This window comes from Deinococcus aerolatus (assembly GCF_014647055.1).
Classification (GTDB): Bacteria; Deinococcota; Deinococci; order Deinococcales; family Deinococcaceae; genus Deinococcus; species Deinococcus aerolatus.
Map to the genome: position 1 here is coordinate 52,501 of NZ_BMOL01000001.1, position 53,193 is coordinate 105,693.

The window sequence follows — 53,193 nt, forward strand, 5'->3', positions numbered from 1 at the left end:
GAACCTCCATCTGGCCCACGCGCGGCTGATTGTGCATCCGCACCACCGCCGTCAGGGGCTGGGCCGCGCGCTGGCACAGGCGCTGAACGCCGCAGCGCGCCGTCAGGGGCGACGCACCGTGACCTTCGTGACCTCTGACCGACATCCCGGCGGGGAGGCGTTTGCCCACCGGCTGGGGGCCGAGGCTGCCCTGCCGATGCGCCAGAGCCGCCTTGCGCTGGCTGGGGTGGACCGCGAACGGGTGGAGCGCTGGCAACGCAGGCCCGCAGACGACCCCCATCGGCTGCACACCTGGGACGCCGCCGTTCCAGAGGAGTATCTGGAGCGCGTGGCCGATCTGATGATGGTCATGAACACCGCGCCCAGGGGCGGGCTGGACATGGACGACTGGCGCATCACGCCCCAGATGGTCCGCGCCTGGGAGGCCAACGCGGCGGAAAGCGGCGAGCACCGCCCTCTGCTGGTGGTGGAAGACACCCGCAGCGGTGAGCTGATGGGCTACACCGATGTCTCCTGGCGGCCCGAGCGCGCGGCCATCGTGTACCAGAGCGCGACGGCCGTTCGCCCCGCCGTCCGTGGTCAGGGCCTGGGCAAATGGCTCAAGGCGGCCATGCTGGACCACATCGCGCAGCGCTGCCCCGGCGCACAGGTGATCCAGACCAACAACGCCGAGCAGAACGCCGCCATGCTGGGCATCAACGAGGCGCTGGGCTTCAGACCGTGGGTGGCCATCACCGAATGGCAGCTCAGGCTGAAGTAAACGCAAAGCGGGCGGCGCACTCGTGGTTAACTGCGCCGCCCGCTGTTCATTGCCGCTCAGGCGTTCGCGCTGCCTCCGCGAGCCTGGCCTAACCGGACCTTGAAGTCCCGCAGTTCGTAGCCCTTGACCGTGTCGTTGCTGCCCACCGTGGGGGGCGTGACGATTTCCAGGTCGTTCCAGATCAGCAGTCGGCGCAGGAAGGCGTCGCTCTCGCGGATCGCCAGGAACGCGCCGGGGCAGCGGTGGTGCCCGTCGCCAAAGGCCAGCACCGGGGCCTGCACGCCGCGCGGCAGCGGGCGCATGGGGCACAGGGCGTTGGCGGGAGAGCCCACCACTTCGGGATCGGCGTTGGCGTCGGTGATATGCAGGGCCATCACGCTGCCCGCCGGGACCGTCTGTCCGTCCAGCGTCAGGTCCTCGGCCGCGCGGCGGTACAGCGTGCGGACCACCGGCTCCAGCCGCAGAATCTCGTGCAGGATGGCGTGGCGCTCCTTTTCCGTGCCGTGGACATAGTCGGCACGCAGTTCGGGGTGCAGCAGCAGTTGCCACGCGGCGGCGCTGATGAACTCGCGGGTGGTAACCATGCCGGCCGTGGCGTAGGTCAGGCACTCAGTGACAATCTCGACGTCGCTGTAGTTGTGGTCGAGCAGGTGGCTGATCAGGTCGTCGCGGCGTTTACGGCGGCGCACGGCAATGGCAGGCTTGACGTCCAGCAGGAAGAACGCGGCCAGATGGCCCTGCATCAGCGACTGGCGGCCCCGGCCCATGCGCTGCGCCGCGCCCGGCTGGCTGTCCAGGCCACTGTCGACAAAGCTCATGATGCGTTTTTCCAGCCCCGGCACAAAGCTGCTGGTCAGGCCCACCACCTGCGCGGCCACCTCCACCGCCAGCACCAGGCTCAGGTCATCCAGATTGGCCTCGCCGTCCCGGACCAGCCGCGCCACCAGCCTGTCGGCCAGTTCGGCAATCATGGGCTGGTAGCCGGCCACCGACGCCGGGGTGAAATACCTGGCAGTCTGGCGTCGCATGTCGTGGTGGTGGTCTCCCTCGGCGAACAGCACCGGCAGATTGGTCAGCGACGGCCCGTTGCCGGAGGCAAATTCGGACATGAACCCGGCCTGCTTCACGTCGTCGTGCTTCAGTACCTCGCGCACGGCGGCGAAACGGTGCACGTGGTAGGTGCCGTCCTCGCCGCGCGTTACGGCCGGCAGGCTGGCCACGTCCCTGGCCTCGTGGGTCAGGGGCTGACTGTGGCCGAAAGGGCATCCGGCGGCGGCTGCAGGCTTTGGGGTCTTGCGTTCGGAAAATTCAGTCATGGGGGGCACTCCTGTTGGGGTTGGCAAGGGTTTCGGTCGACTGCCGGGCGGCCTGCGCGACGCCTTGCAGGGTCTGGATCAGGGCCAGTTGCGCTCCGGTGTCCAGGTGGGCCAGTGGGGGGCCGGTCAGGGTGCACACCGTTTGCAGGGCCGCCGTCCAGCGTTCGCGCCCTGCCGGGGTGATGCGGACGATCACGCCCCGGCCATCGCCCCCGCTCAGGGGGGCGCCGCGTTCGCGGGTCACGGCCCCCAGACCGTCCAGTGCCGACAGCACCCGGCTGACCTCGTAGCGCGGCACGCCCAGTTCACGGGCCAGATCGGCGGGCTGCTGCGCCCCGCCCTGCAGATACGACAGCGCGATGAATCCCCGCAGGTCCAGCCCGTGCCGGGCGCGCAGCCGGGCCTCGCCCACCGTGGTCAGCGCCTGCCAGGTGTTCCACAGCGCCGTCAGGAACCGCAGTTCCGGACTGCCCAGCTCAGCATCGACAGGGGGGGATGGAAGAGAGGAACTCACGCCGCCATGATGCTCGCTCATCCAATTGATTGCAATCTGCAATCAACACAATTGGAGATCCCGCTGTGATGGTCAAGGCAGCGTGAACCCACCCTGGGGCATTGACCGCTACGTCACCCGCTCCAGCCAGTGGGCCTGAACCCGCAGCTCCCCGGCGTGCAGCAGGTGAGGCGGGCCGTCCAGGGTCAGGCCCAGCCGGGCGGCCAGCGTGTTCTCGCGGATCACCGCCTCGGCGCGGCGCAGCGGCCACGCTTGGTGCTCGATGCGCCCCCGGTAGACCCCTCCCCGCGCATCGACGCTGTACAGGTTCAGGCGGTGGGTCAGCCAGTCTTCCAGGCTGCCGGACGGCGCGGCGATGGGTCCGCCGATGGGCCGGTACGCGGCAGCAAAGCGGGCGGGCGGCTCGCCGGGGTGCGTCCGCAGACTGGCGTAGCGGGTAACGCCCCCACGGCGCGAGACCCACATCCGTGCGTCGAAGTACGGCAGATGAAAGAACTGCCGCGCCAGCCGGACGGCCAGCGGCTGCGCCGCATCCAGGCTGTAGAACCACACCCCCGGCTCGCCACCCGCCGTCACGTAGGTTCGCAGGTTCAGTTCGGGAAAGGCGCTCAGGCCCGGCACCCCCGGCACCAGACGCGGAGCCACGTCCGACATCTGGAACGGCACCGCTCCCAGATACGCCTGCCCCCCGTAGGTGTCGAGCGTCACGCCCCGCGGCAGGGTCCGGGCGAGGGCGTCCGCGTCGACCGGCCAGTGCATGAAGCACAGGTCATGCCAGGTCATCCTCAGAATCCAGGGACGGGCAGCGAAGGGCGACATGCCCCAGAGGCTAACGCGGGACCCGGCAGATGACCCTTCTGAGCCGCGCAATCCGGAACGGCCAAGGTCTGACCAAGGTCAGATGGACCGTGTCTTAAGCCCGCACACAGTCGTTTCCCAGCCCAGCCACCTAGCCTGACAGTCAACGGTAGGGGTAGCCCGCTCAAGTAGCGCTTCCGGACTGCGCCGCGCCGAAGGAGAGACCACCATGATGAACAACGAACAGGCCATCGATAAACTGCAGTACCTGCTGGGCACCCTGCGCGACGGCGAGAAGGGCTTTGCCCAGGCTGCCGACCACGCTGACGCCGCCGACCTCAAGACCCTGTTCACCGAACGCAGCCAGCAGCGGGCCAGGCTCGCGGGCGAGGTCGCCACGAAGATTCAGGGCATGGGCGGCGACGCCGACAAGGGTGGCAGCGTGGGCGCGGCCCTGCACCGCACCTGGCTGAATGTGCGCGACGCCGTGACCGGCAAGGGCGACTACGCCGTGGTGGCCGAAGCCGAGCGCGGCGAGGACGTGGCAATTCAGAACTACCAGGACGTGCTGAACGACACCGAACTTCCTGCGGACCTGCGGGCCTTTGTGGACGGCCAGTACGCCCAGGTCAAGACCAGCCACGATCAGATTCGTGACCTCAAGCACAGCATGCAGCCCGACTGATCACAGACCGAACAATGGGGCGTGGAACCTGATGGTCCACGCCCCATTTCAGTGTGTGCCTTTCAGCCTTTGCGGCGGCGGCGCAGGCGTTCCATGGCAGCTTCCAGGCTCTGGCGCATGCGCTCCAGGGCCTGCGCCAGATCGCCGATCTCGTCGTTGCGGTCGGCCGTGACCGGGCGCGACAGGTTGCCCATGCTGATGGCGTCTGCCGCCTTGAGCAGCCGGTCAAGCGGGTCTGTGATCTGCCGCGCCGCGCGCCGGGCGAACGCCAGCGCCAGCCCCAGCCCCAGCAGCGCCGCAAACAGGACCAGCAACAGGGCATTGGTCAGCAGGGCGCTGGACTGAACGTCCGGTACCCCCACCACCACCCGGCGGAACACCGGCGCCTCCGCCACCGCGCCCGCCGGCAGCACCTCCACCCCACCAGAGGCGGTCCGGCGGAAGGCGGCCTGCGCCACCACGTACCGGGTTTCTCCGAGCTGGATACTGCCTCCGTTCGGGTGCTGGCCCAGCCAGGCGGTCAGTTCCCCGCCCCGGCGGCCCACGCCGGCGTCCTGGGCGCGCAGGATGGTGGGGCGCCCGGGCGTCTCGGCCCGTACGAAGCCCACCCCCGGCGTGGCCACCACGGCGCCCAGCTGGGCGTTCAGCGCCGCGCCGCTGCCCAGCGTGGTGCCCACGGCGGCGGCCAGGGTCTGGGCCTGCTGCTGCTGGGCCTGCCGCGCCATGCCGGGCAGCGTTCCTCCCAGCAGCAGCAGCGCCGCGGCACTCGACAGGGCCAGCGGGGCCAGCGTGCCCAGTGTGAGCTGCTGGGTCAGGCTGCGGCGCGGCATTCTGGGAGCGGCGTCGGCGGCAACGGTCGGCAGCACCACCGGCAGCACCGGGGGACCCGCAGGACTGACTGTGTCGGCCCCGATGGACGCGGTGGGCGGCGTGCCGCTCACGGCCAGCGCCCCGGTGAAGTCGGACCAGACGTCGTCCACTGGCGCCTCGGGAACAGGGGCGCCGGAAGCGGGCAAGGTGTCGGACAGGCCTGCGGACCACTTGAGGTCCGGGGCCGTGGAAGCCGCAGGCCACACCGCCGCGTCCATAACGGAAGGGGCCACCGCCGTTGCCGTGCCGCCAAGGTGGGCGAATCCGGCCTGCGGCGCCGGGGTGGCGAAGGGCGAGTCGAGAGGCTCCAGCGGGCTGGGCCAGGCCGGGGCAGACAGCAGGGGGGCCAGCAGGGCCTCGTCCTGCGCGTCGGCACGGCCGAACGGCGCGGCAGGGGGGGCGGCAGCCACGCCCTGGAAGGGCTCTCCCATCATCATGGTGTCCTCGGGGACCTCTTCCAGGGCCACTGCCGCCCCGGCCAGCTGAAACACGTCCAGCAGCAGCTCGGCACGGGCCCGGCTGGTGGGCTTCATCAGCCGGCCCGCACGCCGGTCAGAAAGCCGCGCGGCCTGTTCTGGGCTGAGGTTGAAGCGCTCGGTCAATTGCTGTTCCAGCCCCGGTCGCCGTTCGGCCTGCACCGGCTGCTGGATGGTCACGGTGTACTTCATGATTGTCCCCCTTCCCTCTTGTACGTGCCCTGCCCCGCAGGTTGTGCAGCTGCGTGACCCAGCGCAGCAGGTTGCCGCATCCCAACATCAGCGTTCCAGCTCATGCCAGGCCCCGCGCACGCAGCTGCTGGGCGAAGCGGCCCATCTGTTCGGGGGTCAGCTCGGCGGCCAGCCCCGCCACGAGTGAGCCCATGACGGCCGTGTCGCCCAGGTCCTCAAGCACATCGTCCACCATCAGCTCGGCCACCGGGCCCACGACCTGGGTCAGGCAAGCGGTGATGGTCTGGGCCACCTCGGCGGTCAGGGGGCGGTGCTGGTCCTGGGCACGGGCGACCCACTGCTGCGCCTCGTGGAGTTGCCGCTGCAGTTCGGGGGCGCTGAGTCCGGCCAGCCGCGCCACCTCGGCCGCGTCCCTCACGCCGTCGATCAGATCAAGGACGCGCCACGCGGAGAAGGGCAGGGCCATCTCGCCGCGCAGGCCATCAGGCCAGGCCAGGGGATTCACCGGCCCACCTGACGGCGCTGGGACGCGCTTCCCAGCACCGGGCCGCCCAGCCCGGCAGCGGCCCATTCGGGCCGGTTGGGCAGATCGCCCAGCGCCAGATCGTTCAGATTGATGCCCAGGTTCAGCAAGACCGCGCGAAGAGCCGTTTGCAGGGCGGGACGAAACTCGCCCACGGCCAGGACCCGGTCGACGAACAGCACGCCCCCGCTCAGCGTGATCTCGCGCACGAAGGGATCGAGACAGGGATGCTCGGCGCTCAGGCGCATGCAGGTCTGCTGCCAGACCTCGTCCAGCGGGATGCTGGCATGAACCGCGCCCAGCAGGTCACGCCAGAACTGCAGCAGCCGCTCCCTGTTTTCGGGCGTGTTGGGCGAGTAGGCCACGCACATTTCGCCCGTGTCCGGCAGCCGCCCGGCCAGGACCTGCCCCGAATCCCACACGCTGCACAGGCCTTCTGAGACCAGCAGACCGTAGAACTGTTCACGCTTGAGGCCCAGCTGCACGTCGGGCCAGCGTCCGGCCAGCGCACCGGCCCGCGCCGCACGGCTGGTCCAGACCACCGCGCCCACCGGCGGCGAACACTCTCCCAGGCTGACGCGGGCGCGCGGCAGGCCCCCGTGAACCAGCTCCCAGCCCACGGCCTGCCCGCCGCCGGTGAATCCGCCGAGACACTGCCCACGCACCCACACGAACCGCGCCCACCGCTCCCCCTGCTCGGCGTCCAGTACGCCGCTGAAGCCCTCGGACTGACGGGTTTCCAGGTCTGCCATGATCTCGGTCCAGGGGTAATGATCGGTCCTGAGACCGGCGTAAACAGTGCGGTCCAGCGGCACGGGCGGCGGGGCGGCGGGTGTCGGCAGGGTCGGGGATTCAGTCATGGGCAGGGTTCCGGGGGCAGTGCTGGAAGCGGGCGGCGGGAAAAGAGACATGGGAAAACCACAGCCATCACACCCCATACCCTCTTACTCGCCGCTTACAGAGGGCGAAAATCTCACGCTCTGGTGGCATGGCGAGAGGGCGGCGCCGGACAGGTCTGTCCCGCCAGCGCCCTGGTCCACCTCCCGCGTTGTCACTCAGAGAGATTCACCTCCAGCGCCCGGCAGACGCTGTCGAGCATGGTGGGCTGGCCGAACAACGCATCCACGCCCGGTGCGGCGAACGCGCAGCCCATTCACCACTGAATTTTCAGACAAACTGAACTTCCAGATAAGTCGCCTGCGCACCCCATCAACACATCCAGACCGGGCCTGCGGACAGGGGCCGGAGACATGCCATCCTGGGCCGTGAGCAACCTTTACACTGCACGCGCCACTGCCACCGGCGGACGCGCCGGATCCACCAGGAGCGACGACGGGCGCATTGACCTGAACCTCAGCGTACCGGCCGGCATGGGCGGCGACGACGGCCCCGGCACCAATCCCGAACAGCTGTTCGCCGCCGGGTACGCCGCCTGCTTCCAGGGCGCGCTGGGCGTGGTGGCCCGCCGCCAGAAACTCGAACTCAGCGACGACAGTCTCGTCACGGCGCGCGTGGGCCTGCAAAAGACCGGGCTGGTCTTTGGGCTGGACGTGGAACTTGAGGGCCATTTTCCCGGCCTGAGCCGCGAGCAGGGCCAGGCACTGATGGAAGCTGCCCATCAGGTCTGTCCCTACAGCATCGCCACGCGCGGCAACGTGGACGTGCGCCTCAGCGTCAGATAGCCGAACAACCAGTAGAGAGCGCCGGGCATTGCGTCCGGCGCTCTCTACTGGTGGAATGGGTTAAGGATCCGGGCGGTCAGCCCAGTTCGGCCAGCAGCTGCTCGACGCGGCCCTTGAGCTCGCCGCGCTCCTGCGGCTGGCCCAGCTGGTGCAGGCCGCCGTGGTAGGCGTCGGGATCACCGAACAGGCGCGAGAGCAGATCAAACTCGCGCTGGCTGCGCAGGCTGGCGTCGTCGCGGAACATGTTCACGTACTGGTCCTGAAAGGCCCAGTCGCTGATCTTGCCGTCCACGAAGTCGCGCATCAGGCGGCGGTAGGGCTCGATGTTGTCATCGGTCACCACCTGGCCCGACTCGCTGCGGGCCGGAATCTGCGCGAACACCGGTTCCAGCGCCTCGGGAGTAATGTCCCAGTTGTTGACCTCGAACTGCACCTGGCCGCCCTTGAAGATCATCAGCTGGGGGCTGTGGTGCACGATGCCGGTCATTTCCGAGACATGGTTGCTGGCGGGGCGCCAGTCGACCACCCGGATAAAGCCCACCGGCAACTCGTGGTCCTGCAGGAAGGTCTCCAGCACGCCGAAGCCCTGCATGGTCTTGTGGCACGTTCCGGCCTTGAACACCGCGGCCAGCGGATAGTCCTTCAGGAACTGATCGACTTCTTCGGGTGTGGTCAGGGGAACCAGCACCTGCTTCTCGGCTTGGGCAGTCTGCGTCATGCCTCCAGCATACCCGCCGCTTTACAAAACGAAGTGAGGCGGCGCACAAGTCCAGGCAAAACACCGGCAAGTCACGGGACGGTGCGGGGTATTCTGGGCCATGCCCCGTCCCGACGACGCCAACGAATTTTTCAGCCTGACGTACGGCGAGGTCACGGTGAGCGGCTGGGTCACGCCGGACGTGCTGCGGCGCGTGGAGGCGGGCGAGGTGCTGCGCTTCACGGTGTACGGCGCCATGAGCGAGGACATCGATCTGGGCGACCTGATCTGCAGTTTTGCGGGCGGCGAACTCGCCCCCTTCCGGCTGCCCGAGGAAACCTAACGCCCCTGCAGGTCTCTTCCGTCGTGTCTGCCGCTCACCCAGCGCGTCCGTCCAGTGCCCACACCGCGCCCTTCAGATGGGTGGCTCCCGGAAAGTCCTCTCCGGCGCTCAGCCGCTTGGCAGGGCGGCAATGGCGCCCGCTTTCCTCCAGCCCGAGTCGCACCATGCGGTCAAGGTTGGCCGCCGACACACCCGCGTGGTTAAGCAGCGTGAGAATCTGGCCGTCCGGCGCGATTACCGCTGCTGCCAGCGCCGCAAGCCGCGCGTAGTCGCGCTCGGCACGCCAGATGCCAGCCTTGCCGCGCGCGAAGCTGGGTGGATCGAGCACCACCAGATCAAAGGTGTCGCCGCGCCGCGCCAGCCGCCGGAACCAGTCGAACACGTCGCCGTACAGAAAGTCCCCGTCCGGGGCGCCCAGGCCGCTCAGCGCGTAGTTCTCCTGCCCCCAGGCCAGCACCTTGCGCGAGAGGTCCACGTTCTTGACGGTGGCCGAGCCGCCCAGCGCCGCGCTCAGGCCAAAGCCGCAGGTGTAGGCAAAGGCGTTCAGCACCCGCGCCGGGGCGTGTGTCCGGACCCACTGCCGCGCCGGACGGGCATCCGCGAACAGACCGATGCTCAGGTCCGAACCGGGGCGAAGCAGGAAGGGAACGCCGTGTTCCAGCACCGTGACTTCGGTTCGTGCCTCACCCCAGACCGGTTCGGGCGGCGAGAGCCAGTCCCGCGCCACGTTCGCCGCGTGCCGTGCCTCGGGCGGGCGGCGCTTGAGGTACACGCCGGCCAGCCGCGCCGCTGCCGCGCACGCCCCGGCCAGCTTCACCTCTTCTGCGGGCGAGAGGTCCGCGTACAGGCTCAGCACCCCCGCGTCCCCGGCAAGGTCCAGCGCAAACTGCCCCCCCGTCTCGCTGGTGTGGACCCCCCGGTAGAAGCTGGTGCCCTGCGCGGGCAGGTGGGCGCGGCGGGCCAGCAGGGGGGCAAGGCGGTCAAGCATGGACGGTGTGCGCCGGGAGCCGGAGGCCGGGCACCAGCACTATGGCCGGCCGCCCAGCATCCACCACACGCCCGCTGTTGCTATGGCCGTGACCACCCAGAAGCGCATGGCAACGTGCGTTTCCGGCCAGCCGCTCAGCTCGAAATGGTGGTGAATGGGCGTCATCTTGAAAAAGCGCTTGCCGGTGCGCTTGAAATATGTCACCTGAATAATGACGCTCAGGACAGCGGCCACCGGAACAATGGCCGCGATGGGCAGCAGCCAGACGTCGGCGTACAGGACGTAGGCGCCCGCCGCGATGGCCCCGATGGCGTGGCTGCCCATGTCGCCCATGAAGACGCGGGCCGGGTGCGCGTTAAACCATAAGAAGCCCAGCAAAACAGCCACCAGCAGGGCAGCCGAGGGTGACAGCGCCAGCAGTGGCAGCAGCACGATGATGGCCACGCCGCCCAGCAGCCCGTCAACCCCGTCGGTGAAGTTGAAGGCATTCACGCTGCCCACCATCACCAGCGTCAGCAGAAGGATGTCCCCGATCTGGCCGAAGCCCGGCACCAGTTCATGCGCGGCCAGCGGCGCGGCAAACCACGCGAAGGCCAGGCCGACAATCAGCTGCAGCGGAAATTTCTCGCGGGCCAGCAGTTCCTTCCTGCCGCTCCCCGTCATCCGCGAGCGCACCTTCAGAAGGTCGTCGGCCCCGCCGATCAGGCCCATGCCCAGCGCGGTCAGCATGATCAGCAGTTCGCGCGGGCCACCCGCGTTTCCGGTGAGGTACAGCGGGAAGAACACCAGCGCCAGCGCCACCACGAACGGCACGCCGCCCGCCGTGGGTGTCCCTTCCTTGCTCAGGTGCGTCTGCGGCCCGTCCTTGCGGACCGGCTGCCCCCAGCCTCGCGCCTTGCTGACCCGGATGAACAGCCCCACCAGCAGCAGGGACAGCAGGGCGGCAACCACCATCACGCCGTGGCCTTCCGGGCAGCGTTGCGGGCAATCAGGTGGGGCCACTGGTGTTCACACATCAATTGGTGAGGGTAGCACGCGGACGCCGCGCGGCCCGGCTCTCGCCGACCTCAGCACCTTCAACACCCTGTACCGGTCCAGGCCACCCTGGCCGGTTCCGCCCTCAGTTCGCTAGGTAGCGGATAAATTCCCGCATGGCATTCACGCAGGCTCCCTTCTCACCGTCGGCGCTGCTGCCGGTCACGGTCCGCAGCAGGCCCGCGTCATTTAGGTACAGCTGCGAGATCTTGTAGGTCGCGCCCCCGTCCTTGTGGTCATAGGCGGCCAGCACCGCCCAGAAGCCGGCGCGGTCCACCGGCTGAATCGTGACTGCCCCCACTGACTTGCTCAGCTGCTTGCGCAGTTTGACGGCAAACGCCAGCGCTTCGGTCTGCGAGGCCAGGACCGGAAACGCCTGCCCGGTGCGTTCCTCGCGCAGCAGACAGGCGCCGCTGGTGTCGGTCCAGACGCTGGCATTGCCCTCCACCGGCACCCAGCCGTTCATGGGCACGATCAGGGCGGAAGCGGAAGACCCCAGCAGGCTCAGGGCAAGGGCGGACACGAGGACGGGACGCGGCAAGGGCATGATGCCCATGAGGCTAACAGCCCGGTCTCTGGCAATCGTTAAGGGCGAACTCAGGCAGATGAGGACGTGAGAGGCCGCCGGGCTGGGCCGCGCCTGAGCGCCGCCGGGCGCTCAGCCCAGTCCGGCAATGCGGGCCTCCAGTCCGGCGCGGACAGCGGGCCACTCACCCCGCAGCACGCTGAACACCACGCTGTCGCGGGCGTACCCGTCGGGCATCACCTGATACTGCCGCAGCGTGCCCTCCTGCACCGCGCCCAGCTTGTGCATGGCGCGCAGGCTGCGGGCGTTGCGGGCGTCCACCTTGAAGTGCACGCGGCCCGCGCCCAGCACCTCGAAGGCACGGGCCATCAGCAGCAGCTTGGCTTCCGGGTTGACGGTGGTGCCCTGCGCGGCGGGCAGCAGCATGGTCCCGATCTCGGCCCAGCGGTCGGCCCACCTGATCTCGCTGTAGCTGATGCGGCCCACGGTCACGCCGCTGCCGGCCAGCCGCACTGCGAAGTTGATGCGCTCCGGCAGGGCGTTCAGCTGTCCGATGTACCCGGCCCAGGCCTCGGGTGTGGCCGCAGATGGCCCGCCCCGCGCCAGCAGCCGAACGGTTTCCCCATCCGCCCCCGCGCACAGATCAGCGGCGTGCGATTCGTTCAGGCCTTCCAGCACAACGTGCTGCCCCCGCAGCGTGGGGGTCTGGAACCACTCGGCTTCGGGGGCGGCGGGCAGCGCGGGACTCACGGCGAAAAGTCTAGGCCATGCGCCGGGCGCAGTCACCGGGCGCAGTGTGGAATGCCCAGGGGCTTTGAAGGCTCAGGTTCAACCGCCCAGGCGGGGGCCTACCCGCGGTGGTACGGTTCCCCCGCGCTGATGGTGGCGGCGCGGTACAGCGCCTCGGCCAGCACCACCATCGCCAGATCGTGCGGCAGGGTCAGCGAGCCCAGGCTCCACAGGGCGCTGGCCCCGGCCCGCAGCCCGTCGGTGTGGCCGTCCGGGCCGCCCACCCCAAATGCCAGCTCCCCGGTGCCGCCCAGTGCGCGGGTGTCCAGATACGCGCTCAGGGCCTCCGAGGTGAACTGCTGCCCACGTGGGTCCAGCAGAATCAGCGGGGCCTTACCGGCGGCCTTGCGGATTGCCTCACTCTCGGCCGCCTGCGTCTTGCCCGAGACGCGGCTGACCTGCAGCTTGTGGTAGCGCCGCAGCCGCGTGACGTATTCCTCCCAGCCCGCGCGGGCGTAGGCCAGCTTCGGCTCTCCGACGGTGATCAGGTGCAGCCTCACGCCGCCCAGCCTAGCGTCCCGGCGCCTGCCAGCGGGCCAGCGTGAGCCGACTGACGGCGTGTGGCCGCCGCCGACCGCTAGACTGTGGACCATGGTTCTGTCTGCCACGCCCCACAGCGGCGCACCGCAGCGCACCGCCTCGCTGCGGGGTGGCGCGTGAACTACGCGGCCACGCTGGCAGTGCTGGTGGTGCTGGCCTTCTGCTTTCCGCTGACGCTGCGCCTCGGCGCGGGCTTCGGGGTCTCGGAGACCATCACCATCTCGGTGCTGGGCGCGGGGCTGACCTTCCTGCTGGCGCTGTACCTGGTGCGCTGGCAGGTGGGGCGGCACCAGCAGGCGCTGTCACGAATGGAAAAGGCCCGCGCGCAGATTCTGGCGGACCCGGAAAATCCCCGTTCGTACTTCGTGGGCGGCGAGCATCTGGGGGCGCTGCTGCTGCGGCTCGACCGCCGGCGCGAGGCGGCTGAAATCATTGACCGCTACGCCCGGCTGGGCGGAGCGCGCGAATCGGAAATCGTGGCACTCCAGGAAGCATTGTCCAGGGCAAACCGGCGGCAACGCCGCGCCCAGGGGAGGGAAGCATGAGAGCCTACAAGGGCGTCGTGGAAAACGGGGTGGTGGTGGTGCTGGGTACCCGACTGCCCGAGGGCACGCTGGTCACCGTCACCGTGGGCGAGGGCGAGTTGCTGCGCGCCCGCATCACCAACGTGCTCAAGCGGCCACGCAAGGTCAAGGTGCGCATCAAGCCCAATGTCGGGCTGGCCGCCACCGGCACGGACGGCGCAGGCCTGATGGGCACCCACCTGACGCTGAGCGGGCCACCGTCTGGAGCCGATGACTGACTGGCCGGTGAGTGACAAGCCGGTGAGTGACAGGCCAGTGGCTGGGCTGCCGGACCCCGCAGCCGGGGCTCGGGAGACCGGGCCGGAGAGCGGCCCGCGCGTATGGCTGGTGCCGACACCGGTGGGCAACCTGGGCGACATCACCCTGCGGGCCGTGGAGGTCCTGAGAGGGGCAGACGCGGTGGCCTGCGAGGACACCCGGCGCAGCGGGGCGCTGCTGTCGCACCTGGGACTCCAGAAGCCGCTGGTGCGCCTGGACGCCCACACCATGCGCCGCGCCCCCGCCGTGCTGGAAAAGTACCCCCGGCTGGCCTACGTCTCGGATGCGGGCACCCCCGGGGTCAGCGATCCCGGCTCGGAACTGGTGGCGGCGGCCCTTGCCGTAGACATTCCGGTGGAGGTGCTGCCCGGAGCCACCGCCTTCGTGCCCGCGCTGGTGCTGTCGGGGCTGGACACCGGAAGATTCACCTTCGAGGGCTTCCTGCCGCGCAGCGGCCGCGAGCGCAAGACCCGTCTCTCGGCCCTGGCCGCCCGTCCGGAAACCAGCGTGCTGTACGAGAGCCCCCACCGCCTGGGGGCCACGCTGGGCGATCTGGCCAGCGTGTGCGGCGACTCGCGCCCCGCCAGCGTGACCCGCGAACTGTCCAAGAGATTCGAGGAAACCGCGCGCGGCCCGCTGCACGAACTGGCCGCACGGTTCGCCGCCGGGGTCCGGGGCGAGATCGTGGTGGTGGTGGCCGGACGCCCGCCGGGCGAGGCCGATCCCGACGCGCCCGCGCCCGATCACGCGGTGCAGGCGCTCAGCTGGGCCGCGCAGGGCAAGACGGCCAGGGATATACGTGATCTGCTGATGGCCCAGGGTTTGCGTAAGAATGACGCTTACGCGCTGGCCCTGCGGGCGACGGAAGGGGCTGAACCATCCCCCCCGGACCCCGCCTGAAGTCTGGCCCGGTCTGAAATCCTGGCCTCGCCTGCTGACGCTCACCCTATCCCACCGAAGTTCCTCTCCCTCTCAAAAAAGCGAGACTGACCATGACTGAACCCACCCCCACCCGGCACCCCAACACTGCAGGCATCCAGCGCGTTGCGGTCCTGACCAGCGGCGGCGACGCGCCGGGCATGAACGCGGCGATCCGCGCGGTGGTCCGCACCGCCGCCTTCGAGGGCCTGGAGGTCATGGGCGTGCGCCGGGGCTTTTCCGGCCTGCACCGGGGCGAGTTGAAGCTGATCGGGCCTCGGGACATGGCCAACACCATCCAGCGCGGCGGCACCGTCCTGCTGACCGCGCGCAGCGCCACCTGGCGCACCCCCGAAGGCCGTGCCCTGGGTGCCCGACACCTGCGCGCCAATGGTGTGGAGGGCCTAATTGTGATCGGTGGCGACGGCAGCTTTCACGGGGCGCATCTGCTGGAGCAGGAGCACGGCATCGCGGTGATCGGCGTGCCCGGCACCATTGACAATGACCTGTACGGCACCGATCACACCATCGGCTACTTCACGGCCGTGGAAACCGCGCTGGACGCCGTGGACAAGCTGCGCGACACCGGGGCCAGCCACGAGCGCATCTTCGTGATCGAGGTCATGGGCCGGCACGCCGGGCATATCGCGCTGGACGTGGCAGTGGCCGGCGGAGCGGAGGAGGTCTTCATCCCCGAGGACCACAAGCCCATCGGGGACGTGATCCAGATTGTCAAGGACAGCGTGCGGAAGGGCAAGATGGGCAGCATCGTAATCGTCGCCGAGGGCGTGCCGGGTGGGGCGCAGGGGGTGGGCGACGCCATCCAGGCCGGCACGGGCCTGGAAACCCGCGTCAGCATCCTGGGCCACATCCAGCGCGGCGGCACCCCGGTGTCCAGCGACCGCATCCTGGCCAGCCGTCTGGGCGAGGCCGCCGTCTACGCTTTAATGGACGGCGTGAGCGGCGTGATGGTGGGGCGGCGCGGCGGCGACATCATCCACACGCCGCTGCAGGAGACCTGGGAAAGGCGCAAGGACGTCAACCGCGACCTGTACCACTGCGCCATGAAGCTCAGCGTGTAGCGGAAACAAACAAAAGGAACAAAAGGAGGCGGGGCGTGGGGAAAAGACTTCCCCATGCCCCGCCTCCTTTTCCCGCTTACGGCTTGGGCGGCTTGACCGTGGACTGCGCGGACAGGCTCTGCTTGCCCCCGTCCACCTTCATGATGTACAGGGTCACCTGGTTGCGGTCCCCGACGCTGTTGAAGGTCACGTCGCCGGACAGCAGGCCCTTGAAGCTGCCCTTGCGGATGGCCGTCTCGACCTGCGTGCGGGTGGGCAGCTTGCCGCCGTTGGCCTTGGCCGCGTCCAGAATGCCCTGGGCGATCACGTTGGCCGAGTCGTAGGCAAAGGCGGCGTACCCGGCAGGCACGGTCTTGTACACCTTGCGGTAGTTGGCCGTGAAGGTCTTGGCGGCGGGCAGCGAGTCCAGCGGCGCGACAATGGTGGTGTAGTAGATGTTGTTGGCACCCTTGGCGGCAATCGTCGCGAGTTCGGTGCTGTCCAATCCGTCGCCGCCCACCACCGGAATATCGATGCCCGCGTCACGCAGCTGCCGGATGAACACGCCGATCTGCGTATAGATGCCGCCGAAGTACACCGCGTCCGGCTTCTGCAATTTGATCTTGGCGATGACGCTGGAAAAATCGCTCTTTTCCTCGGTGCCCTCGTTGATGACGATTTTGGCCCCGCCAGCCTTGAGGGTCTGCTCAACCTCGGCGGCCAGACCCTCGCCGTAGGAGGTCTTGTCGTTCAGGATGTAAACCTTCTTGGCCCCCAGCTTGTCCATCATGAACTGCGCGCCGGCCGGTCCCTGGGCATCGTTGCGGGCCACAATGCGGTTCATGTTCGCCAGCCCCCGGTCCGTGACCTCGTTGGCGGTCACCGCCGGGCTGACCATGGTGACGTGGCTGGCCTTGAGGGCCTCGCTGGCCGGAATGGCCACGCCGCTGTTCATGGTGCCGACCACGCCCAGGATGGTGCGGTCAGAGGCAATCTTGCGCGCCGCCGCCGTGCCGGTGGCCGGGTCCGCCTGATCGTCGTAGCCCACGAACTGCAGGTTGAAGCCCAGCTTCTTGAAGGCAGCCTTCTGTTCCTCGACGGCCAGCTGCGCGCCGTTCTTGAGCAGCGTGCCGGTAAAGCTCTGGCTGCCCGACAGCGGGGAGAGGCTGGCGATCTTGATGGTGGTCTGCGCTCCGGCCACGCCGGCAGCGAGCAGGCCCAGGGTCAACACATTCAGGGTCATTCTCTTCATTCTTACCTCCAGGAGTCTGGTACACAACATTGAAATTCCGGCCCGTTCTCTACAATGGACCGAAATTCTCAGGACCAGAATAACTTCAAATTAGATCTGACCATCCTATCAATGTCAGGTCCATATGTCAAACAAAGCCCGATGTTTTAAACAAATCATTACCGTATACAAGGGCAAGAATCACTCGAACCGCAGAGTGGTTGAGGGCGATCAGGAGGGCTGATTTGCCTGTCCTGAAGACACCGGGTCCAAACAGCTCTTCCGGGCCCAACGGCCTGGGGTGCGCCACCTTGACCGCCGTCGCGGCTGTGCTATCTTCTAGCCGCATTGCTGGCGCAGCGCAGCGCGAACGCTCGAACCTGGTCAGGGCCGGAAGGCAGCAGCCATAAGGGATGATTCGTGGGTGCCGTTGCTCACCGGCAATGCTTTTTTTGGCTCTCCGGAAGGCAAACAGGGGAGCGTTCAGGGTCTCCTGCCTTAATGGCCCCGGCACGGTCAGAGCCCCTGAAACATGTCAACGTCTGAATCTGCGACCGCAGCGCACGTCCGCACCGGGCCTTCAGCGTCTCAGCGCGTCTTTGGCTGCAACGTCAGCACCTGAATCTCCCTCACCACGCCGAGTTCCCGCAGGCGCCCGGCATCCAGATCGCCGGCCCCCGCCAGGGCCTCGGCTTTCTTGCGGTCCACCGTGGCCACCTCCAACGCGGCGGCGTCGCCGAAGACCTCGCGGAAGCGCTCCAGCGGGTACTCGACGCGGCGCGAGACCTTCAGCACGGCGCGGTACAGGTCGGTCTCGGCCTGCTCGCCGCTGGCAAGGGCGGCCTTGAGCTGCGCTCCCAGCGCCTCGCGCTCGGTTTCCAGACCCTGGATGGTGTCGCGCAACATGGCGTAGCGTTCGAGCAGTTCCTCTAGGCCCAGTTCCTCCACGCTCAGTTCCGCAGCCGGCGGCAGTTCGGACGAATCGGTCATGTGCTGAGAATAGAGCGGATAAGATCAGGGACGATGACCGATTCTCCTGCCCCCCAGCCGCCCGCGCTGACCACCGCCCAGCTGGAACGCCGCATCCTGGACGCCATCCGCCGCGGTGCCAGCATGGCTGACATTGCCGCGCTGCGTCACCACACCGACATCCAGACCCCGGCAGGGGCCATTGCGGCGCTCAAGGACGGCAACGCTCGGTTCTTCAGCGGCCAGAGCAGCCGGCCTGAACTGGGCGTCAACGAACGGCGCGCGCAGATCATGGGCCAGACGCCCTACGCCGCTGTCCTGGCGTGCAGCGACAGCCGCGTGCCGGTGGAACTAGTCTTTGACGTGGGCCTGGGCGACCTGTTCGTGATCCGGGTGGCAGGCAACGTGGTGAGCGAGGCCGGGCTGGGCACGCTGGAATACGCCATCAAGCACCTGGACGTGCATCTGGTGATGGTGATGGGCCACGAGGCCTGCGGCGCGGTGGCCGCCGCCCTGCTCACGCCCGAGCAGATTGCCCAGGAACCGGAAAACCTCCAGAGCATCATTCACAAGATCACGCCCAGCCTGGAGGAGCTGCCGCGCATCCGCGACAAAAAGGCCCGCATGCGCGAGGCCGTGCTGAACAACGTGCGCCATCAGGTTCATACGTTGCGCCAGGAAACCATCATCCGGGCCGCCGAGGCGAGCGGTCAGGTTCAGGTGATCGGCGGCTACTACGAGATCGGCAGCGGCGCGGTGGACTTCCTGATCGACGACGAGGACCTGCGGCCTTAACAACAGGGTGGCGGAACAACCGGGCGGGGGACAGCCCACGCCTGGCCGCCCCCCGCCCCTGCCCCAATCTCAGATCACGAATTCGCCCGCCCGCATCACCGGCTCGCGGCTGCCGTCCTTCATCACGCCGTCCACGTCCATCTCATTGCTGCCGATCATCCAGTCCACGTGGGTCAGGCTGTCGTTGCCACCCTTCGCGTTAAAGTCCTGCACGTTCATCTCCACGCCGCCCTGCACGTTGAAGCGGTAGGCGTTGCCGATGGCGATGTGGCTGGCCGCGTTCTCGTCGTACAGGGTGTTGAAGAAAAAAAGGCCGGACCTGGAGATCGGACTGCTGTGCGGCACCAGGGCCACCTCCCCCAGACGGTGGCTGCCCTCATCGGTGTCGATCATCTTCTCCAGGGTGGCCTGTCCCTTGCTGGCGGTGGCACTGGTAATCCGCCCGTCCTTGAATTCAATGCGGATCCCGTCCAGCAGCGTGCCGTTGTATGAGAGCGGCTTGGTGCTGACCACCACCCCGTCCACCCGCTCGCGGTGCGGGGCGGTCCAGACTTCCTCGGTGGGGATGTTGGCGGTGAAGGTGATGCCGCCGGGGGTGTCGGCCGCGCCGCCGCCCCACAGGTGGTCATCGGCCAGCCCCACAGTCAGATCGGTCTCGCCGCCCCTGAAATGCAGCGCCCGGTACTGCTTGGCATTCAGCACCTCGCGCCGGCGCTTGAGGTTCGCCAGGTGTTCCTGCCACGCCTCCACCGCGTCGGGCCGGTCAGCGCGGGTGGCGGCGAAGATGGCGTCCCACTGCCTCTCCACGGCCTCGTCGGCCGATGAGTCGGGGAACATCAGTTCGGCCCAGGCCGGCACCGGGGCGCTGATCAGGTTCCAGTTCAGGCGGTTGGTCATCACCTGCTCGGTGTAGGGCCTGCGGTAGGCGGCCAGCGCCTTCTGGTGCATGGCTACCCGTTCGGCGTCCACGCCGCCCAGCAGGTTGGGGTTGGTGGCCCGGATGGCAATCACTGCGCCGTCTGCGTTCGCGGTCTCGATCTCGGCATCCACCCGCCACTTGCTCAGGGTGTCAAAGGTACCGTCCGGGGCCAGCTCAAAGCGGGCCAGCTGAACATCGTCGTCGTCCCAGCGCACGTCCACAAAGGACGCGCCCGCCGCGTACGCCTCACGCACCACGGCGCGGGCCAGCGGCGCGGTGTCCACCGGGGCCTGCACCAGCACGCGCTGGCCCTCGCGCAGGCCCAGGCCGACCCGCACCGCCAGCCGCGCGTAGTTCTGCAATTTCTCCTCGAATGTCAGAGTCATGACGGGGAGCATAACGCGCCGTCCACAGGGCGTGAATGGCAAGACGCCCAAGGAGGCAATAAAAAAGCTCCCGCGTGGGGAGCTTTCTTGCAGTCGGGCGTGCTTAGACGGCCAGCACCTGACGGCCATCGTAGTAACCACAGCTGGGGCAGATGTGGTGCGAGAGCTTCTTGGCGTGGCACTGGGGGCACTCAGACAGGTTGGGGGCGGTCAGCGCGTGGTGGCTGCGGCGCATGTCGCGCTTGCTCTTGCTGGTCTTCTTCTTGGGAACGGGATGTTTAGCCATGTCGTGATTCTCCTCTTGCCGGGCGTTTTCCGCCGGGGCGCATTCTGCCCGCCACGTTGCCATCAGGGACAGATCTGAATAGCGGGCAAGACAACAGGCGGGAGTATAGCATGGCCCGGGCGACGGCGGGCCGTGAATCCTGGGGATGAACCCGGGTGGACGGCGGGACCACCAGCCACCCGGTCGGCATCAAGAACACCCCCTCAGGCTGCGCCCCCCACCGCCCGCTCGGCAGCGTCGGCCAGCGCGTCCAGGCTGGCAGTTCCGGCCACCGTGACGCGGGTAAAACCGGCCTCGCGGGCGGCGTCGGCGGTCTGCGGCCCCATCGCGGCAACCGGCATATGCAGGGGGTCAAAGTCCGCACTAGCCAGGGCCGCCAGATGCCGCGCCGCGCTGCCCGAGGCCAGGGTGATCACGGCGGCGTTCTTGAGGCGTTCCAGGGCATTCAGGGTGGGCGCGGCGGCCTCGGTGCGGTACAACCCGGCGCGCGCATAGCCGATGCCACGCGCCTCCAGGCCCCTTTGCAGTTCGTCCTCGGCCAGCTGGGAGGTCAGGTGCAGCGCGGCCTCTCCCCTGCCTGCGGGCAGTTCCGCGCCCAGGTGGCGTGCGCCGGGTGTAGACGGCACAAAGTCGGCACGCACGCCGCGTTCGGCCAGACTGCGGGCGGTGCTGGGGCCGACAGCGGCGATCCTGACGCCCGCCAGCGCGCGGGCGTCGCGTCCGGCAGCGTCCAGCAGCGAGAACAGCGCCGCCACCGCCTGGTTGCTGGTCAGCAGCAGCCAGCCTGTGAAGTCGCGCAGGGCCTCCAGGGCCGCCGCGCCGCCGTCCGGGGCCGGCCCGAAGCGGATCAGCGGCACCTCCAGCACGTCCGCGCCGCGCGCACGCAGCACCTCCGACAGGGCGCTGGAGCCGTCGCGGGTGCGGGTCACGGCCACCGTCCTGCCGCGCAGCGGGCCGCCGAACGCCGGGGTGTTGTCAAACCAGCGCAACGTGTCGCGCAGTTTCACGACTTCTCCCACCACGGTCACGGCGGGGGCCTCCAGGCCCGCCTCCCTGACCACCTGGCCGATGGTCTCCAGCGTGCCCGTCGCCACGCGCTGCTGGTGGGTGCTGCCCCACTGCACGGTCGCGGCGGGGGTCTGCGGGTCACGCCCGGCAGCCACCAGCTCGGCGGCAATGGTGTCGAGGTTCCGCACGCCCATCAGCAGCAGCAGGGTGTCCACGCCGGACAGCCGCTCGTACTGCGCCCCGCCCTCTCTGGTGTTGCCGGTCAGCACGGCAAACGAGCGGGCCACGTCGCGGTGGGTCACTGGAATGCCGGCGTAGGCCGGGGCAGCAATGGCGCTGGTGACACCGGGAACGATCTCGAAGGGAACCCCGGCCAGCACGCAGGCCTCGGCCTCCTCGCCGCCGCGCCCGAAGACGAAGACATCGCCGCCCTTCAGGCGCGCCACCCGCTGCCCGCCGTTCTCCTGCGCCACCTGCACGATCAGCGCGTTGATCTGCTCCTGGCTGATGTACTCGGAAAACCCCTTCTTGCCCACGTAGATGGTGCGGGCGTCCGGGCACCAGCGCAGCAGTTCGGGGTTGGCCAGATAGTCGAACAGCACCACGTCGGCGTGCTGCAGGGCGTGCTGGCCGCGCAGGGTCAGCAGGCCGGGATCGCCCGGTCCGGCCCCGATCAGGGAGACGAAGGCGCGGGAAGGGGTGGGGGCTGGGGCATCGGTCATGTGGCCCAGGCTAGCGGGCCGGGGCGGGGACAAATGCGGGACGCTACGCTGCGGGGATGAACACGCAACTTCTGGAGCGGCTGGCCCACGCCGAGGCGGCGGCCCACACCCGCTACGGACGGACCGGAGCCGCAGCGCGCTTCGGCCCCCTGGTGGCCGTTCATGCGGGACCCGATCTGCCGGTCAACACCGCCTGGCACGACGGCACGCGGCGGCCCACGCCGGAGGAACTCGCCGCGTTTGAGGCGTTCAGCGTTCAGCACGCCCAGTCCGCCACAGTGCATCTGCTCTCGGCCTTCACCACCCTGCTGCCGCTGCTGCGTGACCGGGGTTATGAACTGGATTACGTGCTGCATGCCTACATCCACGATCTGGCGAACCTGCCCGCCCAGCCTCTGACCCAGACTCGGGAGGAGGGGGCCGACGCCTGGGCCGCCCTGGCCGCGCAGGGTTTCGGGCCGGGGGCCGAGGCGATCATGTCGGTGGTGGCGCACGCACCGGGAACGCGGCGGTTCGTGGCAGATGTGGACGGCACCCCCGCCGCCACTGCCGCCTTCAGCCTCACCAGCGCGGTCGCCGCCTTTCACGGCACGGCCACACTGCCCCCCTTTCGGGGGCGGGGCGTGCAGTCAGCGCTGCTGGCCCACCGCCTGCACAGGGCCGCACAAGCCGGAGCCACCCTCGCCAGCGTGTTCGTCACACCGGGCACAGGCAGTGAGCGCAATGTGGAGAGGGCCGGGTTCCGGCTGGCCGGGATGCGGCTGACCCTGAGCCGGAGGGAATGAGCCTCAGTCCGAGGCGCTGGCGAGGATGTTTTGCCCCAGTTCGGAAGGATGGGATGCCGTCGGTCCACTTTGCAGGCAGGGCCAGTCCAGATGATGCGCCGCTGTGTCGTGCAGACCGGCAAAACGCAGGTGGCGCTGGCAGATGAACCACAACTCCTCGCGGTCATTGGGCAGGATGAAATACGCGTCGGAGGTCTCCGAGGGATTGTAGACGCCCACCACCCGGTAGGCCCGGTTCTCCGAAAAGCCGCTTTGCAGCGGAAGGGGCATCGGGGCACGCGGTCCGCCGAGTTCAACGATCCGCACGAACATCTGGGGGTGAAAGGCGAGCATGTCCCACAGTGCAGCGGCGCAGGCCGTGAAACTGGGCGAGGCACCACAAGTTCAAGGGAGGGTCAACGCAGGCTGGGGGCCCACCCGGAGGGGCCTCAGCCGTTCTCCCCAGACACAGAAGATCAGGCCCTCCAGTACACCCTCAGCAGGGGCCGGGGAAGGCAGCACTCCCGGCCCAGGCACAGGCCATGGCTTCAGGAGAGAACCGTCTGCCAGGCCCTTTCCGGCGTCAGCCCCAGTCAGGAACCCAGCCGCCATACAGCATGGGGGGCCAGCAGCCCCGCGCCGATGCTCCGACAGAGAGGACACAACGGATGGGCCTGCTCAGCCGAGTCACCTACCCACCCAAACTGTTCGCCCTTCGTACCGCGTCGCGCACCGCCGCACAGACGGCCTCCTGCACCAGTGCGCCCAGCAGCAGTGGATCGGCGGGGGGCAACGCGCAACTGCTGAGCATGAAGGCGGCGTCCCCGTCCCAGTAGGTGTGGCTGGGGTGGATCACACGGCCCAGCGCGGCTTGTGCGGCGTCGGCCAGGCGGCGGCACTCGGCCTTGCTCAGGGTGTGTTCGGTGACGACGGCAATCAGGGTGGTGTTCTCCACGTCGCCGGGAGTAAACGACACCGCCCCCGGCCCCGTGCCCGGCCCGGCCAGCACGCCGCCGCGTTCGTCCAGCACGTCGCCAATCGGGTTGACCACCGCCAGGGCGCCCACAGAGACGCCGTGACGCTCCAGCATCACGCTGCCCAGGCCGCCGGGCACCGCGCCGGGGCCGCCCAGGTACTTGCCGGCTGTCGTCCCGGTTCCTGCCCCCACCCGGCCACGCGGTACAGGATCAGCGGAGGCAGACCGCGCCGCCGCCTCGCCTTCCTTGTCTCCCGGACGGGCTAGCGGATCGCCCACCCCCAGGTCATACACCACCGCCGCCGGAACAATCGGCACGCGGGCAAACGGCGTCTCGTGGCCCACGCCGCGCTCCTCCAGCACGCGCACCACGCCGGACGCCGCCGCCAGCCCGAAGGCGCTGCCGCCCGTGAGCAGCAGGGCGTGAATGCGCTCCACCTTCTTCTCAGGAGACAGCAGCACGCCCTCGCGCGTCGCCGGGCTCGGCCCAAGGAAGGAGGCGGAGGCCACCGCGCCCGCATCGGGGCAGAGGATCACGGTGCAGCCGGTCACGCCCACGGCATTGGTCCAGTGGCCCACGCGAAAGCCGCGAATGGCGGTCAGGGTGGTGTTGGTCACGGACACCTGACTGTGAGCGGCCAAGCCAGCGTCAAGCCCCGACCCTCAGGCCCCACGGTCCACCGTCTCCACGTACGCGTCGATCTGCTGCCGAATTACGTTCAGGCTGCCTTCCCAGAAGTCCGGGGCACGCAGATCGATGCCGAAGCGGGCGGCCAGGGCTTGCGGCCCCTCGCGGCCCGTGGACGCCAGCAGTTCGTCGTAGCGGGTCTGAAACCCGGCCTCGGTGCCTGCCTCGCGCGCCGCCACGTACTGCGCGTACAGCCCCAGGCCGAACAGCAGGCCGAAGGTGTACGGGTAGTTGTAGAACCCCAGGCTGTAGTAGTGCGGCTTGACCGCCCACATGTACGGGTGCAGCGTGCCGAGCGCGTCGCCGTAGGTCTCGCGCTGTGCCCAGCTCATCAGGTCATTGAACTCCTGCGGGTTGAGGTCCCCCCCCTCACGCCGTTCAAACACCGCCCGCTCGAACAGAAAGCGGCTGTGGATGTCCACCACCACCTGCGCGTGGCCCATCAGGCTGGTTTCCAGCACGTACATGCGTTCCGGCCCCGTGGCCTCGGCCAGCGCAGCGTTCTGCACTACCGTCTCACAGAAGATGGACGCGGTCTCGGCCAGGGTCATGGGCGTCTCGCGTTGCAGCGGCTCGGCGCCCGCCAGCCGGGCGTTGTGGTAACCGTGGCCCAGCTCATGTGCCAGGGTCGACACGCTGTCGAGGCTGGGGGCATGGTTCATCAGGATGCGGCTCTTGCCGCGCGTCCAGCGCATGCAGAACGCCCCGCTGCGCTTGCCCTCGCGCGGGCCGGCGTCCACCCACTCACCGTCAAAGGCCTCGGCGGCAAAGTCACCCAGCTGTTCGGAGTAGCCCCGGAACTGGCGCTCCACGAACTCGGCCCCCGCACCGTAGGTCCACTCGGTCTCGCTGTGGCCCAGCGGGGCCAGAATGTCCCACCAGTCCAGTTTGGCCTTGCCCAGCGCCCGCGCCTTGGCGGCGAAGTAGCGCCGGAAGTCGGGGAAGGAGCGCACGACCGCGCCCTGCATGGCGTCCAGCGTCTCGCGGTCAATACCGTGCGTCAGCAGGCTGGGGGCCACGGCGTCCGGGAAGCCCCGCCGGCGGGCCAGCAATCCTTCCTCGCCCTTGACACCGTTCAGAGCGGCGGCAAACACCACTTCCGAGGACTTCCAGGCGGCGATCTCGGCCGCAAAGGCGTCCCGGCGCACGTCCTCATCCGCGTCGCTGGCCAGCGCCCGCAGCGCGGTGACCGGCAGGCCTTCGCCCCGGAACTCGCCCTTGAGCTGGCTGCTGACGTTTCCGTGCAGCTTGACCCAGCCGCCGGCCCCACTGGGCCGCAGGCGGGCGGCCAGGTCCTCCTCGGGCGGCGACATCTGGTGGCGGGCCAGTTCGATGGCGCGGCGCAGAAAGTGTTCGTGGTCCCGCGCCGTGTCCGAGGCAGACAGCAATTCCGACAGTTGCGCGTCACTCAGGCCACCCAGCCACGCAGTCAGGCGCGAACGCAGCGGCCCCAGCGGCAGCGTCAGGGTGGTGAACGCCGCCACGCGGCCCTGCGCCAGCGCGTCGCGGCTGTCGGTGGTAAAAAAGGCGTTCAGGTAGGCCCCGATGGGCGCCGAGAACGTACTCAGGGCATTCATGGCATCCAGCACGGGTTTCAGGGTGTCGGGGGTGGCGGACGGCCCGTCCTTGCGGACTTCCAGGCGGTCAAACAGCGTTTCGAGGTCCGCAATTCTGGCACGCAGTTCGTCCAGATCCTGTTCCAGTTTCGGGTCACTCAGGCTGGCGTACAGGTCATCGGTGCGCCAGCGGGGCATCCCGCCGTCATGTGCAATCGAGGTCATGGCCCCCAGTCTAGACGCCACACTCCCGCCCCGCACGCGATCAACTCTTGATCGATACAGTTGCGCGTGGCGACGGCCTTTGCGCCTCATCCGCGGCGGCCAGAAAAGTGCTACTTTAATCGAACCGTTAACTGAACTGGCGTCATTGCGGCGCCCCATCTCTGGAGGTTTTACCTATGCGTACCCGCCTCGTTCTGTCTGCCGCCCTGAGCGCCGCCGGCCTGCTGTCCAGTGCCAGCGCCGCCACCACCCTGACCGTGTTCATGGGCAGCCAGCAGCGTCCGGAGATCTTCCAGCCGCTGTTTGACCGCTTCGAGGCCGCCAACCCCGACATCAAGGTCAAGATCGAGACCGGCGGCGCCACTAGCGAGGCCCAGAACCAGTATCTGACCACCGTGCTGGCCGCGCGCGACGACACCCTGGACATCTTCCTGATCGATGTGGTGCGGACCGCCACCTTCGCTGCCGCCGGATGGGCCGAGCCGCTCAACGGGTACATCAGCGGGGCCGACGCCTACCTCAAGTCCTTCCTGCCCGGCCCGGTGGGTGCGGCCACCTACGGCGGCAAGCTGTACGCCATGCCCGCCTTCACCGACGCTCAGTTCCTGTACTACCGCAAGGACCTGCTGACCAAGTACAAGGCCAAGGTCCCCACCACCTGGGACGAACTGACGGCCACCGCCACCAGAATCCAGAAGGGCGAGGGCGGCAAGATGCAGGGCTTCAACTTTCAGGGGGCGCCCATCGAGGGCACCGTGTGCAATTTCCTGGAGACGCTGTGGACCGGCGGCGGCGACGCCAGCAACGTCAACAGCGCGGCGGGCCGGCAGGGCCTGAACTTCCTGGTGAACTCGGTCAAATCCAGGCTGTCACCCGCCGCCAGCGCCGAGATCAAGACCGACGACTCGCGCCAGCAGTTCCAGGCCGGGGACGTGGCCATGGGCCTGAACTGGAGCTACGCCTGGGCGCATTTCCAGGGCAACAGCCCGCAGCCCACCCAGGTCAAGGGCAATGTGGGCGTGGCCGCGCTGCCGTCCTTCGGCAAGAATCCCAGCGCCACCTGCACCGGGGGCTGGGAATGGGGCGTCAACGCCTACGGCAACCACAAGAAAGAGGCCGTCAAACTGCTGCAGTTCATGTCCAGCGTGAACATCCAGCGTGAGATGGCAGTCAAGGGCGCCTACCTGCCGGTCCGCAAAAGCCTGTACAGCGACCCTGCCGTGCTGGCCGCCAATCCGCACTTCAAGGCGCTGTATCCGGTGATTCTCAAAGCCCGCCCGCGCCCGGTCACCCCCAACTACCCCAAGGTCAGCGAGATCATCCGCAACAACGTCTCGGCCGCCGTGGCGGGCAGCAAGACTGTGGACGCCGCCCTGAGCGACATGCAGCGCGACCTGTCCCCGCTGTTGAAGTAGGTTCTGCCTGCCCCGCCTGCCCCCACGTCTGGAGCCACGTTGCAGCGGGGGGCAGGTTCGTTGGGGCAGCCTGAAGGAGCGCCCATGACCCAGAAGAACATCGCCGCGCCGCTGCCCCGGCGCAGGAGGCCCAGGCACGGCGAGGCCAGCGAGGGACGGCTGGCCTTCTGGCTGCTGCTGCCTGCCGCGCTGCTGCTGTGCGGCGTGCTGCTGTTCCCGATGCTGACCACCTTCCGCGACTCCTTTTATTTCAACAAGCTGACTGAACCGTTCAACGGGCAACCCTTCGTGGGCGTCAAGAACTACGTGCAGATGTTCGGCGATCCGCGCTTCGGCACGGCGCTGCGAAACACGCTGTTCTTCGCGGTGCTGACGGTGGGCGGCTCGTTTCTGGTGGGCATTCCGATGGCGCTGGCGGCCCACACGCCCAGCCGGGTGCGGGGGCTGGCACGGGTGGCCCTGCTGCTGCCGTGGGCCATGCCGCCGGTGATGACCGGCCTGATCTTCGCGTGGCTGTTCAACGCGCAGTACGGCGTCTTCAACGACATTCTGGTGCGGCTGGGGGTCATTCAGGAGCCGCTGCGCTGGCTCAGCACGCCGGGGCTAGCGGTGCTGGCAATGGTGGTCACGATCGTCTGGAAAACCAGTTCCTTCGTGGCGCTGATCGTGCTGGGAGGGTTGCAGGGCATTCCCCGCGACCTCACCGAGGCGGCGGAGGTGGACGGCGCCACCCGCGCGCAGTCGTTCTTCCGCATCATCCTGCCGCTGCTGGCCCCTAGCCTGGCTGTTGCCTTCATCTTCCGCTCCATCAGCGCCGTGCAGGTGTTCGATATTCCCTACACCTTCATCCAGCAGGCTCCGGCGCAGGGGCTGCTGGAAACGCTGGGCGTGTACATCTACCGCACCAGCATCGAGTTTCTGGACTTCGGCTACGCGGCCACCCTCAGCGTGGCGCTGTTCGCGGTGAGTCTGGCCGTGACCGCCGTATACGTGCGCTTCGTGCGCGACGGGGCCAGCACATGAGGGGGGCAAGCATATGAGTGGCGAGACCGCCGCGCCTGAACGCCTGGGCCTGCTGGACCGTGTGGGCCGCACCCTGGGCCTGGGCGCACTGATCGTGGGCGGCTTCTTTCCCCTGGTCTGGATGCTGCTGACCAGCCTCAAGACCGAGGCCGAGTTGCAAAAATTTCCGGTCCAGTACCTTCCGGGAGCGCTGGACGCCGCCAACTACGTCCGCGTGTTCAGCGAGCAGCCCTTTGCGCGTTTCTTCTTCAATTCCATGACCGTCAGCCTGCTGAGCACGCTGCTGTGCATCGCGGTAGCGGTGCCGGCGGCCTACGCGCTGGCCCGCCTTCAGGTCTGGGGGCGCGGCGCGCTGCTCACCGCCGTGGTGGCCTTTTCCATGTTTCCGGTGGTCAGCCTGCTGGTGCCGCTGTTCCGGCTGTTCCGCAGCGTGGACCTGCTCAACAGTTACCCCGCGCTGATTCTGCCCTACGCCGCCCTGAGCCTGCCGGTGGCGATCCTGACGCTGGTGGCGTTTTTCAGCGCCATCCCGCGCGATCTGGAAGCAGCGGCGATGATCGACGGCACCTCGCGGCTGGGGGCGCTGTGGCGCGTGGTGCTGCCGCTGTCCGCGCCGGGCATGGTCACGGCAGCGCTTCTGGTGTTCGTCAACTCCTGGAACGAGTTCCTGCTGGCCCTGAGCTTTAACACCAAGCTGGACATGCGCACGGTCAGCGTGGGTGTCACGCTGTACCAGGGTGAATTCGCCTTTCCGTGGCCGCTGATTGCCGCCGCCGTGGTGATCGCCACCATTCCTCTGGTGGCCCTGATCGCCGTATTTCAGCGCCGCTTCGTGGCCGGATTGACGGCAGGGGGGGTCAAGGCGTAGCGGTGGCGACAGTCAACAGCTATTGACGAGCGATGCAGCCGCCCGCGAGCAAACACACTGCGGCCCTCCCCGCCTGCCCCTCCCGTTCCACGGGCCACACGCCACTTGCCTTCCAAAGGAGCTTTCATGACCCAGCCCTCCCAATCCGAATTCCTGTGGTTTCTGCAACTGTCGCGCGACGGCGAATTCATCGGCACGAGGAACAAGATGCCGCGTCAGCCCACGTTGCCTTACCTGCAAAGCCTGATCAGCACGGCGGGTGAGGCGGGCTTTGACGCGCTGCTCACCGCCACCAACTACCACAGCGAACACGAGAACTACACGGCGGCGGTGGCGGCCCTGGCGAAAACGGCGCCCACCGATCCAGCGCTTCTCATCGCGGTGCGGCCCGGCATGTTCCAGCCGGCCATGTACGCCAAGATGCTCGCCACGCTGCAAAACCTGTTTCCGGGGCGCGTGCGCCTGAACATCGTGACCGGCAGCAGTCCCGCCGAGAACGCCATGTACGGCGATTTCGAGGACCACGGCAAGCGCTACGAGCGCACCCGCGAATTCATTCAGATTCTGCGCCAGTTGTGGACCCAGCCGCCGCCCCAGTCCTTCAGGTCCGACATCTATGCCTTTGACAACGCTGTCCTTGACCCCGCCCCGGTGCAGCCCATTCCCATCTACTTCGGCGGCGCGTCCCCGGTGGCCCAGGGCATCGCTGCCGAGCTGGCCGACGTCTACCTGATGTGGGGCGAGCGCGAGGACATGCTGCGGGAGCGCATGGCCCAGATGCAGGCGCTGGCCGCGAAGGCCGGGCGAACGCTACGCTATGGCCTGCGAACCCACGTCATCGTGCGGGAAACCGAAGCCGAGGCGAGGGCGGCTGCCGAACGTCTGATCAGCCGGGTGGACCCGGAGGTGCGGGCCGCCTTTGTCGCCAGCCACGCTCATGTGGACGGCGTGGGCCAGCAGCGCCAGATCGACATGGTCAAGAATCTGGACGCCGACCTGATGGTCGAGCCGGGTCTGTGGGCTGGCGTGGGCATGGCCCGCAGCGGCGTGGGCGTCGCCCTGATCGGTGACCCGCAGGGGGTGGCCGACAAGATTCGCCGCTATGAGGCCATGGGGTTCTCGTCGTTTATCTTCAGCGGCTACCCGCACCTGGAAGAAGCCCGCCGGTTCGGGGAACTGGTCATGCCGCTGCTCAGGGGCCGGGCCGAGGAGACCCGCGCCATTCACACGGACAGGGTGGCCCCCGTCTCCTGACCACGCCACAGACGGGAGCCACAGACGGGAGGGAGGCGCGCATTGCTGCCGCGCCTCCCCCCGTCTGCCCCAGAGGGCTTACTTCACCTTGGTCCGGATAAAGCAGGTGACCGACTCGCCGCCCCTGAGATCCGGCAGCTGCCAGCGGACGTTGGTGTACTCGCTGGGGTTGACCGTCACTTCCTTCTTGACGTCCTGGCCGTTCTCGGTGACGGTTACGAATTTCTTCAGAGGCGCTGCGGCGTAGCTCTTGCCGTCGATGCTGAACAGCGCCGTCACGCCGTCCACGCTGCACTGCTGCGCAACGAACGACGTGGCCGCCGGCACCGCCATGTTCAGCTTAATCTGCTTGACCGTCACCCGGCTGGTGTTCTCCACGCGCTGCTGCAACTGCAACAGGTCGCCCGGCGCCACGCCCCGGTTGGCGGTGTCGGTCAGCTTCTCGACGGTTTTGCCGTCCTCCTTGACCTCAGCCACCAGCAGGGTGGATGCCGTGACTTTCAGGGGGGAGTTCTGCGCGCCTGCGCTGTGCGCCAGCAGGGGAGCGGCCAACAGCGCAGTCACCAGCGCCTTCGTACCTTGGGTGTTGTTCATGAGAGTTCCTCCTGACGCCATTGTGCCCAGGGTCAATGAGAGCCATGCGCGGCGGAACTGACGACAACCGTCAGAAACGGGGGGTATTACTGGACAGCTGCCGCGCCGCTCAGTCCACGTTCCTCTACCACGGCGGCCAGCACGCGGGCAATCTCATGGATCTCGGCGGCGTCCTGGCCCTCCACCATCACCCGGATCAGGTTCTCGGTGCCGCTGGGACGCAGGTTGACGCGGCCCCGCCCGGCCAGCTGGGCCTCGGCCCGGGAGACCGCGAGCTGCACGCCCTCGTCGCGGGCGATGGCCTTCTTGTCGGCCACGCGCACGTTCACCAGCGTCTGCGGATACATGGTCAGTTCGTCGAACAGCACGTCCAGCGTAGTGTCCAGCTGCTTCATGCTGGCCAGGGTCAGCAGCGCGGTCAGCACCCCGTCACCGGTGGGCGACACGTCCAGAAACAGCACGTGCCCGCTCTGCTCGCCGCCCAGTTGCAGGCCCTTGGAATGCAGGCGCTCATGCACGTAGCGGTCACCCACAGCGGTGCGTTCCAGCGGAATGCCCGCCTCCTGCAGCTTCACCTCCAGCGCCATGTTGGTCATGATGGTCGCCACCACCGCCGCCGCCGGACGGGCGCGGGCGTTCAGCAGCAACATATGGTCGCCATGAACCACGTTGCCGCGTGAATCCACGAACAGCGCCCGGTCCGCGTCGCCGTCGAAGGCCACGCCCAGGTCGTAGTCGCCGTTGCGGACGATGGTCTGGAGGTGATCCATGTGGGTGCTGCCGCAGCCTCGGTTGATGTTGCGCCCATCGGGGGTGGTGTACACCGCGAACACGTCGGCCCCCGCCGCCTGGAACACCTTGGGGGCCACCCGGTAGGCCGCGCCGTTGGCACAGTCCAGCGCAATTTTGAGGCCGCTCAGGTCCGGCGCGTGCGAGGTCAGGTACTGAATGTAGATCCGCTCGGCCTCGGTGGAGTTGGTCACGCCGCCCAGGTCCACGCCGGTCACCGGGACCAGCCCAGGCACGTCGTCGATGGCCGCCTCGATCTCATGCTCGGTGGCGTCGCTGAGCTTCTGGCCGTCCGGGCCAAAGAACTTGATGCCGTTGTCCTGGTACGGGTTGTGCGAGGCGCTGATCACCACGCCCGCATCGGCCCCCAGTTGCCGCACCAGGTAACTGACGCCGGGGGTGGGCAGCACGCCCACGTGAATCACGTTGACGCCGCGCGCCGTCAGCCCCGCCGCCAGGGCCGCTTCCAGCATGTCCCCGCTCTGGCGGGTGTCCTTGCCGATCACCACGTTGACCTTGCCGGTCCGCGAGCGGCGCTTGAGCACCTCACCCGCCGCCGCCCCCAGCGTCATCACCCACGCAGCCGTCAGGGGAAACTCGCCCGCCACGGCCCGCACGCCATCGGTGCCGAAATACTTTCTCTCGCCATCACTCATATGGTTCCGATCATAGCGTCATGAGTGCTTTACACACCTCACTCATTCTGGCAAGGCCGGCCCGGTCAGAAAGGCCCGGTAGCGCTGCACTTCGGCCGCCAGCCCCTTCCGAAAGGCAGCGGTCTGGCGAAAGCCAGGGGTGAAGCCCAGATCGGCACTCAGCTCTCCCCCACCAACGCTCAGGTTGGCCCAGCCCACCGCCCGTCCGGCCTGAAACACAGGCAGCGCGTAGTAGCCCATCGTGCGCTTGGCGGCCGGCGTGTACGCCTCGAACCGGTAGGGCCAGCCATGCAGGTGTTCAAAGCGGCGGCGGTCCCACACCAGCGGATCGAACGGCCCCACGATTCGTACGCCGCGCGGGACAGGTGCGTCGGACGGTGGGTGGTCCACCCCCCAGACGTAGGACACGCCGTCCACCCTCGCGCCCGCCAGCTCCTCTCTCACCGCCACCGTGAAAGCCGTCTTCAGCCCGCCGCGCAGGTGCGGGAGGCCAAAGCCCGACAGGCTGACCAGATAGCGCAGGCTGGCCTCCGGCAGCGGGCCGTACAGGGCGGCGAGCAGATGCACAGTTCGGCGCAGGCGTTCAGCGTCGGGCAGCGGACGCGCGCGCAGGGCGGCCAGATGCGGCGCGGGGCCGTACACGCGCACGCCGCCCACCCGGCGGGTCACGCGGGCCTCGCCCCGGTAGTGCAGCGCCCCCAGGATGCGGGTGCTGATGCTGGACTGCCCGCCCCAGGCGTTGACGGTGCGGCCCCGGCCCAGCGCGGCGGCCAGCGCACGCGGATGCAATTCCTCACCTCCGTTCAACAGGACACGGACCTCCTCCAGCAGGGCGGGATGCTCGCGCTCCACCCGGCCCGGCGCGACTTCACGCGGGTGTAGCAGCGCCTGGACCGCCCTGGGCACAAAGCCGTAGTTGGGAATCATGTCCTCCTCGGCGTCCAGCTCGGCGTAGCGGCGTTCCAGCTCGCCGGCCCGGTAGCCAGGAACGCGGGCCAGCAGCGTCAGGTCCTGGGCGCGGGCCGGGGCACGGATGGGATCGGCCTGCAAGAAGCCCATGCGGTCCAGCGCCGCCTGAAGCGAGAGCTGCGGCGTCAGGGTCCGGAAGGCCGCCGCACGCAGGTCGGCGGCTGTGAGGACAGCCACTGCTAGCCCGCCTGGACCATCCCGGCCCGCCGCTCCAGCTCCTGCAACATGGCCGAGGCGTGGCCCGCCGGGTTGGCGTTGCGGTGCTGATGGGCCAGGCGGCCCTGCGGATCAATCAGGAAGGTGACGCGGGCCGTCAGGCCCAGCAGGCCGCCCAGGCCGCGCACCACGCCGTACGCCCGGCACAGCACCCTGTCACCGTCAGGAATCAGGGGGTGCGTCAGGCCGCAGGTGTCACGAAAACGGGCCTGATGGGCCTCGGTGTCGGCGCTGACGCCGATGACGACCGCGTTGAGGCGCTCGAATTCGGGCAGGGCGGTTTCGAAGCGCCGGGCCTCTATAGAACAGTCGGCCGACCCCGCACGTGGGAAGAAGTACAGCACCACCCACTGCCCACGCAGGGCCGACAGACGGACGGTGCGTCCGTCGTCGCTGCGACGCGTGAACTCGGGGGCTGCCTGATGAACGGCGGGCTTCATGCCGGCATTTTAGGGGGGTGGGATGCGCCGTGCAGTGGGCCGGACGGCTGCGAGGTTGAAGCTTTGTGAAGACAGGCTCTGACCACCCCCCGCCTGCCCTACACTTGCGACATGCTCAGCCGCGCCGATCTGGAGGCCCGCGAGGCGCAGACGCTCGCGCCCTACGCGACCCTGAGTCGCGACGCGCGCGCCCGGGAATACCCGGAGGCCGAGAGCGGAACGCGCACCGCCTTTCAAAAGGACCGGGACCGGGTGCTGCACACCACCGCCTTCCGCCGCCTGGAGGCCAAAACGCAGGTGTTCCTGAACGCCAGCGGCGACCACTACCGCACCCGGCTGACGCACACGCTGGAGGTGCAGCAGGTGGCCCGTTCGGTGGCGCTGAACCTGGGCCTGAACGAGACGCTGGCCGAGACTGTGGCCCTGGCACACGATCTGGGTCACCCACCCTTCGGTCACGCCGGGGAACGGGTGCTGGACGCCCTGATGGCCGGGCACGGCGGCTTTGACCACAACACCCAGGCCCGGCGCATCGTCTCGGTGCTGGAACAGCCCAGGCCGGACCATCCTGGCCTGAACCTGACCCTGGACACGCTGGACGGCCTGAACAAACACCGCCGCGCCGGGCTGGGGCCGCCCAGCCTGGAGGCCCAACTGGTGGACGCGGCCGACGCCCTGGCCTACACCGCCCACGATCTGGACGACGGCCTGCGCAGCGGGCTGCTGTCCCACGCCGGGCTGCTGGAGCTGCCGCTGTGGCAGCAGCTGACCCGGCGGGCCGGCGTGGACGGCCCGGTGCTCTCGGAGGGGCAGCGGCGAACCCTGCACCGTGAGTTGCTGGGCTGGCTGATCAGCGACCTGACGGCGGCCAGCGACGCGGCGATTGCCGCGAGCGGCGTGGGCAGCGCTGCCGCGGCTCGGGCCTTGCCGGACCGGCTGATCACCTACAGCCCCCCGCTGCGCGCCCTGCTGCGCGACACGGGCATCTTTCTGAAGGACAACCTGTACCGCCACTGGCGCGTGGAGATGCAGGTGGAGCAGGCCAGCCGGGTGCTGACCACGATGTTCCACGCTTTCACGGGGCGGCCCAGCATGTTGCCGCCGCAGTTCCGGGAGCGCGCTGGGGCCGAGGCCCTGCCGCGCGTGGTCTGCGACTATCTGGCCGGCATGACAGACCGCTACGCGCTCGACATGCACGCGAGTATCGTGCCCCCCGCGCAGCATGCTCCGCATTTCTAGGCGCCGCATGTCCAGGCCACGTCTATCCAGCCGTCCGCCTGAAAAAATTTCCAGGCATCCGTTGCCGTCAGCCTCCCCTTGCCCACCCCAGTCTCAATCTGATAGCCTGACCTTTAGTGTCTTGCGCTTGGTAGGGCGCGGATAGCCGGGCAGGCACCCGGACACGCACGAACCTTTCCCCCATGAAGGCCGGGGCGTGTCGCCGCCAAATCCCACAGATGACCGGAGTACAGCCGTGAAAACCTTTGTTCCTAAAAATGACGAGCAGAACTGGATTGTGGTAGACGCCACCGACATCCCGCTGGGCCGCCTGGCCACCGTCGTGGCGAGCCGCATCCGTGGCAAGCACCGCCCCGACTTCACCCCCAACATGATCCAGGGCGACTTCGTGATCGTGGTCAACGCATCCAAGATCGCGCTGACCGGCGGCAAGCTCGACGGCAAGGTCTACACCCGCTACAGCGGCTACCAGGGCGGCCTCAAGAGCGAAACCGCCCGTCAGGGGCTGGCCAAGCACCCCGAGCGCGTGATTGAGCACGCCGTGTTCGGCATGCTGCCCAAGGGCCGCCAGGGCCGCTCCATGCACAACCGCCTGAAGGTCTACGCCGGCGAACGTCACCCGCACGTCGCGCAGAACCCGCAGGCCCTGGCCATCACCAACACTGCCCGCACCAAAAATAACGAGGTCAAATAATCATGGCGATTCAGCAACCTGAACAGTTCTACGGCACGGGCCGCCGCAAGACCGCCGTGGCCCGCGTGTTCCTGCGCCCCGGCGAAGGCAAGATCATCGTCAACGGCAAGGAGTTCCAGAGCTACTTCCGTGGCCTGCTGCGCGCCGTTCACGCCCTGCAGGCCTTCCGCGAGACCGGCACGGCAGGCCGTTACGACGCCCTAATCACCGTGACCGGCGGCGGCCCCACCGGCCAGGCCGACGCCATCAAGCTGGGCATTGCCCGCGCCCTGCTGAAGGTCAACCCCGACTTCCGCGCCGTCATGAAGCCCTCGGGCCTGCTGACCCGCGACTCGCGCGAAGTCGAGCGCAAGAAGTACGGCCTCAAGAAGGCCCGCCGCGCGCCCCAGTTCAGCAAGCGCTGAAGCCAGACTTCAACGAGAAAGCCCCTCCACGTTGTGGAGGGGCTTTTTTTGGTGTGATCTCGAAGAGGCGTGTCATCAGGGAAAGACAGCGTGTCGAGAGGCGCAGCCCCGCGCCTACACCCACGTCCCGCTGATTTCCCGCACCGCCAGCGTCGTGCCCTCGGCGCTCACGATCAGGACCTGGGCACCTTCCGGGGTGTCGGGGCCGGTGGCCCGCCACTCGCTGTCGCCGACGCGAACGCGGCCCGTTCCATTCTGGATGGCGGCGGTCACGGTGACGGTGCGGCCCACCAGACGGCTAGCCCCGGTGTTCAGGCGGTCACCCTCCTGGCCGCCCAGCGCCAGCCTGCCCACGTAACGCTTGCCCAGGAACACGGCCACGACGCTCAGGACGGCGAACAGCGCCAGTTGAATCGGCACGGCCAGCGGCAGCACGAACACCACCAGCCCCAGCGCAAAGGAGGCCAGCGCCAGCCAGACAAAGAAGATGCCCGGCGCGGCCACTTCCAGCATCAGCAGCACCGCGCCCAGCACCCACCAGTGGCCGGGCAGGACGCGCTCAAACGTCGGCAGCAAGTCTGTCATACCTACCGCTTGGTCCCGCCGAAGGCCTCTTTCGCCACCTCCGCGATGCCCTGCAGGCTGCCCAGGATGCTGGTGGCCTCGATCGGCAGAATCAGGGTCTTCTGGTTGGGGGCAACTGCGATGTCCTTTAGGGCATCGACGTAGCGCTGCGCGATGAAGTAGTTGATGGCCTGCGCGTTGCCCGAAGCAATCGCCTCGCTGACCATGCGGGTGGCCTCGGCTTCTGCCGCCGCCTCGCGCTCCCGGGCCTCGGCGGTCAGGAAGGCGGCCTGACGGCGGCCCTCAGCATTCAGGATCTCGGCCTGTTTCTCGCCCTCGGCCTTGAGGATCGCGGCCTGACGGAAGCCCTCGGCGTCCAGGATGTTGGCCCGCTTCTCGCGCTCGGCCTTCATCTGCCGGCCCATACTGGCCACCAGATCGGCCGGCGGGCGGATGTCCTTGACCTCAATGCGCGTGACCTTGACCCCCCACGGCTCGGTCGCCTCGTCCACCACGGCCAGCAGGCGGGCGTTGATGGAGTCGCGGTTGCTCAGCAGGTCATCCAGGCTCATGCCGCCCATCACGGTGCGGATGTTGGTCATGGTCAGGTTGAGGGTGGCCTGCTCCAGATTACGCACCTCGTAGCTGGCCTTGGCCGAATCCAGCACCTGATAGAACACCACGCCGTCCACAGTGATCAGGGCGTTGTCCTGGGTGATGACCTCCTGGCTGGGCACGTCCAGCACCTGTTCCATCATGTTGACCCGGCGCCCGATGCGGTCGATGTACGGGATGATCAGGTTCAGGCCGGGCTTGAGGCTGCGCTGGTACTTGCCAAAGCGTTCCTGCGTCCACTCGTAGCCCTGCGGAACGCTCTTGACCCCCGCCAGCAGGGTGATCAGCACCAGTAAAACGAGAACGACGATAACGATGAGTGGGCCCATGAAGTTCCTCCTGACAGCACTACGAGGGGGCCGCGCGGAAGGTTCCCGTGCCACAAGGCCCTAGACTCGTCTGCAATGACGCTGGTGGAGTTGAAGGACGTGACGGTGAGGGCCGCGGGCCGCACCCTGCTGGAAGACGTGAACCTGAGCCTGAAACGGGGTGAGGCCCTGCGTCTGTTCGGCCCCAACGGCGGCGGCAAGACCACGCTGCTGCGCCTGCTGGCAGGGGAGGTCTCGCCGGTGCTGGGCCAGCGCAGCTACGGCCTGAACGGCGTGCGGCAGAACTCGGCGGTGCGGGCGCGGCGCAGCCTGTCGGTGGTGGGCCCGGATGCTGAGGCGTTCTACCTGACCCGCGACTGGGCGCAGAGCGTGCGCGACGTGCTGCTGGCGGCCTTTGAGGGCGACACCCTGCGGCTGTGGCAGGCCACGCCGGACGCGGAGGCGCGGCTGTCGGACGTCGTGACCCTGACTGGGCTGGAGTCGCTGCTGGAACGCGACTTCCGCACCCTCAGCCACGGGCAGCGGCGGCGGGTGGTGCTGGCCCGCGCGCTGATGCCCCGGCCCGAGGCGCTGCTGCTGGATGAATTTACCGATGGCCTGAGCGTGGGGGCAAGGGCAGAGCTGGGCCGCGTGCTGAAGGACGTTCACGCTTCCGGCGTCGCCATCGTCCTGGCTACCCACCGCCCCGACGAGGCGCCCGAACTGCCGTGGCGCACGGTGCGGGTGGAAGGCGGACAGGTGCGTGAGGAGGAGGCCACCCTGCCCTCTCTCCCGCCTCGCCTGCGTCTGCCCATCCCGCCCGGTACCGGAGACTTGATCCGTTTAGAGGATGTGGAGGTCTGGCGCAACGGCCACCGCGCGTTGGGGCCGCTGGGCTGGACGTGGGAAGCGGGGCAGCACTGGCTGGTCACCGGCGAGAACGGCAGCGGCAAGAGTACCCTGGCCCGCGTGATCGCCGGAGAGCTGTACCCCGCGCTGGGCGGAAGCGTGACGCGCCCCTACCTGACACGCGACCTGCTGACCGAGCGCCGCCGCACCGTGGGCCTTGTCGGGGCCGAACTGGGCATCCGCCAGCGGCGTGACTGGACCGGACAGGACATCATTGCCAGTGCGTGGCACGGTACCGAGGGTTTTGTGGCGGAACTGAGCGCGGCAGAGCTGGAACGGGTGCATGAACTTGCAACTCAGCTTGATCTGCTCGCCCTCCTGCCGCGCCAGGCAACAACGCTGTCACAGGGACAGTTGCGGCGGCTGCTGCTGGCCCGCGCGGTGGCCCACGCCCCCACCCTGCTGATTCTGGACGAGGGGCTGGATTTCGTGGACGGCGAGAGCCGCGCCCGCTTCTCGGCGCTGCTGCCGGAGCTGGTACGCGGAGGCACCCATCTGATGGTCATCGCCCACCGGGACAGCGACGCGCCGGATGGCTTGACACACCACCTGCATCTGGACGGTGGACGGGTGGCGACGCTATCGCGTCTGTCCGTGGCTTCGGCAGATTGAGCAGGGGGCCGGCGTGCAGCTCCCCTGCCTCTTCATTCTCCGGGAATGTTTACCTGATGGCGATGTCCGAGACCGTGAACGGCAGCTCCGGCGTCAGGCCTGGGCCACGCTTGTCGAACTGGGCGTTGACCACCAGCAGCCGCTTGCCCTGCTGCGCAATGGTGGTGGGGAAACGCAGAGTGGGGTCACTGAACGGCGTGCCCAGGGTGCCCCGGCTGAAATCGGCAGACATGGTGACGGGCACGATGATAACGTCGGCGTTGCGGACCACGTACAGCGTCTGGCCGTCCAGCAGGATGCCGTCGCCGTTCTTGACGGTCTGCCCGCTCAGGTTGATCTCGGTCACGGACCGGTCGGCCACGGTGATGCGGAACAGTTTGCCGGTGTTGCTCTGGACCACGATCAGGGTCATGCCGTCGGGCGTGGAGGCGATGCCGTTCAGGTTAAATCCCGTCTGGTACTGCAGCGCCGTGCCTGTAAAGTCCAGCCACGCTTCCATGTCGCCCACGCCAGAGGCCGTGCGGGCGGCGCGAAACAGGACGGGGCGCTGCGAATCGGTGACGTAGGCCGCGTCGGGCGTGAGCGTGATGTCGTTCAGGAAGGTGGCCGGGGCCGCGGGGGTGGTCAGGGTCTTGAGCAGCGACCCGCTCACGGTGTCGTACACAAACAGCTTGCCGCTGCCGCCGCCCGCGATGTACAGGCGGTTCTGTGCGTCCACCTTCATGCCCACCGCAGTCGGGCGCTCGGCCACAGGCGGCAGGAAGACCTGCGTGTCCTTCTGGCCCAGCGTGCCCCTGAAAACGGTGCCATCGGTGGTGCTGCCCACGTAGAAGGTATTGCTCCCCGCGAGGTGGGCAATCCCCTCCGGGAACACGGCGTTGCCGGGCAGGGTGTAGCTGGTCACCCCACCCGGCGGCAGGCCCAGCACACCACATGCGGCGAGGGTCGCGGTCAGGGCAGCGGCAGTCAGTAATTTTTTCATACTTCCAGTTATATGGATCTGTGGGGGACTGGGTTGCGTTCCGCGTTGACGCAAGGTTCAGAAAGTAACCCACAACACGTGATCGACCAGCGCCGCCCCAGTCAGACTCGCCTCACTTTGACGCACTACTCTCCGCGCATGACGCGTTTTGCCCTGACCCTCGCCCTGCTTGCCCTGCTTGCCCTGCCCGCCCTGCCTGTGGCGCTGGCCCAGACGGCTCCCGCCTCCTCACCGGCCCCGGCGGCCACCCCGGCACCCCAGCGGGTGATCGAGGCCATCACCGTGACGAGCAACCAGGGCTACAGCATCAAGGTGCCCGGCGGCTGGACCCCACTGAAAAACGTGCCGAATGTGGACGTGGCTTTCGTCAACAAGACTGTGGGGCAGCTGCGGCCCACCGTGACCGTGGTCGTTCAGGATATCCCGGCGGACCTCAAGGCCACGCTGGCCGACGTCCGCGATCTGAACGCCAGCAAGATGCCCAGCGTGGTCCCCAACCTGAAAATGCTGGGCGAGAAGACCATCCGGGTCAGCGGCCAGAACGCCATCCTGTGGAGCTACACCGGCGACGGCGACGGCGGCAAGGTGCGCTGGACCCAGGTGCTGACCCTGAAGAACAACCGCCTGTACACCGTGACCCTGGTGACCCCCACTGGCACGCCCGAGGCATTGCTGGACAGCGGGCGCGCAATTGTCGACAGCTTTGCCCTGACCGCCAAGTAGGCCCTGGCCCGCCCGGCATTCACCCCCCGAACATGCCCCCTCCACTGAGCAGGGGGCAATTCTATGCAGACCCACGGACTGGTTCAGCCGCCCAGACAGGCCGTGATTACGGGTTCCATTTGTTTCGCTTACAAATCGGGAACGCGCCGATTTGCAAACTTCACGCCCGGAACCCGTTCTACTCCCGCCCGCTTCGCTCGGATGTCCATCGTTTTTACAAACGATTCAATCGGAGTCAGTACGACAGCCCTCTTCGCTATTCGCGCTCCAGCCGGTCTGCCCAGGCGTTCAGGTACGCGCCCAGATCACTCTGGCGTTCCAGCCGGGTGTGGGCGTGGCGGGCCAGCAGCGGCAGCGTGCCCACCTGCACGGCGTAGCCCGCCACCTCCAGCATGGCCTCATCGTTGTCGCTGTCGCCGAAGGCCACCGCGCGCCCGTGCGGCAGCCGCAGCGCGTCGGCGATCAGGGTCAGGGCTGCGCCCTTGTGCGCCCCTTCCGGCGTGACGGTCAGGAAACTTACATAGGGGTCCTGTGCGCCGGTCAGGACCAGGTGTGGGTGAGATTCCCTGAGCCGCCGGGCAAGACCGGCCACCTGCGGGTGGTAGAAGCCGACTTTCAGGATGTCCCCGGCAGGCGCCTCGTTCAGCGGGCCGAAGTTGCGGGCAATCATCCAGGGTTCCGGCTCGGTGCCGCGCGGCAGGTCCACGAACAGGCGCTCGGCGGTGAACAGCACGGTCCGCGCGCCCGTCAGTTCATGGGCCAGCACCGCCTCCAGGTCCCTGGGCGTGAAGCGGGCCTCGGTGTGCAGTTCGCCCCCCACCACAATGCGCCCGCCGTTGTTGGTGGCCACGGCGTCGGGCTGCATGGCGTCCATCACGGCGTCGGGGGCCGTATCGCGCCCGGTGATGATCGCCAGCCTGACGTCCGCCGCCCGCAGCCGGGCCAGCCCCTGGGCGGTGGCCGCGTCCGCCGCCCGGCCCTGCTCGGTGATCAGGGTGCCGTCCAGATCAAAGGCCATCAGCAGCGGCACACCTGCCGGGGGTGCGGTGCTGGGACGGGTCGGGGCTGAATCGGGAGAGGTCACGGGCGGCAGCGTAGCAAAGACCGGCCGGGCCAAAGGAGAGCGGGGCCAGGGAAGCGCAGCGGCCTGGCTACCTGGCCGGCACCTGAGTGTCAGGCCCGGGCTGTTCCGTCTCCAGAACCGCCGTGTCCTGAACCGCGGGCAGGGTGAACCGGAGGTCGGTGCCGCCCTGAGCGTTGGCCTCGATCCAGATGCGGCCGCCGTGGCGCTCCACGATCCGCCGGCACACCGCCAGCCCGATGCCGTTGCCCCCGGTGGCGGTGCGCCCGTGCAGCCGCTGGAACATGCCGAAGACCTTCTCGGCGTGTTCCAGCGCGACCCCGATGCCGTTGTCGCGCAGCGTGAACAGATGCAGTTTGCCGTCCGGCTCGGCACTCAGCTCGATCCGCAGCGGCGCGGCCCCATGAAATTTAAGGGCGTTGCCCAGCAGATTGTCCAGCAGCTGCCGCATCTGGGGTGGGTTGGCCCAGACCGGCGGCAGCTCGGAAATCTGCAGTTCGGCGTCTGACGGCCACGGCAGGTCCGCCAGTACCTTCCGGGACAGTTCCCCCAGATCCGTCGCGGTGCGCGGGGCGTCCTCGCTGACGGTGGTCAGCGCCAGCACGTCGCGCACCAGTCGGCGGGCGCGGCCCACCTGCTCGGTGATGTGGTCCAGGTAGCCGTCGGCACGCTCGTCGAGTTGCTTGCCCCGGTAGCGGTGGCGCAGGATGTCGGTATAGGCCCCCAGCGTCCGCAGCGGCTCCTGCAGATCGTGGCTGGCGACGTACACGAACTGCGAGAGTTCCTCGTTGCGGTTGACCAGTTCGCGGTTCACGCTCTGCAGAATCTCCTCGCTGGCCTCCAGGGCCTTCGTGCGTTCCAGGACGCGCCGCTCCAGCGAGGCGTTCAGGGACGTGACCTCCAGCTCCGCCAGTTTGCGGCGGGTGATGTCCTCATGGGCCACCAGGGCAAAGCACTCCCCGTCCTGTTCGAAGCGGGTCACGCGGGCCAGGAAATACCGCTGCTCGGTGGCCGTGTGACAGGGATATTCCAGCTCGTAGAGCCTCAGTTCACCGGCCATCACCGCCCGAATTCCCGCCGAGATGGCGCGGGCATCGCCGCTGTCCTCCCCCTGCGCCGCGTCGCAGACCCTCAGGTAGTTGGTCCCCAGATCCTCGCCAGTTCCGCCGTTGTTGCACGCAAAGACCGTCCAGGACCGGTTGACGGCCACGATGACTCCGGTCCCGTCGATAATGGCGATGTTGGCCAGCAAGGCATCGAAAGCCGCCAGTGCAAAGCGTTCAGGCGGCGAGGTGGGGAGCATTCCTCAAGGTAACACCCGCACTGGAATCAACCCGCAACACGGCCCGCATTCATGCCTTTCTTTGCGAGAGCATTACATTGTCAACTGGACAACGATTCCTGCTTCACCCGATTATTAGTCTGATTTCATGAGTCCCGCCCCCTTTCAACTGTTGCTGGTCGAGGACGAACTGGCCGACGCGCTACTGTTCCAGGACATGCTGGCCGAGCAGGACCAGGACATCCAGGTTCACCATGTCCAGAACGGTCAGGAAGCCTTGGCCTACTTGTGCGACCCTGTGCCGGGGTCCCGCCCCCAGTTGATCGTGCTGGACCTGAACATGCCGATCATGAACGGACACGAGTTTCTGGAGCGGGTCAAGATGCTGCCCGACGTCCGCTCGATTCCGGTGCTGGTGCTGTCCACGTCCGAGCACCCTACCGACATCCACCGCGCCTACGATCAGCACATCAGCGGATACGTGGTCAAGCCAGGCAACTACCAGGAATACATGCACGTGCTGGAAACCATCCGGGCCTACTGGCGTGGGCTGGTGCGCCTGCCCAATCTGGAAGAGGTAATCCAGAGCCGCGTGGCCCGCTGAGCCTGAGCGGCGGCCCAGCCGACCACCCGCCTCGTCGACGTCCCCGCCCCACCCTGCTGGGGAGTTTTTTGTGGCTGGTCACAGGGGAGGGCAGCCCGCCGGTCAGTTTCCGCGCAGCGTGGCCATGGAGCGCAGGTACCAGTGCGCCACCGCCCGCATCACTTCCTTGTTCTCGCCATCACGAACGCTGACAGCAACGGTCAGGCGGGCCTTGCCGTCTGTGGCATAGGCTTCCAGGGCGGCAGCCAGGTCCCCGGCACGGGCCTCAGCGCGGGCACTCAGGCCCCCACGGGCGCGGCCCACGTAATGCGTGTCGAGCCGCTCGATCAGCGGCACAGCCCCGGCGATGTGCGCCGCAAACGCCCCGGCAAACGCCGCTCCACTCGTCGCCTCGGCCAGCAGGAACTGCGCCCCGGCGTGAATGGTGCCCAGGTGGTTGTGGTATGCGGGCGTGTCGGGGCACTCTCCAGTGGCCCAGCCCACGCCGACGTCAGTGATGGTCACGCCCACGGTGGCGTTCATGGGAATGGCGTGCAACGCGGCCTGAACAGTCTGGACAGCTTGCGGGGGCAGGGGGGAGTGCAGCGTGGATTCAGGCATAGAGACCTCTGGGAACTGGATTCTTGAACCGGGTTTGATTTCTGGGTTCAAGGAGAAGGGGACGTGGGCCGAGGGTGACGCTCAGGTGTAGGGGTCTTCGACGTAGCGGCGCAGCACGTCCACAGGCGGGTATGTCCCGGCCCGCAGCAACTCCTCGATCTGGCGGGCATGGGTCCAGGTCTGCGCGGCCAGTTCGGGGGTGACCAGCCCGGCCTGCACGGCCTCTTCCAGTTCATCGGCGTCGATGATCTCGGTAGCAGTGATGGTCCAGCGCGCGGCCTCGTCGGGGTCGCCCACCACATCCAGGTACAGGTCGTCGTGCCACGGCAGCCCGTCCTCCTGCACGCCCTCACCGCCGTGAATGTCCACGTAGAACTGCACCGGCTGGCCTGCCGCGTCCAGTTGCACGGTCAGGGCCGCGCCCATGACCCCCTCGCCCGCCCCCGTCGGATGACAGCGAACCCAGCGGTAGCCGTGATCCAGAATCCGGTGACAGAGGCCGGTGCCCGGCCTGGAGACCTCCAGCGGGCGAATGACCGTCCGGGCCGTGAAATCCACGATCACGTAGCCCGGCACAGCCAGCACGGTCTGGGCCGAGTCGGTGACCCGCGCCCAGGGCCGGAGATCGAAGGTTTTGCGCTTCACGCTCCCAAGAGTAGCGGTTTCGCTAGGATGCGGGCGTGATCCGCCGCTCCCCCCGTCCGTGGCCCGCGCTGGTACGGACTGCGCTGGTTCTGGCCGCCCTGATGATGGGTGCCTTGTGGGCCGTTCCCGCCGCTCGGGAGGCGGGGGCCACACGCCAGCGTCAGGCCGACGAGACGGCGCGGCAGGCGGCGGCGCAGCGGCTGATGGCCTCCGATCCGGTGCGCTTCGAGGAATATGTGCGCCAGGTGGCGATTGCCGCCGACGTGGTTGGCGACGGCCAGCAGGATGCCAGCGGCCCGTGTCTCAGCGTCAGCGGCTTCGAGAGCGGCCTGTGCGATCCGCCGCCCGAGACCCGGACCTGCGCGATTCACGATCCGGGCGACGGGCACGTTACCGTACGGCTGACCCTCACGGACGGGCGGGTCTTCCAGTGGCCCAGGAGATAGGTTTTTCTCGTCCCCGGCTGCTGCGCTGACGCGCGACGGCCAGAAACGCGGCGCCAGTTACTTCCGCCGCCACGTTTCTGACTGTCTCTGCCTCAGTTGGGGCCGTTCGGCCCGCCCTGGCTCCTGTTCTTCTCGTCGGCGCGGCGACGCAGTTCGCTGGCCAGGTCCGAGAAGTCCTGGGCACTGGGCAGCACCTTGCGCGACTGCTGCTTGGCCTCCTGAATGACCTTGACGTGTTCGCGGCGGCTGTCGGGCAACCCCAGCTGCTTGCGCTCGAAGTGGTTCTGCGCCACCCGCCCCAGCGCGAAGGTCCAGCCGTACACGGCGGGCGCGGTGATGATGCCGCCAATGACGGGCAGCGCCATCTTCGCCAGCCCGCGCATCACCTGCCGGGCCGCCATGCCGTAGGCCAGCGTCACGCCCAGTTCCTGCACAATCTCGCGGGCGCGTTCGGCAGAGATGTCGAAGCCGTAGATCTTGCCGATGTGCAGCACCATCTTGGCCTGTACTGGCGTGATCACCAGAATGTCGGCAAAGGGAATCGGCTCCATGGCCACCGCACCGGACAGCAGCGCCGCGCTCTTGATGACCTCGTCGACGTTCTCGTCGCGGCTCCGGTCCGGGTCGATGTCAAAGTTGAAGTTGTCGAGGACCTGCTTGACCAGCGGGGGCAACATGCAGCGAGTGTACTCCGGCTCCGGGCGGGAGGGTGAGGCGTCGCCGGGCGGACATTCACCTTTCGCCCTGCCCCCCGCGCCACAGCAGACGGACACGCCGGGGGGAGGTAGCGTGTCCAGGGAGGGAGGGACGAGAGGTGGAGTACACCACTCCATCAAAGCTTAAATCCGGCGCATGACAGTTGTCTGACAGCGTGGTGCAGGCACCTTGAGCGTGGGTTCAGGGCTGTGCCGGGCCAGGAAGAGAACGGCCTCAAGCGATTGGTCAGATGGCCGGCTGTCCTTCAGATGACGGGCGGCCCTGTTCCGGTCCAGATTCGGTCCGGTCAGGCATGGGAATGATGGCCAGAGTGCAGCGCGAGACGCACACCATCTTGCCGCGCCCGTCGACGATCTCAATGCTCCAGACCTCGGTGGTGCGGCCCTGGAAGATGGGGGTGCCAGTGGCCGTGACCGTGCCGGACACCACGCTGCGCAGATGGTTGGCATTGATTTCCAGCCCCACCGCCAGCATCCCGCGGTCCCGCACATTCAAGTACGCCCCGGTGCTGGCCACGCTCTCGGCCAGGGCCACGCTCGCGCCGCCGTGCAGGATGCCGAACGGCTGATGCACCCGCGCTTCCACCGGCATCTGTGCCACCACTTTGGCGCCGCTGGCCTCGCTGAAGGTAATGCCCAGATGCTCCACCAGACCGCGCTGCCCGCCCAGCCCCTCCAGGATGGCGTCGGACGCAGGAGTGTGGGCAGTCATTGTCCTGCCTCCTGGGCCACCGTCTCCTGGGCGCCTGATGCCCGGATCGGTTGGGCGGCGGCGCGCTCAGGCCGCATCACCAGACAGGTGGTGGTGGCCGTGGCGTAGACCTTGCCCGCGTCGTCCACGATCTGCGCCGTGGCCGTGGCCACCCGGCGCGACACGCTGATCACCTCGGCCACGGCACGGACCTCGCCCAGGCCAAGCTGCAGCGGCCGCAGGTACTTGACCGCCAGATCCAGGGTGGTGTAGCCCACCCCGGCAGGCAGCAGGGTGTGGATCGCGCAGCCCAGCGCCGAATCCAGCAGCGTGGCGTACACGCCGCCATGAACGCTGCCGATGGGGTTGTAGTGAAACTCCTCGGGCCGCATGCGGAAGGTGACCCGGCCCTCCTGCACGTCCTCCTCGCCGCCAATCGTGAAGCCCAGCGTCTGCCCGATCGGCGGCGGGGGAAAGTCGCCGCGGGCCATGCCGCGCAGGTACGCCAGCCCGCTCAGGCCGGGGGCCGCGCCCGCACCGATCAGCGGGTCCTGCCAGGTGTAGGTGCGGGTGCGCTGCGGGAGGCTGGTTTCCATTGGCTTGTCCTGGGTCTGGGTCATCGGGCTCCTCGGGGGGTGCGGGCTCTGGCGGCCGGTCTTGGGGGTGTGGTCAGTCTCGGAGGACGTGCTGGTCCTGGCCGACACCATACTGGGCGGTCCCTGCGCCGACCGTGATGTCCGGGTCACTGGGGTGGGATCTCCCCGGTCACGGACCAACTCGTCCCGCAGACCCGGGCACGGCAGAACCGGACATGAAGGACAGGGCGCATACGCGCGGCCTCCCCCACCCCCTATACTGGTTCAGTTATGCGGACGGTGACGGTAGGAACGCGCGGCAGCACGCTGGCGCTGGCACAGACCCACTGGGTGGTGGCCCGGCTCAAGGAAGAATGGCCCGAAACGGATTTCCGGATTCAGACCATCAGCACCAAGGGGGACCGGGACCGCGCCAGCCTGATCTCGATGGCCCGGGCAGGTGATAAGGGCTTCTGGGTCAAGGAAATCGAGGACGCGCTGCTGCAAAAGCGCATCGACATCGCGGTGCATTCGCTCAAGGACCTGCCCACCACCCAGCCTGAAGAGCTGGAGGTGGCCTCGATTCCCAAACGGGTGGACGCCCGCGACGTGCTGATCGGCAAGGAGGGCATGAAGCGCCTTGCGGAACTGCCCCAGGGCGCCCGCGTCGGCACCAGCAGCGTGCGGCGCAAGGCCTTCTTGCAGGCATTCCGCCCCGACCTGCAGATCGTGGGCCTGCGCGGCAACATCGACACCCGGCTGGCCGCGCTGGCCTCGGACGAGTACGACGCGATCATCCTGGCCGCCGCCGGGCTGATCCGCACCGAGATGCGCCACCGCATCGACGAGTTCATCGAGCCGGACATCATGCTGCCGGCCCCCGGTCAGGGCGCCCTGGCACTGGAAACCCGCGCCGACGACGACCTGACCGTGGAGGTGGCCTATGCCATCCACGACCACACCACCGACGACCGCATCACCGCCGAGCGCGAGTTCCTGGCGGGCCTGGGCGCGGGCTGCATGGCCCCGGTGGGCGCGCACGCCACCATCAAGGGCGGCGTCCTGACCCTGGAAGGCTGGGTGGCCGCGCTGGACGGGTCGCAGGTTCTGCGGGCCACCACCAGCGGCGACGCGAGCGAATGTGCCGAGCTGGGGGCCGAACTGGCCGCCGACACGCTGGGCCAGGGCGCGCAGGTGCTGGTGGACGCAGCGCACGCGCAGACCGCTTAACGTGCTTCGCCCGAAGCAGTTCGCCTAAAGAAGTCCTGAATCCAACCTGTGGGGGAGAGGGGCCGGCCTGCGCTCAAATGCGGGCATGTCCCTCTCCCCCATTCTCGATCTGGCTGGTCTGACGCTGGAGGTCAATCATCTGGCGCGCGGCGTGCGCTTCTACTCGCAGGTGCTGGGCCTGGAACTGGCCCGCCACGACGAGGCAGCGGGCGTGGCCGAATTTGTGGTCAACCCGCACCAGACCCTGACCCTGTGGCAGCCGATCACGCGTCAGGCCAACGACGAACGCCTGGCCCCGCTGAGGCCACGGGGGGCGTCGCACCTTCACTACGCCTGGCAGGTTGAGCCCAGCGATCTGGAGCCCAGCAAGGGCCTGCTGGACGCGCACGGCCTGGAGTGGCAGGAGATCAATCTGGGCACGGAAGACCGGCCGGACTGGACGCTGTATTTTTTCGACCCCTTCGGGCACGGGCTGGAGTTGCGCGGGGTGGACCGGGCCGACGCGCGCCAGCCGCATTTTGCGCCCACGCCAGTCCAGCGCCCGCCCCACGCCCTGCCGGTCATGGGCCTGCGCGAGGTGGCCCTGGCCTTCAGCGACTACCCCACCATGAAGGAACGCCTACCCCGTGCCTACGGCTTCGCCCTGGCCAAGGAACAGGAGGACCGCGACTTCGCCCAGTTCACGCTGGGGCCGCACCCCGAGCCGGACGGCAACGGCACGCCACGCAGATGGCTGTACGCCTGGGACCCGCAGGTGGGACTGGCCGACATGCTGGGGGGCGATCACGCGCTGGTGCGCTTCTACGCCGACGTGGACGCGGTGGGCGCCTTGGTGGTCGCGGCGGGACTGCCGTGCCTGCGGGACGATCATGGGCTGGCGGTGCGCGATCCGGAAGGCCACGTGTTTGAATTTATTGCCGGTTGAGCTGCAGGCCCATGCGACCATCAGACAGGCAAAAGGGGGCGGTGCCTGGGCTTAACACCCAGGCACCGCCCCCTTTTGGCCGAGATTACCGGGTCTTGGGGTCCAGCGCGTCGCGCAGGCCATCACCGAACAGGTTGAAGGCCAGGCTGAACAGCACGATAAAGGCTGCCGGGAAGACCAGCACGTACCAGTATTCGGGTTTCAGCCACGCCCGGGCAAAGTCCACCAGCTGCCCCCACTCGGAGTAACCCGGCTCGAAGCCCAGGCCCAGGAAGCTCAGGGCGGCGATGCCCAGCGGCACGGTGGCCAGGTCCAGCACCGAGATCGTGAACACGGTGGTGACGCTGTTGGGAATGATGTGCTTGAGAATCATGCGCATGTCACGGGCACCCAGGCCACGGGCGGCGTCCACGTACTCCAGCTGCCGCGTCTTGAGCACGTCTCCGCGGATCACGCGGGCGTACCCGGCCCAGCCCGCCACCGAGTACGCCAGGATGATCGGCCATGTCGGATCACCCCCCGGATTCTTGGCACGCAGGATGGTCAGGATCACCACCGTCAGCACCAGCCCCGGCATGGCGAACAGCACGTCGATAAAGCGCTGAATCAGGTTGTCGATCCAGCCGCCGTAAAAGCCGCTGATGGCCCCGACCAGCACGCCCACCACCAGCGTGATGCCCACGATGGTAAAGGCCATCTTCAGCGCGGTGCGGGTACCCCACACCAGGCCGTAGAAGATGTTGTAGCCGTTGACGGTGCCAAAGGGAGCCGTGGCTCCTGCAATCGAGTTGGGCGGCGCCGGCTCCTGGGCAAAGCTGAGGCGCTCGATCTTGTAACAGCTGGCCGGAGGGGTCAGCACGGCCTTCCAGAACGGCGCGCCCAGCGGGTTGTATACCTCGTTCTGGGTGGTCATGTTCAGGTCGCGCAGGCAGTTGCCGGTGGGCTTGGCCACCAGCGGGGCAAACAATGCCAGCAGCGCAAACAGCAGCGTGATGATCAGCCCGCCGATGGCCAGCGGGTTGCGCCGCAGCTTGCGCATGGCCGGGCCGGTCCAGAACATCTGGAAGGCACCGCGTTTTTCAATGGCGATGGGCGCCGAGGACGTGGTGGTCATGCAAATTCTCCGGGGATGAAGGAAGGGCTCATCAGTGGAACCTCACGCGGGGGTCGATCACGCCGTACAGGATGTCCACCGCCGTGCTCATGATGACCACCAGCATGGCCGAGAGCAGCGTGAAACCCAGTACCCCGGCGATGTCCAGCTGAAGCGCGGCCTGCACGAACCACTGTCCGATGCCGGGGTAGGCGAAGATCGTCTCGGTAATGATCGAGCCGCCCAGCAGGTTGATCACCAAAAAGCCGCCCAGCGTCACGATGGGCAGCAGGGCATTGCGGCGGGCGTGTTTGCCGTTCACCACCTTGGACGACAGGCCCTTGGCGCGGGCGGTACGCACGTAATCGCTGGTCAGCACTTCCAGCATGCTGTTGCGCATGACCTTGACCAGATTGGCGCTCAGGACGATCAGCAGGGTCACGGCAGGCAGAATCATGTGACGCAGCGCGTCCCAGGCAATGTCCCAGCGACCGTTCAGCGCGGCGTCGACGGTCATCATGCCGGTGTAACGCCGCATGTCTCCCACCGAGAACTGGTTGATGATCTCCAGCTGGCCCGCGCCGGGCAGCCAGCCCAGATACGCGTAGAACACTGCCAGCAGCACGATGCCCAGCACGAAGGTCGGCAGGCTGTAGCCCAGCACCACCACCACACGCAGGATCTGGTCGATCAGCTTGTCCTTGTGCAGCGCGCTCAGGGTGCCCAGCCAGATGGACAGCAGCAGAATAGGAATGGCGGTCAGCAGCGCCAGCTCGATGGTGTTGGGCAGCCGCTCCTGAATGGTGGCGACAACCTCCTTGTTGCTGGCCTTGGAAAAGCCCAGGTCGCCCTGGACCACGTTGGAAAACCAGCGGCTGTACTGCACCGGGAAGGGGTCGCGCAGGCCGCGTTCGTCAATGATCTGCTCCAGACGCGCGGCCTGCTGCTCGCTGCGGATGTACGGCGCGGCGCGCTGCTCAGGCGTGAGCAGCTGGGTCAGCCCGATCACCAGCACCGACAGGATAAGCATGACGATGGGAATCTGGAGCAGGCGGCGGACGGTGAAATTCAGCATGGGGGCCTCGCTGTCGGTGGGCGGAAAGAGGTGTTCACTGTGGCAACCGTCCCGGAAGCGGGGCAGGAAGGCGCGCCGTGAAAAGCTGTGGAGGTGTGTGGGTCATCAGAAGGGGGGCAGTCTACAAAACGCAGGTGCAAAGGGGAAGCGGGGGGGCAACCCATCTCATGGCCGCCCCGCCCGCTGTTCTTGGAACTCCCCGGTCCTGCTGTGCTGCCAGGGGTTTACTTCTTGGTCAGCCCGCTCCACAGCAGCGAGGTCATGGGGTTGAAGGTGGCCTTGGTGCGGCCCTCACCGCCCAGACGGCTGCTGTGGAAGATGTAGTTCACGGGCGCGGGCACCAGAATGTAAGGAGCCTGCTCGTAGGCGCGGTTGCCCACCAGGGTGTAGAGGCGGTTGCGCTCGGCCGCGTTGATGGTGCTGCGGGCCTGCTTGAGCCACTTGTCCACGCTGGCGTCCTTCCAGTTGCTGCGCGGGCTGTAGTAGCCGTCGCTGGCGTAGAAAGTGTACATGAAGTTGTCGGCGTCGGCGTAATCAGGCGCCCAGCCCACCAGAATCATGGCTTCCTCGCCCTTGCGGGAGTCGCTGAGCATCTCGCTCCACTGCTTGGACTGGATGTTCACGCGGAACTTGGGGTTCAGCGACTCGATGTTCTTCTTGAGGATTTCCATCGCGGTCTGCGACGCAGGGGTATTGGCGCGGTAGTTGGCCGTCAGCACAAAGCCGTTCTTCCAGAGCTCTCCGCCCCAGGCGCGCTTGAAGTACTGGGTGGCCTTGGCCGCGTCAAAGGAGTAGGTCTTGACCTTGGGATCGTAGCCGGGGAAGCTGTCGGGCAGCAGCATGGTGCGCTGCATTCCCTTGCCCTTCTGCACGTCC

Annotated in this window: 60 protein-coding genes and 1 other RNA gene (2 of these 61 cut by a window edge); 24 read left to right on the plus strand and 37 right to left on the minus strand. The window is 67.9% G+C overall.

Annotation, left to right across the window (positions count from 1 at the left end; genetic code table 11):
• A protein-coding gene (locus tag IEY31_RS00230) for a GNAT family N-acetyltransferase (protein ID WP_188967855.1) crosses the window boundary here: on the plus strand, positions 1 to 760 show its 3' portion. The gene continues 293 nt to the left of window position 1, outside the view; 760 of the gene's 1,053 nt are visible here — the last part of the coding sequence; the start codon falls outside the window, past its left edge; its stop codon occupies positions 758 to 760.
• Between the two features lie 56 nt (positions 761 to 816).
• On the opposite strand, the gene IEY31_RS00235 is transcribed toward IEY31_RS00230, so the two are convergent.
• The 3 genes from IEY31_RS00235 to IEY31_RS00245 all read right to left on the minus strand — a co-directional run bounded on the left by IEY31_RS00235 (position 817) and on the right by IEY31_RS00245 (position 3,409).
• Complete coding sequence (locus IEY31_RS00235) at positions 817 to 2,076, minus strand: cytochrome P450 (RefSeq protein WP_188967857.1); 1,260 nt, start codon at positions 2,074 to 2,076, stop codon at positions 817 to 819.
• The gene (locus tag IEY31_RS00240) at positions 2,069 to 2,611 is read right to left on the minus strand and encodes a MarR family winged helix-turn-helix transcriptional regulator (RefSeq protein ID WP_188967859.1); all 543 of its coding nucleotides are present in this window, start codon (positions 2,609 to 2,611) and stop codon (positions 2,069 to 2,071) included. The genes IEY31_RS00235 and IEY31_RS00240 overlap by 8 nt, the downstream gene beginning before the upstream one ends.
• Before the next feature lie 87 nt (positions 2,612 to 2,698).
• Positions 2,699 to 3,409 carry a YqjF family protein gene (locus tag IEY31_RS00245; protein WP_229723218.1) on the minus strand — a complete coding sequence of 237 codons (711 nt, stop codon included), beginning with the start codon at positions 3,407 to 3,409 and terminating at the stop codon, positions 2,699 to 2,701.
• Between the two features lie 208 nt (positions 3,410 to 3,617).
• Between IEY31_RS00245 and IEY31_RS00250 the strand changes: the two genes are divergently transcribed.
• Positions 3,618 to 4,073 carry a PA2169 family four-helix-bundle protein gene (locus IEY31_RS00250; protein WP_188967861.1) on the plus strand — a complete coding sequence of 152 codons (456 nt, stop codon included), beginning with the start codon at positions 3,618 to 3,620 and terminating at the stop codon, positions 4,071 to 4,073.
• A gap of 62 nt (positions 4,074 to 4,135) precedes the next feature.
• Here the strand turns inward: IEY31_RS00250 and IEY31_RS00255 are convergent, their stop codons facing one another.
• The 3 genes from IEY31_RS00255 to IEY31_RS00265 all read right to left on the minus strand — a co-directional run bounded on the left by IEY31_RS00255 (position 4,136) and on the right by IEY31_RS00265 (position 6,994).
• Entirely contained in the window at positions 4,136 to 5,611 is a 1,476-nt protein-coding gene (locus IEY31_RS00255) for a HAMP domain-containing protein (protein WP_188967863.1), read from the minus strand.
• 100 nt (positions 5,612 to 5,711) lie between these two features.
• Entirely contained in the window at positions 5,712 to 6,116 is a 405-nt protein-coding gene (locus tag IEY31_RS00260) for a hypothetical protein (RefSeq protein WP_188967865.1), read from the minus strand.
• Entirely contained in the window at positions 6,113 to 6,994 is an 882-nt protein-coding gene (locus tag IEY31_RS00265; RefSeq protein WP_188967867.1) for a hypothetical protein, read from the minus strand. The genes IEY31_RS00260 and IEY31_RS00265 overlap by 4 nt, the downstream gene beginning before the upstream one ends.
• Positions 6,995 to 7,399: 405 nt before the next feature.
• Here IEY31_RS00265 and IEY31_RS00270 point away from each other — a divergent pair, with 405 nt between their 5' ends.
• Positions 7,400 to 7,816, plus strand: coding sequence for an organic hydroperoxide resistance protein (locus IEY31_RS00270; protein ID WP_188967869.1), 417 nt, complete (start codon positions 7,400 to 7,402; stop codon positions 7,814 to 7,816).
• A 76-nt stretch (positions 7,817 to 7,892) separates the two neighbouring features.
• Here the strand turns inward: IEY31_RS00270 and IEY31_RS00275 are convergent, their stop codons facing one another.
• Positions 7,893 to 8,534 carry a monothiol bacilliredoxin BrxC family protein gene (locus IEY31_RS00275; protein ID WP_188967871.1) on the minus strand — a complete coding sequence of 214 codons (642 nt, stop codon included), beginning with the start codon at positions 8,532 to 8,534 and terminating at the stop codon, positions 7,893 to 7,895.
• A 100-nt stretch (positions 8,535 to 8,634) separates the two neighbouring features.
• On the opposite strand from IEY31_RS00275, the gene IEY31_RS00280 reads away from it, so the two are divergent.
• Complete coding sequence (locus IEY31_RS00280; RefSeq protein WP_188967873.1) at positions 8,635 to 8,856, plus strand: hypothetical protein; 222 nt, start codon at positions 8,635 to 8,637, stop codon at positions 8,854 to 8,856.
• Positions 8,857 to 8,890: 34 nt separating this feature from the next.
• Here IEY31_RS00280 and IEY31_RS00285 read toward each other — a convergent pair whose 3' ends face one another.
• The 5 genes from IEY31_RS00285 to IEY31_RS00305 all read right to left on the minus strand — a co-directional run bounded on the left by IEY31_RS00285 (position 8,891) and on the right by IEY31_RS00305 (position 12,694).
• Complete coding sequence (locus tag IEY31_RS00285) at positions 8,891 to 9,844, minus strand: class I SAM-dependent methyltransferase (protein WP_188967875.1); 954 nt, start codon at positions 9,842 to 9,844, stop codon at positions 8,891 to 8,893.
• Between the two features lie 39 nt (positions 9,845 to 9,883).
• Positions 9,884 to 10,801 carry a phospho-N-acetylmuramoyl-pentapeptide-transferase gene (locus IEY31_RS00290; protein WP_188967877.1) on the minus strand — a complete coding sequence of 306 codons (918 nt, stop codon included), beginning with the start codon at positions 10,799 to 10,801 and terminating at the stop codon, positions 9,884 to 9,886.
• Between the two features lie 163 nt (positions 10,802 to 10,964).
• Complete coding sequence (locus tag IEY31_RS00295; RefSeq protein ID WP_308424297.1) at positions 10,965 to 11,426, minus strand: hypothetical protein; 462 nt, start codon at positions 11,424 to 11,426, stop codon at positions 10,965 to 10,967.
• Between the two features lie 111 nt (positions 11,427 to 11,537).
• A complete protein-coding gene (locus IEY31_RS00300) occupies positions 11,538 to 12,155 on the minus strand; it encodes a GNAT family N-acetyltransferase (protein ID WP_229723219.1) in 618 nt (205 codons plus the stop codon).
• Positions 12,156 to 12,253: 98 nt separating this feature from the next.
• Positions 12,254 to 12,694, minus strand: coding sequence for a 23S rRNA (pseudouridine(1915)-N(3))-methyltransferase RlmH (locus IEY31_RS00305; RefSeq protein ID WP_188967881.1), 441 nt, complete (start codon positions 12,692 to 12,694; stop codon positions 12,254 to 12,256).
• Positions 12,695 to 12,850: 156 nt separating this feature from the next.
• On the opposite strand from IEY31_RS00305, the gene IEY31_RS00310 reads away from it, so the two are divergent.
• The 4 genes from IEY31_RS00310 to pfkA all read left to right on the plus strand — a co-directional run bounded on the left by IEY31_RS00310 (position 12,851) and on the right by pfkA (position 15,576).
• On the plus strand, positions 12,851 to 13,279 hold the full coding sequence (locus IEY31_RS00310; RefSeq protein WP_188967883.1) for a hypothetical protein: 429 nt from the start codon (positions 12,851 to 12,853) through the stop codon (positions 13,277 to 13,279).
• Positions 13,276 to 13,536 carry a hypothetical protein gene (locus tag IEY31_RS00315; RefSeq protein ID WP_188968860.1) on the plus strand — a complete coding sequence of 87 codons (261 nt, stop codon included), beginning with the start codon at positions 13,276 to 13,278 and terminating at the stop codon, positions 13,534 to 13,536. Before IEY31_RS00310 ends, IEY31_RS00315 begins: the two co-directional genes overlap by 4 nt.
• Complete coding sequence (gene rsmI / locus IEY31_RS00320) at positions 13,529 to 14,476, plus strand: 16S rRNA (cytidine(1402)-2'-O)-methyltransferase (RefSeq protein ID WP_188967885.1); 948 nt, start codon at positions 13,529 to 13,531, stop codon at positions 14,474 to 14,476. The genes IEY31_RS00315 and rsmI overlap by 8 nt, the downstream gene beginning before the upstream one ends.
• A gap of 92 nt (positions 14,477 to 14,568) precedes the next feature.
• On the plus strand, positions 14,569 to 15,576 hold the full coding sequence (pfkA, locus tag IEY31_RS00325) for a 6-phosphofructokinase (protein ID WP_188967887.1): 1,008 nt from the start codon (positions 14,569 to 14,571) through the stop codon (positions 15,574 to 15,576).
• Between the two features lie 76 nt (positions 15,577 to 15,652).
• On the opposite strand, the gene IEY31_RS00330 is transcribed toward pfkA, so the two are convergent.
• Complete coding sequence (locus IEY31_RS00330) at positions 15,653 to 16,807, minus strand: branched-chain amino acid ABC transporter substrate-binding protein (protein ID WP_188967889.1); 1,155 nt, start codon at positions 16,805 to 16,807, stop codon at positions 15,653 to 15,655.
• A gap of 327 nt (positions 16,808 to 17,134) precedes the next feature.
• On the opposite strand from IEY31_RS00330, the gene ffs reads away from it, so the two are divergent.
• Positions 17,135 to 17,233, plus strand: an RNA gene (gene ffs / locus IEY31_RS00335) — signal recognition particle sRNA small type.
• Between the two features lie 141 nt (positions 17,234 to 17,374).
• Here the strand turns inward: ffs and IEY31_RS00340 are convergent.
• Positions 17,375 to 17,776, minus strand: coding sequence for a hypothetical protein (locus IEY31_RS00340; RefSeq protein WP_188967891.1), 402 nt, complete (start codon positions 17,774 to 17,776; stop codon positions 17,375 to 17,377).
• A gap of 33 nt (positions 17,777 to 17,809) precedes the next feature.
• Here IEY31_RS00340 and IEY31_RS00345 point away from each other — a divergent pair, with 33 nt between their 5' ends.
• Positions 17,810 to 18,550, plus strand: coding sequence for a carbonic anhydrase (locus tag IEY31_RS00345; RefSeq protein WP_188967893.1), 741 nt, complete (start codon positions 17,810 to 17,812; stop codon positions 18,548 to 18,550).
• A gap of 69 nt (positions 18,551 to 18,619) precedes the next feature.
• Here the strand turns inward: IEY31_RS00345 and IEY31_RS00350 are convergent, their stop codons facing one another.
• From IEY31_RS00350 to cobA, 3 genes are all read right to left on the minus strand, one after another.
• The gene (locus IEY31_RS00350) at positions 18,620 to 19,855 is read right to left on the minus strand and encodes an aminopeptidase (protein ID WP_188967895.1); all 1,236 of its coding nucleotides are present in this window, start codon (positions 19,853 to 19,855) and stop codon (positions 18,620 to 18,622) included.
• Between the two features lie 103 nt (positions 19,856 to 19,958).
• On the minus strand, positions 19,959 to 20,141 hold the full coding sequence (gene rpmF, locus IEY31_RS00355) for a 50S ribosomal protein L32 (RefSeq protein ID WP_039684420.1): 183 nt from the start codon (positions 20,139 to 20,141) through the stop codon (positions 19,959 to 19,961).
• A 203-nt stretch (positions 20,142 to 20,344) separates the two neighbouring features.
• On the minus strand, positions 20,345 to 21,871 hold the full coding sequence (cobA, locus tag IEY31_RS00360) for a uroporphyrinogen-III C-methyltransferase (RefSeq protein WP_188967897.1): 1,527 nt from the start codon (positions 21,869 to 21,871) through the stop codon (positions 20,345 to 20,347).
• 56 nt (positions 21,872 to 21,927) lie between these two features.
• Between cobA and IEY31_RS00365 the strand changes: the two genes are divergently transcribed.
• Complete coding sequence (locus IEY31_RS00365) at positions 21,928 to 22,656, plus strand: GNAT family N-acetyltransferase (protein WP_188967899.1); 729 nt, start codon at positions 21,928 to 21,930, stop codon at positions 22,654 to 22,656.
• A gap of 3 nt (positions 22,657 to 22,659) precedes the next feature.
• Here IEY31_RS00365 and IEY31_RS00370 read toward each other — a convergent pair whose 3' ends face one another.
• The 3 genes from IEY31_RS00370 to IEY31_RS00380 form a co-directional block, all read right to left on the minus strand.
• Positions 22,660 to 22,989, minus strand: a complete 330-nt coding sequence (locus tag IEY31_RS00370; RefSeq protein WP_229723220.1) for a hypothetical protein — start codon at positions 22,987 to 22,989, stop codon at positions 22,660 to 22,662.
• A 337-nt stretch (positions 22,990 to 23,326) separates the two neighbouring features.
• A complete protein-coding gene (locus IEY31_RS00375; RefSeq protein WP_188967901.1) occupies positions 23,327 to 24,229 on the minus strand; it encodes a P1 family peptidase in 903 nt (300 codons plus the stop codon).
• A 45-nt stretch (positions 24,230 to 24,274) separates the two neighbouring features.
• On the minus strand, positions 24,275 to 26,080 hold the full coding sequence (locus IEY31_RS00380) for a M3 family oligoendopeptidase (RefSeq protein WP_229723221.1): 1,806 nt from the start codon (positions 26,078 to 26,080) through the stop codon (positions 24,275 to 24,277).
• A gap of 176 nt (positions 26,081 to 26,256) precedes the next feature.
• Here IEY31_RS00380 and IEY31_RS00385 point away from each other — a divergent pair, with 176 nt between their 5' ends.
• The 4 genes from IEY31_RS00385 to IEY31_RS00400 all read left to right on the plus strand — a co-directional run bounded on the left by IEY31_RS00385 (position 26,257) and on the right by IEY31_RS00400 (position 30,640).
• Positions 26,257 to 27,495, plus strand: coding sequence for an ABC transporter substrate-binding protein (locus IEY31_RS00385; protein WP_188967903.1), 1,239 nt, complete (start codon positions 26,257 to 26,259; stop codon positions 27,493 to 27,495).
• 84 nt (positions 27,496 to 27,579) lie between these two features.
• Positions 27,580 to 28,518: a carbohydrate ABC transporter permease gene (locus IEY31_RS00390; protein ID WP_188967905.1), complete on the plus strand. Its 939-nt coding sequence runs from the start codon at positions 27,580 to 27,582 to the stop codon at positions 28,516 to 28,518.
• A gap of 13 nt (positions 28,519 to 28,531) precedes the next feature.
• Complete coding sequence (locus IEY31_RS00395; protein WP_188967907.1) at positions 28,532 to 29,386, plus strand: carbohydrate ABC transporter permease; 855 nt, start codon at positions 28,532 to 28,534, stop codon at positions 29,384 to 29,386.
• 126 nt (positions 29,387 to 29,512) lie between these two features.
• Positions 29,513 to 30,640, plus strand: a complete 1,128-nt coding sequence (locus tag IEY31_RS00400; protein WP_188967909.1) for an LLM class flavin-dependent oxidoreductase — start codon at positions 29,513 to 29,515, stop codon at positions 30,638 to 30,640.
• Between the two features lie 78 nt (positions 30,641 to 30,718).
• On the opposite strand, the gene IEY31_RS00405 is transcribed toward IEY31_RS00400, so the two are convergent.
• The 4 genes from IEY31_RS00405 to IEY31_RS00420 all read right to left on the minus strand — a co-directional run bounded on the left by IEY31_RS00405 (position 30,719) and on the right by IEY31_RS00420 (position 34,304).
• Positions 30,719 to 31,234 (minus strand): hypothetical protein, encoded by a 516-nt coding sequence (locus IEY31_RS00405; protein WP_188967911.1) that lies wholly within the window; start codon positions 31,232 to 31,234, stop codon positions 30,719 to 30,721.
• 86 nt (positions 31,235 to 31,320) lie between these two features.
• On the minus strand, positions 31,321 to 32,679 hold the full coding sequence (gene glmM, locus IEY31_RS00410; RefSeq protein WP_188967913.1) for a phosphoglucosamine mutase: 1,359 nt from the start codon (positions 32,677 to 32,679) through the stop codon (positions 31,321 to 31,323).
• A gap of 42 nt (positions 32,680 to 32,721) precedes the next feature.
• Complete coding sequence (locus IEY31_RS00415) at positions 32,722 to 33,825, minus strand: winged helix DNA-binding domain-containing protein (RefSeq protein WP_229723222.1); 1,104 nt, start codon at positions 33,823 to 33,825, stop codon at positions 32,722 to 32,724.
• 2 nt (positions 33,826 to 33,827) lie between these two features.
• Positions 33,828 to 34,304 carry a peroxiredoxin gene (locus IEY31_RS00420; protein WP_188967915.1) on the minus strand — a complete coding sequence of 159 codons (477 nt, stop codon included), beginning with the start codon at positions 34,302 to 34,304 and terminating at the stop codon, positions 33,828 to 33,830.
• 111 nt (positions 34,305 to 34,415) lie between these two features.
• Between IEY31_RS00420 and dgt the strand changes: the two genes are divergently transcribed.
• The 3 genes from dgt to rpsI all read left to right on the plus strand — a co-directional run bounded on the left by dgt (position 34,416) and on the right by rpsI (position 36,641).
• A complete protein-coding gene (gene dgt / locus IEY31_RS00425) occupies positions 34,416 to 35,543 on the plus strand; it encodes a dGTP triphosphohydrolase (protein ID WP_188967917.1) in 1,128 nt (375 codons plus the stop codon).
• Between the two features lie 235 nt (positions 35,544 to 35,778).
• The gene (gene rplM / locus IEY31_RS00430) at positions 35,779 to 36,237 is read left to right on the plus strand and encodes a 50S ribosomal protein L13 (protein WP_188967919.1); all 459 of its coding nucleotides are present in this window, start codon (positions 35,779 to 35,781) and stop codon (positions 36,235 to 36,237) included.
• A gap of 2 nt (positions 36,238 to 36,239) precedes the next feature.
• Complete coding sequence (gene rpsI, locus IEY31_RS00435; RefSeq protein WP_188967922.1) at positions 36,240 to 36,641, plus strand: 30S ribosomal protein S9; 402 nt, start codon at positions 36,240 to 36,242, stop codon at positions 36,639 to 36,641.
• 114 nt (positions 36,642 to 36,755) lie between these two features.
• Here rpsI and IEY31_RS00440 read toward each other — a convergent pair whose 3' ends face one another.
• Positions 36,756 to 37,226, minus strand: a complete 471-nt coding sequence (locus tag IEY31_RS00440; protein WP_188967924.1) for an NfeD family protein — start codon at positions 37,224 to 37,226, stop codon at positions 36,756 to 36,758.
• A 2-nt stretch (positions 37,227 to 37,228) separates the two neighbouring features.
• Entirely contained in the window at positions 37,229 to 38,149 is a 921-nt protein-coding gene (locus IEY31_RS00445) for an SPFH domain-containing protein (protein ID WP_188967926.1), read from the minus strand.
• Positions 38,150 to 38,224: 75 nt separating this feature from the next.
• Here IEY31_RS00445 and IEY31_RS00450 point away from each other — a divergent pair, with 75 nt between their 5' ends.
• Positions 38,225 to 39,649 carry an ATP-binding cassette domain-containing protein gene (locus IEY31_RS00450; RefSeq protein WP_188967928.1) on the plus strand — a complete coding sequence of 475 codons (1,425 nt, stop codon included), beginning with the start codon at positions 38,225 to 38,227 and terminating at the stop codon, positions 39,647 to 39,649.
• A gap of 49 nt (positions 39,650 to 39,698) precedes the next feature.
• Here the strand turns inward: IEY31_RS00450 and IEY31_RS00455 are convergent, their stop codons facing one another.
• The gene (locus IEY31_RS00455; protein ID WP_188967930.1) at positions 39,699 to 40,631 is read right to left on the minus strand and encodes an SMP-30/gluconolactonase/LRE family protein; all 933 of its coding nucleotides are present in this window, start codon (positions 40,629 to 40,631) and stop codon (positions 39,699 to 39,701) included.
• 138 nt (positions 40,632 to 40,769) lie between these two features.
• On the opposite strand from IEY31_RS00455, the gene IEY31_RS00460 reads away from it, so the two are divergent.
• Positions 40,770 to 41,354, plus strand: coding sequence for a PsbP-related protein (locus IEY31_RS00460; RefSeq protein ID WP_188967932.1), 585 nt, complete (start codon positions 40,770 to 40,772; stop codon positions 41,352 to 41,354).
• Between the two features lie 256 nt (positions 41,355 to 41,610).
• Here IEY31_RS00460 and IEY31_RS00465 read toward each other — a convergent pair whose 3' ends face one another.
• Positions 41,611 to 42,438 carry an HAD family hydrolase gene (locus tag IEY31_RS00465; RefSeq protein WP_308424298.1) on the minus strand — a complete coding sequence of 276 codons (828 nt, stop codon included), beginning with the start codon at positions 42,436 to 42,438 and terminating at the stop codon, positions 41,611 to 41,613.
• Positions 42,439 to 42,505: 67 nt separating this feature from the next.
• Complete coding sequence (locus IEY31_RS00470; RefSeq protein WP_188967934.1) at positions 42,506 to 43,738, minus strand: sensor histidine kinase; 1,233 nt, start codon at positions 43,736 to 43,738, stop codon at positions 42,506 to 42,508.
• 127 nt (positions 43,739 to 43,865) lie between these two features.
• Here IEY31_RS00470 and IEY31_RS00475 point away from each other — a divergent pair, with 127 nt between their 5' ends.
• Entirely contained in the window at positions 43,866 to 44,321 is a 456-nt protein-coding gene (locus IEY31_RS00475) for a response regulator (protein WP_188967936.1), read from the plus strand.
• Between the two features lie 102 nt (positions 44,322 to 44,423).
• Here the strand turns inward: IEY31_RS00475 and IEY31_RS00480 are convergent, their stop codons facing one another.
• Positions 44,424 to 44,921 carry a PaaI family thioesterase gene (locus IEY31_RS00480; protein WP_188967938.1) on the minus strand — a complete coding sequence of 166 codons (498 nt, stop codon included), beginning with the start codon at positions 44,919 to 44,921 and terminating at the stop codon, positions 44,424 to 44,426.
• A gap of 81 nt (positions 44,922 to 45,002) precedes the next feature.
• The gene (locus tag IEY31_RS00485) at positions 45,003 to 45,566 is read right to left on the minus strand and encodes a DUF402 domain-containing protein (protein ID WP_188967941.1); all 564 of its coding nucleotides are present in this window, start codon (positions 45,564 to 45,566) and stop codon (positions 45,003 to 45,005) included.
• Positions 45,567 to 45,601: 35 nt separating this feature from the next.
• Here IEY31_RS00485 and IEY31_RS00490 point away from each other — a divergent pair, with 35 nt between their 5' ends.
• Positions 45,602 to 46,012: a hypothetical protein gene (locus tag IEY31_RS00490; protein WP_188967943.1), complete on the plus strand. Its 411-nt coding sequence runs from the start codon at positions 45,602 to 45,604 to the stop codon at positions 46,010 to 46,012.
• Between the two features lie 92 nt (positions 46,013 to 46,104).
• Here IEY31_RS00490 and IEY31_RS00495 read toward each other — a convergent pair whose 3' ends face one another.
• The 3 genes from IEY31_RS00495 to IEY31_RS00505 form a co-directional block, all read right to left on the minus strand.
• Positions 46,105 to 46,689 (minus strand): YcjF family protein, encoded by a 585-nt coding sequence (locus IEY31_RS00495; protein ID WP_188967945.1) that lies wholly within the window; start codon positions 46,687 to 46,689, stop codon positions 46,105 to 46,107.
• Between the two features lie 265 nt (positions 46,690 to 46,954).
• On the minus strand, positions 46,955 to 47,440 hold the full coding sequence (locus IEY31_RS00500; RefSeq protein ID WP_188967947.1) for a hotdog fold thioesterase: 486 nt from the start codon (positions 47,438 to 47,440) through the stop codon (positions 46,955 to 46,957).
• Complete coding sequence (locus tag IEY31_RS00505; protein WP_188967949.1) at positions 47,437 to 48,039, minus strand: PaaI family thioesterase; 603 nt, start codon at positions 48,037 to 48,039, stop codon at positions 47,437 to 47,439. Before IEY31_RS00505 ends, IEY31_RS00500 begins: the two co-directional genes overlap by 4 nt.
• Before the next feature lie 246 nt (positions 48,040 to 48,285).
• Between IEY31_RS00505 and hemC the strand changes: the two genes are divergently transcribed.
• On the plus strand, positions 48,286 to 49,224 hold the full coding sequence (gene hemC, locus IEY31_RS00510) for a hydroxymethylbilane synthase (protein WP_188967951.1): 939 nt from the start codon (positions 48,286 to 48,288) through the stop codon (positions 49,222 to 49,224).
• An 85-nt stretch (positions 49,225 to 49,309) separates the two neighbouring features.
• Positions 49,310 to 50,149 (plus strand): VOC family protein, encoded by an 840-nt coding sequence (locus tag IEY31_RS00515; protein WP_188967953.1) that lies wholly within the window; start codon positions 49,310 to 49,312, stop codon positions 50,147 to 50,149.
• 85 nt (positions 50,150 to 50,234) lie between these two features.
• On the opposite strand, the gene IEY31_RS00520 is transcribed toward IEY31_RS00515, so the two are convergent.
• From IEY31_RS00520 to IEY31_RS00530, 3 genes are all read right to left on the minus strand, one after another.
• Positions 50,235 to 51,263: an ABC transporter permease gene (locus tag IEY31_RS00520; RefSeq protein ID WP_188967955.1), complete on the minus strand. Its 1,029-nt coding sequence runs from the start codon at positions 51,261 to 51,263 to the stop codon at positions 50,235 to 50,237.
• Between the two features lie 31 nt (positions 51,264 to 51,294).
• Entirely contained in the window at positions 51,295 to 52,317 is a 1,023-nt protein-coding gene (locus tag IEY31_RS00525) for an ABC transporter permease (protein ID WP_188967957.1), read from the minus strand.
• A gap of 224 nt (positions 52,318 to 52,541) precedes the next feature.
• On the minus strand, positions 52,542 to 53,193 hold the final stretch of the coding sequence (locus IEY31_RS00530; protein WP_188967958.1) for an ABC transporter substrate-binding protein. The gene runs 1,079 nt beyond the window's last position; the window shows 652 of its 1,731 coding nt (coding positions 1,080-1,731); its start codon lies off the right edge, out of view; its stop codon occupies positions 52,542 to 52,544.

What these genes read in the sequence shown, in the direction of transcription:
- IEY31_RS00235 (WP_188967857.1), bottom strand. Translation starts at nt 2,076, where the DNA reads ATGACTGAATTTTCCGAACGCAAGACCCCAAAGCCTGCAGCCGCCGCC.
- IEY31_RS00240 (WP_188967859.1), bottom strand. Translation starts at nt 2,611, where the DNA reads ATGAGCGAGCATCATGGCGGCGTGAGTTCCTCTCTTCCATCCCCCCCT.
- IEY31_RS00245 (WP_229723218.1), bottom strand. Translation starts at nt 3,409, where the DNA reads ATGTCGCCCTTCGCTGCCCGTCCCTGGATTCTGAGGATGACCTGGCAT.
- IEY31_RS00250 (WP_188967861.1), top strand. Translation starts at nt 3,618, where the DNA reads ATGATGAACAACGAACAGGCCATCGATAAACTGCAGTACCTGCTGGGC.
- IEY31_RS00255 (WP_188967863.1), bottom strand. Translation starts at nt 5,611, where the DNA reads ATGAAGTACACCGTGACCATCCAGCAGCCGGTGCAGGCCGAACGGCGA.
- IEY31_RS00265 (WP_188967867.1), bottom strand. Translation starts at nt 6,994, where the DNA reads ATGACTGAATCCCCGACCCTGCCGACACCCGCCGCCCCGCCGCCCGTG.
- IEY31_RS00275 (WP_188967871.1), bottom strand. Translation starts at nt 8,534, where the DNA reads ATGACGCAGACTGCCCAAGCCGAGAAGCAGGTGCTGGTTCCCCTGACC.
- IEY31_RS00280 (WP_188967873.1), top strand. Translation starts at nt 8,635, where the DNA reads ATGCCCCGTCCCGACGACGCCAACGAATTTTTCAGCCTGACGTACGGC.
- IEY31_RS00285 (WP_188967875.1), bottom strand. Translation starts at nt 9,844, where the DNA reads ATGCTTGACCGCCTTGCCCCCCTGCTGGCCCGCCGCGCCCACCTGCCC.
- IEY31_RS00295 (WP_308424297.1), bottom strand. Translation starts at nt 11,426, where the DNA reads ATGCCCTTGCCGCGTCCCGTCCTCGTGTCCGCCCTTGCCCTGAGCCTG.
- IEY31_RS00315 (WP_188968860.1), top strand. Translation starts at nt 13,276, where the DNA reads ATGAGAGCCTACAAGGGCGTCGTGGAAAACGGGGTGGTGGTGGTGCTG.
- rsmI (WP_188967885.1), top strand. Translation starts at nt 13,529, where the DNA reads ATGACTGACTGGCCGGTGAGTGACAAGCCGGTGAGTGACAGGCCAGTG.
- pfkA (WP_188967887.1), top strand. Translation starts at nt 14,569, where the DNA reads ATGACTGAACCCACCCCCACCCGGCACCCCAACACTGCAGGCATCCAG.
- IEY31_RS00330 (WP_188967889.1), bottom strand. Translation starts at nt 16,807, where the DNA reads ATGAAGAGAATGACCCTGAATGTGTTGACCCTGGGCCTGCTCGCTGCC.
- IEY31_RS00340 (WP_188967891.1), bottom strand. Translation starts at nt 17,776, where the DNA reads ATGACCGATTCGTCCGAACTGCCGCCGGCTGCGGAACTGAGCGTGGAG.
- IEY31_RS00345 (WP_188967893.1), top strand. Translation starts at nt 17,810, where the DNA reads ATGACCGATTCTCCTGCCCCCCAGCCGCCCGCGCTGACCACCGCCCAG.
- IEY31_RS00350 (WP_188967895.1), bottom strand. Translation starts at nt 19,855, where the DNA reads ATGACTCTGACATTCGAGGAGAAATTGCAGAACTACGCGCGGCTGGCG.
- rpmF (WP_039684420.1), bottom strand. Translation starts at nt 20,141, where the DNA reads ATGGCTAAACATCCCGTTCCCAAGAAGAAGACCAGCAAGAGCAAGCGC.
- cobA (WP_188967897.1), bottom strand. Translation starts at nt 21,871, where the DNA reads ATGACCGATGCCCCAGCCCCCACCCCTTCCCGCGCCTTCGTCTCCCTG.
- IEY31_RS00365 (WP_188967899.1), top strand. Translation starts at nt 21,928, where the DNA reads ATGAACACGCAACTTCTGGAGCGGCTGGCCCACGCCGAGGCGGCGGCC.
- IEY31_RS00370 (WP_229723220.1), bottom strand. Translation starts at nt 22,989, where the DNA reads ATGCTCGCCTTTCACCCCCAGATGTTCGTGCGGATCGTTGAACTCGGC.
- IEY31_RS00380 (WP_229723221.1), bottom strand. Translation starts at nt 26,080, where the DNA reads ATGACCTCGATTGCACATGACGGCGGGATGCCCCGCTGGCGCACCGAT.
- IEY31_RS00385 (WP_188967903.1), top strand. Translation starts at nt 26,257, where the DNA reads ATGCGTACCCGCCTCGTTCTGTCTGCCGCCCTGAGCGCCGCCGGCCTG.
- IEY31_RS00390 (WP_188967905.1), top strand. Translation starts at nt 27,580, where the DNA reads ATGACCCAGAAGAACATCGCCGCGCCGCTGCCCCGGCGCAGGAGGCCC.
- IEY31_RS00395 (WP_188967907.1), top strand. Translation starts at nt 28,532, where the DNA reads ATGAGTGGCGAGACCGCCGCGCCTGAACGCCTGGGCCTGCTGGACCGT.
- IEY31_RS00400 (WP_188967909.1), top strand. Translation starts at nt 29,513, where the DNA reads ATGACCCAGCCCTCCCAATCCGAATTCCTGTGGTTTCTGCAACTGTCG.
- IEY31_RS00405 (WP_188967911.1), bottom strand. Translation starts at nt 31,234, where the DNA reads ATGAACAACACCCAAGGTACGAAGGCGCTGGTGACTGCGCTGTTGGCC.
- glmM (WP_188967913.1), bottom strand. Translation starts at nt 32,679, where the DNA reads ATGAGTGATGGCGAGAGAAAGTATTTCGGCACCGATGGCGTGCGGGCC.
- IEY31_RS00420 (WP_188967915.1), bottom strand. Translation starts at nt 34,304, where the DNA reads ATGAAGCCCGCCGTTCATCAGGCAGCCCCCGAGTTCACGCGTCGCAGC.
- dgt (WP_188967917.1), top strand. Translation starts at nt 34,416, where the DNA reads ATGCTCAGCCGCGCCGATCTGGAGGCCCGCGAGGCGCAGACGCTCGCG.
- rpsI (WP_188967922.1), top strand. Translation starts at nt 36,240, where the DNA reads ATGGCGATTCAGCAACCTGAACAGTTCTACGGCACGGGCCGCCGCAAG.
- IEY31_RS00440 (WP_188967924.1), bottom strand. Translation starts at nt 37,226, where the DNA reads ATGACAGACTTGCTGCCGACGTTTGAGCGCGTCCTGCCCGGCCACTGG.
- IEY31_RS00445 (WP_188967926.1), bottom strand. Translation starts at nt 38,149, where the DNA reads ATGGGCCCACTCATCGTTATCGTCGTTCTCGTTTTACTGGTGCTGATC.
- IEY31_RS00450 (WP_188967928.1), top strand. Translation starts at nt 38,225, where the DNA reads ATGACGCTGGTGGAGTTGAAGGACGTGACGGTGAGGGCCGCGGGCCGC.
- IEY31_RS00455 (WP_188967930.1), bottom strand. Translation starts at nt 40,631, where the DNA reads ATGAAAAAATTACTGACTGCCGCTGCCCTGACCGCGACCCTCGCCGCA.
- IEY31_RS00460 (WP_188967932.1), top strand. Translation starts at nt 40,770, where the DNA reads ATGACGCGTTTTGCCCTGACCCTCGCCCTGCTTGCCCTGCTTGCCCTG.
- IEY31_RS00470 (WP_188967934.1), bottom strand. Translation starts at nt 43,738, where the DNA reads ATGCTCCCCACCTCGCCGCCTGAACGCTTTGCACTGGCGGCTTTCGAT.
- IEY31_RS00475 (WP_188967936.1), top strand. Translation starts at nt 43,866, where the DNA reads ATGAGTCCCGCCCCCTTTCAACTGTTGCTGGTCGAGGACGAACTGGCC.
- IEY31_RS00480 (WP_188967938.1), bottom strand. Translation starts at nt 44,921, where the DNA reads ATGCCTGAATCCACGCTGCACTCCCCCCTGCCCCCGCAAGCTGTCCAG.
- IEY31_RS00495 (WP_188967945.1), bottom strand. Translation starts at nt 46,689, where the DNA reads ATGTTGCCCCCGCTGGTCAAGCAGGTCCTCGACAACTTCAACTTTGAC.
- IEY31_RS00500 (WP_188967947.1), bottom strand. Translation starts at nt 47,440, where the DNA reads ATGACTGCCCACACTCCTGCGTCCGACGCCATCCTGGAGGGGCTGGGC.
- IEY31_RS00505 (WP_188967949.1), bottom strand. Translation starts at nt 48,039, where the DNA reads ATGACCCAGACCCAGGACAAGCCAATGGAAACCAGCCTCCCGCAGCGC.
- hemC (WP_188967951.1), top strand. Translation starts at nt 48,286, where the DNA reads ATGCGGACGGTGACGGTAGGAACGCGCGGCAGCACGCTGGCGCTGGCA.
- IEY31_RS00515 (WP_188967953.1), top strand. Translation starts at nt 49,310, where the DNA reads ATGTCCCTCTCCCCCATTCTCGATCTGGCTGGTCTGACGCTGGAGGTC.
- IEY31_RS00520 (WP_188967955.1), bottom strand. Translation starts at nt 51,263, where the DNA reads ATGACCACCACGTCCTCGGCGCCCATCGCCATTGAAAAACGCGGTGCC.
- IEY31_RS00525 (WP_188967957.1), bottom strand. Translation starts at nt 52,317, where the DNA reads ATGCTGAATTTCACCGTCCGCCGCCTGCTCCAGATTCCCATCGTCATG.